Genomic DNA, 57,671 nt, shown 5'->3' with positions numbered 1-57,671 from the left:
GACCCATCACTCATTGGTAAAAAAGAAAATATTAATTTCTTGGGCGATGCCAATGTTGATGTCTGGTTAAAAGGTAATATTGACCGTTCATTGCCAGATGATCAGCAACAACTTGAACCAGAAGTACGTAAACTTGCGGATGAACTAAAAGCAAAAGGTGTTCTTGAAAATACGTTCAATTTGAACTTGTTTAAGAATCCGGACTCTCGTAGTTCACCAGCAATTAGTGGTCTTGCTGGCGCATTTATGGGTTCATTATTCATGATGCTGATTGTGATCATTATTGCGATTCCAATTGGTGTTGCCAGCGCAATTTATCTTGAAGAATTTGCTCCAAAGAATATTGTTACAGACATTATTGAAGTTAACATCAATAACCTTGCAGCTGTTCCTTCAATTGTGTTTGGTTTACTCGGTGCAGCAATTTTTATTGGCTGGATGCATTTACCTTTATCGGCTCCGTTAGTTGGTGGTTTAGTTTTAAGTTTGATGACATTACCAACAGTCATTATTACGACACGTGCTTCATTAAAAGCAGTGCCACCTTCTATTCGACAAGCCGCACTTGGTTTGGGAGCTTCTAAGTTTCAGACCATTTTCCACCACGTTTTACCATTAGCTTTACCAGGCATTATGACCGGCTCAATTATTGGTGTTGCTCATGCGCTTGGTGAAACAGCACCTTTACTTTTAATTGGAATGAGTGCATTCGTTGCAAGTATTCCAGCAACACCATTTGATCAATCAACTGCATTACCTGTCCAAGTTTACTTATGGCAAGGTAATGAGTTGCGTAACTTCTTCGAAGGCCGTACTGCCGCTGCGATTATCGTACTACTTGCATTAATGATTGGTCTAAACAGTCTTGCAATTTGGTTACGTAAAAAGTTCGAAGTGCGTTGGTAATAGAGGATAAATAATGAATACTATTGATATTACGAATTCCTTAGAAAAGGATAAGTTAGTGAACACTGAACAATCTCAATTTACAGATAAATCGCAGAATCATGGCACTTCGTATGTTTCGCATTTTGAACCACAAACTTCAAAAAAGCAGAACTCAACCGAAATCAAAATTAGTGCACAAGATGCCCATGTTTATTATGGTGATTTTGAAGCGATTAAAGGTATTGACCTCGATATTTACAAGAACGAAGTTATTGCTTTTATTGGACCTTCAGGTTGTGGTAAATCTACCTTTCTTCGTACGATAAATCGTATGAATGACACCATTGATGGTTGCCGTGTGACAGGTAAAATTACACTCGATAACCACAATATTTATGACCCAAACCTTGATGTCGTATTATTACGTGCTCAGGTTGGTATGGTATTCCAAAAGCCAAACCCGTTCCCTAAAACTATTTTTGATAACGTGGCTTACGGCCCTAAACTTCATGGTCTAGCACGCGATAAATATGATCTTGAAGAAATTGTTGAAAATAGCTTGCGTAAAGCGGGTCTATGGGACGAAGTGAAAGACCGTTTGAATCAACCGGGTACTGGTTTATCAGGTGGTCAGCAACAACGTTTATGTATTGCTCGTACGATTGCAGTAAGTCCTGAAGTGATTTTGATGGATGAACCATGTTCTGCACTTGACCCAATCGCGACAGCAAAAATCGAAGAATTAATTTCTGAATTATCAACGCAATATACAATTGTTATTGTGACTCACTCAATGCAACAGGCGGCACGCGTGTCTGATCGTACTGCTTATTTCCATTTAGGGGATTTGATTGAAGTTAACTCAACTGAAAAGGTCTTTACTCAACCTGACCATCAGTTGACGGAAGCTTATATTACTGGACGATTCGGTTAATTAGTCATCCATATAAAAAAAAGAGCCACGTGCTCTTTTTTTATTTTATAAATGAAAATGACTCTATTTTGCAAAAACGCTATTGAATTTTAATCAAAACGACCACATCTTAAGGCTATAAAAGATAACTTATGAGCTTAGAATTTTATGTTATTCCATTTGCCTAAACTCCCTGCAGAAATACGTGTGAGTCATTTAAATGCACGTGTAAATGAACAGAGAAAAAAAATTGCACAAACAACTGCAAGCCGTTTAGAACTTTTACAATTGGCTCAACAACTTGCTAAAGAAGCTAAAATTCGCCGTAAAAATAATCAAAAAATCTTTGTTTTAGATTTTAAGGGTGATATCCAAGCCTCAGCAGTTGAAAACTTACGAGAAGAAATTACCCTCATTTTAGCAACTGCTAAAGCCGGCCGTGACCGTGTTGTGGTTCGCCTTGAAAGCCCAGGAGGCATGGTACATGGTTATGGTCTAGCAGCAGCTCAATTGGTACGCTTACGCGATGCAGGTTTTCATCTGACGATTTGCGTAGACAAAGTAGCAGCAAGTGGCGGCTATATGATGGCATGTATTGCAAATGAAATTATTGCAGCACCGTTTGCTATTGTTGGTTCAATTGGTGTGGTTGCTCAAGTTCCAAACTTTAACCGTCTTTTAAAACAACACAATGTGGATTTCGAGCTTTACACAGCAGGGCAATATAAGCGTACTGTCACGATGTTTGGTGAAAATACCCCTGAAGGTAAAGCGAAGTTCGAAGAAGAGCTTCAACAAACTCATGTGTTATTTAAGCACTTTGTAGAAAAGTACCGTCCACAACTTAATGTTGATAAAGTCGCTACAGGTGAGCATTGGTATGGTGAAGATGCGCTAGAGCTAAACCTTGTTGATAAATTACAAACATCTGATGAGTATCTATTAGCGTTATTACCACAGCATGATGTTTATGTGATTAATACACGTAAGAAAGCGACCTTGGGTGAAAAGTTAGGTTTGCAAGCGGCGCAAATGGCGGATAGCTTGATTCCAGCTGTAATGAATAAAGTTGCAGACACGTTGGCCAAAGCCAATTCAACCTTAGTGCAAATGCGTGACACTAATTTTAATTAAACTAAATTTTGAAATAGAGAGTGCCTGTAAGGGTGCTCTTTTTTTATGTGAGTGATGAAAGAAATTTGATTAATATTTGTTTAAGTTTCAATTGTAAAAGTTATAGTTAACTTTTCACTTCTGAGTTTTTGTGATGTCAAAAACATGGCCACACATTGATCTTCTCATACGTATTTTACATATCATTATTATGCTTGGCTTTATTGGTGCTTATTTCACAGGAGATAATGAAGATCTGCACCAAGTCCATATGATGTTTGGTTACGTACTTCTTATTAGTATTACTGTGCGAGTGATCTGGCATTTTTTGAGTCCACGTATTTCAAGTACAACACCGTTCGGTATTAAAAAGCGAAGTAACATAGCGATAAATGCGGTCAAAAAATCCTTAAGTCATTCAAACTTTAAGAGTATTTTTTCTAAAAATTCAATTCATTCAATCAGTATTGCACTTTTTCAAACTTCAATTGTACTTATATTTCTCGTGATTCCAATTGTGGTGGGACTAGGGTATGCGACTGAGCATGTTAATTTTTCTTTGAAAGACCTACACGAATTTTTTGCAAACTTGTTTTTAGCTTTGGTTTTATTGCATGTTTCAACTCTTATTCTAAATAGCATTTTTGCAAAACGTTTTCAGGGCTGGAGTATGCTAAAAATGACCTTGTCAGATGCGAAAATAACTAAATTCGCTGCTTTATTTCTTTTGATTGTAATAGGCACTTTTAGCTTCTTTTACTTACGAATGTAAATGATGGCCTTAATATATGAGAGATTTAGTACATATTCGAACAGGTTGAAATTTAAGGTTGATATGAGTTTTATGAGAAATGGATATTTTAATTAAAAGTCAAAAATAATTATTGATAAACATGCTTTTTGAATTGTGATAAACACATGGTTTTGATATTTTAAACAGCAATAAAATAGCTTTTAGATGAATCATTTAAAAAGTTAGACATTTAAAAATATAACTGAAATTCAGGATAGGAAATAATGACAAGAATAATTGTGGCATCCAAAGAGGGTTTGGACGTTCTACAAGATGGTCAGCTCAATAAAGTGGTTTTAAACCAACCAGCAATCATTCAAATTGGTGTAAGTCAAAAAGATATAGCATCAATGGAAAAGCAAGGTGGAAGTCTTATCATCCATTTAAAAAATGGTGAAACCCTTGTTTTAGAAAATTTCTTTAATGAAGCAACAAATACAACAGACCATTCACTTGTTTTTCCGACTGAACACGGAAAATTTGTTGAAGCCCAATTCGACGCACAAGGTAAGGTGATCGACTATACAGGTTTAAACCATGTCACAGATTTAGCCTATACAAGCACTAGTCAACCAGCTTCAACAATGGCGGTTGATGATTCTCCAACTTTTTCAATGGGCAATGTTTTAAAAGCAGGTTTAGCAGTTTTAGCTGCTGAAGGTTTATATTTGTGGGCTTTTGATAAAGATGACAAAGATGATTCTTCAGGACCTGTAGATATCTTGGCACCTGCTGCACCGACTGCTACTGTTGCCGATGATACCGTTACGGTTACTGGTAAAGCAGAAGCAAATGCAAAAATTTATATTAAAGATGCTGCTGGTAATACGGTTGCAACGGGTGTTGCAGATGCAAGTGGTAATTTTACAATTAAACTCGATAAGCCTTTAGCAAATGGAAATAAATTAAATATTTTAGCTGAGGATGCTGCGGGTAATATCTCTAAACCAGGTCTTGTAACTGGTACTAAAGACACAATTGCGCCAGATGCTCCTCAGGCTCAATTAAATGAAGATGGTTCGATCTTAGATGGTAAAACTGAAGCGAATGCTACTGTAAATGTCTATGATGCTAGCGGAACATTATTAGGAACTGTAAAAGCAAACTCAGAAGGAATCTTTTCTTTAAAGCTAACTCCACCTTTGACGAGTGAAGCTGGTGGTAAAGTCATTGCTCAGGATGCTGCCGGAAATAAATCTGAAGCAACACCCATTTTTGCAGGTAAAGATACTATTCCGCCAGCAGCTCCTTTAATTGAAGTAAATAAAGAAGGAACAGTGGTTGAAGGAAAAACAGAGGCTAATGCAAAAGTTCAGATAAAAGATGCTGATGGTAAAGTCATTGGAACTGGTACGGCAAATGCGCAAGGTGAATTTCAAATTACGCTTTCTTCTGCTTTAAAAGAATCACAAAAGGCGACAGTCATTGTTGAAGATGCAGCAGGAAATAAATCTAAGCCTTTAGAAGTCACTTCTGGCTATGACACCATAGCGCCAGATAAACCTACAGCTCAAGTGAATGCAGACGGAACTTCAGTTACTGGTACAGCTGAACCCAATGCAAAAATAGAAATCAAAAACTCAGCAGATAAGGTTATTGGTACTGGAACAGCAGATGCGAATGGAAAATTTACAATCGCGATTTCTCCTGCTTTAACCGATAGCTTAAAAGGTTCAGTAATAGCAACCGATAGTTCTGGAAATAAATCTACTGCGCTGGAAATTGTTGGGAGTGATAAAGATACGATTCCACCTGCTAAGCCTGTGTTAAGAGGTTTAGATGATGATGTAGGGCCTCTAAAAGGAGCAATTACAGCAGGTTCTGAAACCGATGATGCTAAACCAAAATTTACTGTTCAAGTTGAAGCTAACGCAACCTTAACTATTTATGATAATGGAGTCGCAATTTCCATTCTTAAAGTTGGTCAAGTAGATGCAAATAAATATTGGTCATTTATGCTTGATAAAGATTTAGCCGTTGGTAAACATACGATTACTTTCGTGCAAACAGATGTAGCTGGGCTGACGAGTGAAGTGAGTTCACCATTTACCTTTTATGTCGTCGCACCAAAAGTGGCGAGTACGAGTGAAGTTGTAAGTAGTGATGTAAATGAAGTTGTCCCTTCTGTGGCCGATAGTGTCGGGTTAAATACATTAAAGTTAGCGCAAACTACAACCAATGAAACGACTAGTCAGCAGCAAAAATCTGTGTCATTAGATGATTTATTGAAAAGTTCTTCAACGGATGCTTCTGACCCAATCGCAAAAATTTTATCTGCAACAGATTCTAAACCTGTAGTGAATGAGCAGAGCGAAGTAAATAATACAGCGAGTGATGTCACAACGAATCTAGAACAGCTTCTACCAAATACGACTTCTTCAGCTTTATCAAATCTGTTAGATCAAACTTATTCAGTCGTCTAAAGAACTCTTAAAAAAAGCGCTCATTGAGCGCTTTTTTATTTATGAATTATTTATTTTAGGTGCTTTTATAAGAGCTACAAATCCATAGAGAATTGCACCGATCGTTGCTAATAACATATCTTTATGGGCATCCCACATGTCGCCTTGTTGGCCATTATAATTTTCGGCTTGCTCTGGCGATAAGCCAATCGCAATTACCCATTCAATGAGTTCATAAAAGACACTAGATGCCATGACGAACTGAACCACAAGTAAAAACAGAGTAAAAGGTCGAGCTGTCGGTAACCACACTTGAAAGACTCGATAAATAAGAGGGTAGAGTAAAACACCATAGGTAAGATGAACTAAACGATCATACATGTTACGGGACCATCCCATGTATTGATCAAGATTAAAATTGAATATGTGTTGAATCCAGTCATTGTACGGAACATATGAGTACAGGTAGTGTGCACCGATAATATGGATGAGCAAAAAACCTAAATAGAAAGTAAAACTTAAATAATCGAGACCAATCTTTTTAAAAATAATAAATAAGAGGACTAACATAAAAATTGTACCCACCTGATGAAGTAAATAAGCTTCAAATTCAAGGGGCTGAATGCCAGACAATATGATGGCAATAAAAATAAGGCCAAGAGCAATATAGTGTTTAAGTTTGAATTGTTTTTCGATCATTTTAGAAATAGTACTTTATTGTGCTTTATATTAGTGTAATAAAAAAGCGAAGCCGAAGCTCCGCTTTTTATGAACTTTTTAATTAGATTTTGCTAATTAAATCGTTAATTTGTTTAGCTTGTTCAGCTGCATTACCTGTGTAAGTTGCAGGAGTAAGCTCAGCTAAACGTGCACGCTCTTCACTTGGTACTTGAGAAAGTTCATCACCATTTACGAAGTTAATCATCATGTCGCGAGTCATTGCTTGACCACGAGTTAATGCTTTTAACTTTTCATATGGCTTTTCAACGTTATAACGACGCATAACAGTTTGAATTGGCTCTGCTAAAACCTCTTGAGCTTGATCAAGATCTTCAAGTAAACGGTTTGCATTTAGCTCAAGTTTACCAACACCTTTTAAACACGCATCAAAAGCAATTAAACTTTGCGCAAAACCAACACCCATATTACGAAGTACAGTAGAGTCAGTTAAGTCACGCTGCCAGCGAGAAATTGGTAATTTTTCGCCTAAGTGCGCTAATACAGCATTCGCAATACCTAAGTTACCTTCAGAGTTTTCAAAGTCAATTGGGTTAACTTTGTGTGGCATAGTTGAAGAACCAACTTCACCATCTTTCAATCTTTGTTTGAAGTAACCTAAAGAAATGTAACCCCATACGTCACGGTTAAAGTCGATTAAAATCGTATTAAAGCGACGTAACGCATCAAACAACTCTGCCATGTAGTCATGTGGTTCGATTTGTGTCGTGTACGGGTTGAATGCTAAACCTAAAGATTCAACAAATGCTTGAGCATGTGCAGCCCAGTCAACATCTGGGTAAGCAGAAAGGTGAGCATTGTAGTTACCTACAGCACCATTGATTTTGCCGAGTAGCTCAACATTTTCAAATTGTTTAATTTGGCGAGCTAAACGGTATGCAACGTTCGCCATTTCTTTACCCAAAGTTGTTGGGCTTGCAGTTTGACCGTGTGTACGAGACAACATTGGTTGTTCAGCGTGAGCTGTTGCTAAAGTAGAGATCGCATTTAAAATTTGCTTCATGCTTGATACTAAAACTTCGCGGCCGTTTTTAAGCATAAGTGCATGAGACAAGTTATTGATGTCTTCTGAAGTACATGCAAAGTGAATGAATTCACCTGCATTTTGCAATTCAGCGATACCTGCGATTTTCTCTTTTAAGAAATATTCAACAGCTTTTACATCATGGTTAGTTGTACGCTCAATTTCTTTAATGCGGTTAGCATCTTCTTCAGAAAAGTTGCTAACAATTGCATCTAAAGCTGCATTTGTTTCATTTGAAAAAGGAGCAACTTCAACTATTTCTGGACGGTTAGAAAGCGCTTGTAACCAACGCACTTCTACAGTGACACGAGCATGAATTAAACCAAACTCAGAAAGAAAAGGGCGTAGCGCATCACATTTGCTGGCATAACGTCCATCTAATGGTGATAGTGCGGTTAAAGCGTTCATAACGATTCCTTAATGTTGGAATAAACATAAAACAAAAAATAATCTCTTTACAGCCTTAGATGACTTGGTACTGTAAACGAGCAAGTGCCTGAATATCCTGTAGCAATTTACGTTTGCTAAAAATCATGTTCCACGAACTACCACCGAGTTGTCGCCATAAATGGGCCATTTGCAAGCCAGTAAACAGACAAGCACGGATGCGGTTAGTATGGTTGGTATCTTTAAATGCTTCTGCATTACCACGAACGAGAATGCGAGGGTTAATCTGCCCAGCAGTATCAACATAAGTTTGGGCCAAATTGGCTAAAATGCTTGGGTGTAAGTAGTTATTATCAAAAAAAGAAAGCTGTTTTAAAATCTTTTGCTGAGCTTTTTCAATGATTGTGACGTATTCAGGATTGCTATAGACCTTCTTTTCTAATTGCAAAAGGGACATCGCATATGACATTGGAAGCTTGGCAGTGCCCATTTTTGGAAGACGAGATTTGGGCATATTCGTAAAAGGTTGAGTAATACAATTTTCGAGGGTTTTAAGCCCCAAAGAAATATCTGCCAACTGATTAAAAAAATCTAATGTTTGAACACCATTGTTGACTGTAGGGCGAATATTTAAACTCGCTTTGATTAACAGCTCAAAATAGAAGTTACCACTTTCACCAATACTCTGCTGACCCGTTAAAGCTGTCATGTGCGTGAGCTGGGTAGCCTGAAATACCCCAGCCAAGGCAAGGGCACGGTTTTGGCGAACATTCAAGGCTTGTGATTGTTGAAATGGTAACTCCACCATGTCATTCATTCCCTTAAATAAAATTTGGTGTAGGGGCATTTGTATGGTGAATGACACCCCCGCCTAAGCAAACTTCATCTGAATAAAATACAACGCTTTGACCCGGTGTAACAGCACGCTGAGGTTCATCAAACTCAACTCGTACACCGTGTTCACTATTTTCATCAATAAAAACTGTACATGTCTGATCAGGTTGGCGATAGCGTGTTTTAGCTGTACAGCGTAAACCTTCAACAGGAATATTCTGTTCACCAGCCACCCAGTCAATTGACTCACTCCAAAGCTGCGTGCTTTGCATGAGAGGGTGTTCATGTCCCTGACCAATAACGAGACGATTATTGGCAATATCTTTATGTAGTACGAACCATGCGCCTTCAGCTGCACCTTTCAAACCACCTAGACCAATTCCGCCACGTTGACCGAGCGTATAGTACATCAGACCGTGATGTTCACCAACTTCTTTACCTGTATCAAGTACAATTTTTCCAGGTTGAGCGGGCAAATATTGTTTAAGGAAGTCATTAAATCGACGTTCGCCAATAAAACAGATACCTGTAGAGTCTTTTTTCTTAGCTGTAGCAAGATCAAGTTCTTCAGCAATTCTGCGGACTTCTGGTTTTTCAATCTCACCTACCGGAAATAGGGTCTTGTTAATTTCTTTACCATGAACAGCATGCAAGAAATAAGTTTGGTCTTTGTTATTGTCTAAACCACGTAATAATGGTGCGTATGCTTCGCCTTTCGAGTTGTATGCAGTTTCACCACGGCGAGCATAATGACCAGTCGCGATAAAGTCTGCACCTAAAGTCATTGCATGATCTAAAAATGCACGGAATTTAATTTCTTTATTACATAAAATGTCGGGGTTTGGGGTGCGTCCAGCTGCATATTCAGCTAAGAAAAGTTCAAATACGCGGTCCCAATATTCCATAGCAAAGTTTGCTGTGTGGAGTTTAATACCTATTTTGTCTGCTACTGCTTGAGCATCGGCTAAATCTTCCATTGCCGTACAGTATTCCGTGCCGTCGTCTTCCTCCCAGTTCTTCATGAAAAGACCTTCAACTTGATATCCTTGTTGAAGTAAAAGTGCTGCAGAAACAGAAGAGTCTACACCACCAGACATACCGACGATGACACGTTGTTGCATAGGACTAGGCATCCAAATGAGAAGTTAATGAGGGAGAGAAAGGGTGCTCATAAATAAGCGATAAAGGATAATGGTGACCTTTCATGGCATCTTCAACTGCTTTGAGTACGAGTGGACTACGGGCACGAGCAGATTCTTTGAGCTCATCTGGTGTCATCCACACAGCAGCTACAATACCAGTATCGAGTTGAGGATTATTTTCAACTTGAGTCACATGTGCTAGAAAACAGAAGCGGTAATAGGTACGGTCCGGAAACATGGGCGGGGTATATGTATAAATACCAAGCAAGGCATCAACTTCAACATGATGACCTGTTTCTTCAAGTGTTTCTCGAATGGCTGCTTGAGTTAATGACTCACCGCATTCCACATGACCAGCAGGTTGGTTAAATACTGTGTGTACAAAACCCTCGCTATGTTCTTCAACAAAAAGATAGCGTCCGTCTTTTTCTACGACTGTAGCAACAGTGACATGAGGAGTCCATGCTGTCATAAAAAAGCACCATGATTTAAAAGACGTATGATACGAAATTTAGGGGTTTTTGGCTATGGTGATCTGCTAAACGATATGAGCAATACTACAAAACCATATCGTTTAAAAAATCAGAATTTTATTGCTGATATTTCATAGAGCTAATTAATCTTGCTCTGTTTGAGCCGCTTTATGATTATTTTGTACTTTTACATAATGCCTTGCTGAATAAGGAAGAAACGCTAATTCTTTTTCGGTTAGTGGTCGCACTTGTTGTACAGGGCTTCCTACATATAGATAACCACTTTTTAAGACTTTACGTGGTGGAACTAAACTTCCTGCACCAATCATTACATCATCTTCAATAATCACGTCATCTAAAATAACAGTATTGATTCCGATTAAAACTCGGTTGCCAATGGTACAGCCATGCAAAGTCACATGATGTCCAACTGTTACATCTTCACCAATAATAAGAGGTGAGCCATTAGGTTTTGCATCATTTTTATGGCTAACGTGCAACATACAATGGTCTTGTACATTACTATTTTTACCAATTTGAATACTATTTACGTCACCACGAATGACGGCAAAAGGCCAGACAGAAACATTTTCGGCTAAGCTGACTTCACCGACTACAACGGCCATGTCATCAACATAACATGTTGTATCAACTTGAGGACGGTGTTCAAGATAAGGACGTATGTTCTTTGCCATGAGTAGTATCAAAATAAAATTTAGACGAATTATAAAATAAAAAAGCACTCAGGCTAAATAGCATGAGTGCTTAATTCAACTATTCAAAAATTAGAATAAGTTGCTGAAGAATTGTTTAACATGGTCGATTAAGCGTGCAAAGAATCCTGCTTCTTCAACTGGTTTTAATGCTACTAATGGCTTTTCAGCAATTACTTTGCCGTCAAGGCTAGCAACAAGTTTGCCCACAACTTGGCCTTTTTGAAGCGGTGCATTTAAGTTAGGTTGAACAACTAACTGAGTTTTAATACCGTTAGCTTTGCCTTTAGGCATAGTCACACTAAAGTTTTCAGCCAGACCAATTTGAACTTCATCTTCTTTACCAAACCATACTTTTGCTTTTGCAAGAACTTGATTGGCTGGTTGAATATTTGCAGTTTCAAAGTTTGCAAAGCCCCAAGACAATAACGTACGTGTTTGGTTGGCACGTTCATTAACGCTATCCGTTCCGAAAATAACGGAAATGAGGCGCATCGGACCACGTTTGCTTGAAGTTGTTAAGCAGTAACCCGCTTCATCTGTATGACCTGTTTTTAAACCATCTACGCTTGGGTCTGTGTAAAGCAAGGCATTACGGTTACCTTGTTTAATACCGTTAAACGTAAATTCTTTTTCAGAGTAGATTGGGTAATATCTTGAGCTGTCTTTAATAATATGTTGCGCTAAAACAGCCATATCTTTAGCTGTTGAATAATGACCTTCTGCCGGTAAACCAGTTGAGTTAATGAACTGGGTATTTGTCATACCGATACGTTTTGCTTCCTGATTCATCATGTGAGCAAACGTGCCTTCATTTCCGGCAATATGTTCAGCCATTGCTTTTGATGCATCATTACCTGACTGGATAATAATACCGCGAAGCATTTCTAGAACAGTCGCTGTACCATTTAAAGGAACATACATACATGATTCAGAGCTGCTTCCTTTACACCATGCAGACTCGTTCATACGAACCTGCTCATTTTCAGTCAGTTCACCTTTTAATAATTTTTGTTCAATGATGTAGCTTGTCATCATTTTTGTCATTGAAGCAGGTGCAAGCTTTTCGTTTTCATTTTTAGAAGCGAGAATTTGTCCTGTCTCATAATCCATTAATACATAAGACTTATTATTTAATTCTGGCGGAGCTGATAAGACAGTTGCTGCATAAGAAAAACTTGGTAAGAGGAGGAGTGCAGCAATAGCGCTTTTTCGAGTCATTCTAGGTAATTCCAATATCTTGTATGAAGCAGAAGAACCTAGCATTTTAGGATAAAGCAAAGCCGACTTCTATGGGGGAAGTCGGCTTTTTCAAACAGTATTGTAACTCAAGAGTTTTTTACTAATTTAGTTTTGCGATTGATAAGCTTTCACGTCTTGACAAACTAATGTGTTTTGCTCGTTACCAGCAGCTTTTGCATCATTACGCGCTTCTTTTAGGACTTTCTTGAAACTTTTGTCTTTAGCACGTTTCTCTAAAGCTGCAACTGGATCGGCTTCATTTGGTAAATAGTCTTTTACTAAACGTTCATAACCTTGAGCAAAATCAGCATCTTTTTTCCCAATAAGGCTTGGGCAAATTTCAGAAAGTACTTGAATTGCAGCTAATTCTTCAGGAGTTATAGTTTGCTGTGGAGTTACTTCAACAACATTTTCATTTTCGGTTTTCTTTTCAGCTGTTTTCTTCTTATCAGCAGCAAAACCAACTGTTGCCATGCTCATAAGTAAAACCAAAGAGAGCGATTGAACTAAGCTTTTCTTCATAAACATCGATAACCCAAAATAAAATTTTTAAATATGTCGATAGCTTAACCAATTTACAGGTTAAAAAAATGGAAAAAATGTATTGTTATGTTGGTTTTCTGCTTAATACCAAGCAGAAAACCTCAGTAAATAAACTTCTACCCTAAACGAGTAAAAACCTATTCTTTATAGTTGACAATCTCTTCACAGAGTTCGTGTTGTTCATGATGGTCCATTTGTTTTGAAGCTTGACGTGCTTCATTCAACAAGGTTTTAAACTCTGCATCATTTTGTAGAGCAGAGAGGGTAATTGATTTATTCGAATACCCTTGAAGATACGTTGTGATAATTTTTTGAGTATTTGACTCAAGTTTTTTATTTGTCCCTACGAAAGCTGGACAAATTTCCTGTAAGACTTGCGTTGCCGCAATATCATCTTTAATTAAGCTATCAGCTTCTTGTGTTGAGATATCCTCATCTGCAAAAACCGCTTGCGTACACAATGTGATACTGATCCCCAATACCTGAAAAAAAGGAGCAAAAGTTTTCATTTTTTCACAATTTTATAATGCTATGGAGGCATAAATATATATAATTCAACAAATAATTCAATTGTGAAAACCTTTAGGTTTATTTGTAGAGAAAGATTTTAGTGAATATTTTAATAGCGAATGATGACGGTGTTTTTGCGCCAGGTATACAGGCTTTAGCTGAAGCATTAAAACCGCTTGGACGTGTGGTTGTGGTTGCACCAGAAAGTGAAAGAAGTGGTTTTTCAAGTGCATTAACATTGGATCGACCATTGCGCCCAATTCAAATTGCCGAAGATGTATGGGCAGTGAATGGTACGCCAGCAGATTGCGTTTATTTGTCTATGAATGGTTTGTTTGATTTCGAATTTGACTTGGTCGTAAGTGGAATCAACAGTGGCGCGAATTTAGGTGATGATGTTTTATATTCTGGAACAGTTGGTGCTGCATTTGAAGGGCGTTTAATGAAGCAACCTGCAATTGCTGTTTCTTTAGCTGGTCCTGATGTACGCGCTTATAATGTTAAAGAAGATTATGCTCAGGCTGCACAGTGGGTACATGATTTTATTGCAAGCGGTTTACCAGCTTTGCCTCCACGACACATCTTTAATATCAATATTCCTGATGTGCCAAAGTTAAAAGGAGCACAAATTACGTATCAGGGACGTCGTGCGCAATCTAAACCTATTACCAGCCATGTCGACCCAAGAGGACGCCAAGTTTACTGGATTGGATTAGCAGGTGAGGCGGTTACAGATCCGGAGCGTGTTTCAAGCCAGATTCAATCAGATTTCTTTGCGGTAGCAAACGGTTATGTCAGTGTTACACCTATTCAAATGGATGCTACAAATTACGCCGTTTTAGAAGACCTTCAGGTCAGTTTGAGTCAATAATTAAGCTCGAATGTTATAACTTTGTGAATAAAGAAAAAGAGGAACGTGTTTCCTCTTACTTTTTTGGTACTCTTAGCCGAAATGATTTGTAGCATTTAGTGAGGGAGATCAATGCATTTAATTGGGCAACAAAACAGAGTGCATATCCAAAAAGACAAAATAATGAAAATTATGTTGTTGTCTGCGGTTGTAGGTTTTACCGTAGCTATGGCAGGTTGTGCTTCTAAACCACAAATTAATAATAGTTCTCGCTATGCAATGGCTCCTAACTATTACACAGTTCGTTCAGGTGATACTTTAAGTGGTATCGCAATGCGTTATGGTCTGGACTACATCAGTATTGCCGAAATGAATGATATTCCTGCGCCATATCGTATTTATGTCAATCAATCATTACGTTTGAAGAAAGGTTCTTCACCAAGAACGGTATCTACACAAGTCATGGCACAGCCTGAGCAAATCAAGCGTCAAACGATTGCTTTGCCAACTACACAGCCTGTTGCTCCAGTAACACAGCCGTCTACTGTACCGTCAACGAATACGACAGTGGCATCAGTTGCACCAAATTCGAGCTTACGTTGGATAAAACCGACGAATGGACCAGTGATTCAAGGGTTTAATTTGGCAAATAATGTCAAGGGAATCCGTTATGGTGGAAATCAGGGTGACCCTATTTATGCTGCAGCCGATGGTCAAGTTGTCTATGCAGCTGATGGCTTAAAAGAATACGGAAATCTGGTTTTAATTAAGCATATTGACGGATATATCAGTGCGTATGCCCACAATAGCAAGATGTTTGTGAAAAGCGGTGATAATATAACTGCTGGACAAAAAATTGCCGAAATGGGATCTACTGGTGCATCTCAAGTCATGCTCGAGTTCCAGATTCGTTTGGATGGAAAACCGATTAATCCTATAAATCTTTTACCAAAATAGCTAATGCAAAAAACTTAGGTTTCCTCGTATAATGTAATTGGTTGCTTTCATTACAACAATAAGCATTTTTTATAAATTTAAAATTAGATTCGAGGAAACCTATGTTAGATCAGCTTCGTGCGATGGGTGTTTTCGCTTGTGTGGTTGAAAAAAGTTCATTTAGTGGTGCGGCACGTGAATTAGGAATTACAACAAGTGCGGTGAGTCAACAGATACGCTCGCTTGAGCATGAAATGGATGTAACTCTATTACATCGCTCCACTCGTAAACTTAGTTTGACAGAAGCCGGACAGGCTTTTTTTTCAAGCTGTCAAGAGATGTTGGCGGCTGCTGAAAGGGGAAAAATCCGAATTAATGAATTGAGGGATGACTTAATCGGGGATTTGCGTATTGCGACAACTCCTGATTTGGCGGTTCAACACCTCATTCCTGCATTATCTCACTGGATGTCGGCTCATCGCGGTTTATCTGTGCATTTCGAAGTTGGGCATCGTTATATCGATTTAATTGAAGAGCGAATTGATATTGCGGTTCGCATGAGCTCTACTCCTGTGGAAGAGAGCAGCTCGATCATTCCGTTGGCTTTTGTAGATCAGATTTTGATTGCTTCTCCTAGTTATCTCAATCAGTCTAGTCCAATTGTGCATCCTAATGATTTAAGAGATCATGAATTGTTGTCGATTAATGTCATGAATGACTCACGCCATTTCAATTTTCAACATGTAAAAACAGGTGAAACGCTCAATATTGAAATGCAAAGCCGTTTGCAGAGCAATAATTTACAAGTTGCAAAAGCGTTATGCCAGCAAGGGCATGGTATTGCACGAATTTTATATTTGGATGCTCAGAAAGAACTAAAAAATGGTTCTTTGATTGAACTCATGCCTGATTGGAAATTACCAACGTTTACATTGTATGCAGAAGTTGCCAAGCATGATCAACAACCAATGAAAATTCAACGTTGTGTTGAAGCACTTAAACAATATTTTAGCCAGTTAGCAGGAGGACGAGCGATTCAGATCGTTCGTTAATTTTGCCAGTCTAAACGTAAAAAGGGCCTGTATTTTACAGGCCCTTTTTTATTACTTCTGTTTTAATGTAGCGACTTCTTCTGCATTTTCTTGTGGCAGATCGTCAGCTGTAAGTTCTTCATGCTTCTTAATTTTTTTCTTATTTTTCTTTTTCTTTTTTGGCTCTTCTTCAATTTCAGCACCATCTTCAATGGCTTGCCAATATTCAAGTTGTTCCATTACTGCCGCATAAATTGAATTTTTGCTGTATTTACCCTTCTTATCGAGCGTACCGACCGGACGAGCCATCAAAATTTCAAGTGCTTGATCAATCGTATCAATTGCATGGATATGGAATTGACCGCTGCGAACTGCATCAATAACATCTTGACGTAACATCAAATGCTGCATGTTTTGGCGAGGAATAATGACACCTTGCTTACCTGTCAGACCTTGTAGCTTACATGCATCATAAAACCCTTCAATTTTTGCATTTACGCCGCCAATAGGTTGAACTTGTCCTAATTGGTTCATCGAGCCGGTAATTGCCCATGATTGATCAATTGGTATTTGGCTAATTGCAGAAATCAACGCTGAAAGCTCAGCAACAGTTGCACTATCGCCATCAACTTGACCATAGCTCTGTTCGAATGCAAGCGCAGCGGAGAAGTGTAAAATCTGTTCACGACCAAAGTGAGCTTTCAAGAAGCTAGACATCAGCAGCACACCTTTCGCATGAAGTGAGCCACCAAGTTCTACACTACGTTCAATATCAAGAATATCACCGCCACCTTGATAAACAGATGCCGTTAAACGTGAAGGTAAACCAAATTCAACATCCGCATAATGAATGACGGAGAGGGCATTGATCTGACCTAAACGGTATCCCGATGTTTCGATTAATTGTGTACCACGTGAAAGATCTTGCCAGTAAAGTTCTCTTAAATAGCCTAAGCGATATTGGCGATGTTGCAATGCAAGATTAATGTGCTGGTCAGTTACCAGTTTCTCATTCGCTTTAAATGCATGATGATGTGCTTCGCGAATAAGATCGCCTAAGGTTGAAGCATGTAACGACAGTGAACTTTGGTCTTCAGCTTGACGACTAGAGTCAGTAAGTAACGCTGCTAAAGCACTACGATCAAACGGAAGCAATTTATCCGCTTGTACGTAGTCAGCAATGAGCTGCATGTAGGCTTGTTCATTTTCGTCATTACGTTGTAATGTATCAGTAAAATCTGCACGAATTTTAAATACACTACCAAGCTCTGGTTCTACTTCTAAAATTTCATAATAAATTTCAGGTTCTGCCATAAGAACCACTTTAATATCAAGTGGAACCGCGGCAGGTTCTATCGAGATAGAGCCTGTTAACGTCAGCATATGTTCAAGAGAAGATAACTTGAGTTGGCCTGATTTTAAGGCACGCTTTAAACCTTGCCATGCATAAGGCTGTTCGAGTAATTGCTCGGCCTCAAGCATTAAAAAACCACCATTTGCTTGATGTAGAGCACCTGGACGAATGAGAGTGAAATCCGTAGTAATTGTGCCGTTATGAGTGAGCTGTTCAACGTGGCCGAGTAAATTATAGTGCGTTGGAAAGTCTTCAAAAATAACAGGAGCGCCGCTATTTGGTTTATTTGCAACAATCACATTGGCTTGATAACGTGCTGGAACACGATTGAACATTGATGGAGTAAAATCATCTTCATCTTGTTCTAAGATCAGTTCAACATTATCAATAATATCTTGCGCATATTGTTTTAAATAATCTTCAAGTCCTTTCACTTGACCATATTTATTTAAAATAAGCTCCATTCTTGGCATAACAACTTGCGTTGCAATATCCCGATTTAACACAGACACTTTGTCACGTGCATCATCTTCTAAATCACCTAAATGTAGACCAAGGCGATCCAGCTTTTTATCCATATAGCGAATATTGGCCGCAATTTCAGCGCGTTGCTTACTATTTAATGCATCAATATCTGTTTGGGTAAGTTCTTGAACCTGATCATCTTTGACTTGTACAGGAACAAAACCGTGTTTCTCATTACGAGAAATGAGTTTTAAGTCGAGTTCTTCGCCTTCTTTGGTTAGTTCAACAAGCGCTTGTTGTTGTACATCACCTGTTTCCTGACGGATACGTTCAATACGATTGTGATAAGTCTCTGCACTAAAACGGCGTTCAAGTTGCTTTAAAATAATTTGCCAAGTTTGGTCGTGTGCTTGTTGAAACTTAGTTCCTTGACCTGCTGGAAAGCGTAGGGCAATAGGTTGACGTGCTTGTTTGAAATTATAGACATACACCCAGTCATCAGGCGTTGGCATTGTTTTGGCATGCTGCTGTAACAAACGTTTAATCATGGTACGTTTGCCTAAACCAGCAGTTCCTACTGCAAAAATGTTATAGCCTGAGTAGGGTAAAGAAATTCCTGCCTCTACAGATGCTTTGGCACGATCTTGACCTAAAAAATTATTAAGAGGTTTGATGCGTTTAGTTGAAGCTGGAATTTTTTCAAAATCTGGAATATGTGTAAGTTGTTCAGGTTTTAAAACGGTTTTATCTAAGGTCATTTTTATATCAGGTTGCTCAAAAGCTGAAGGAAATGCATTTACTGTGACGTTTGTGGTGGTTGTTTTAGCGAGTGATAAAGTTGAAATAGTCACTTGATCAAGTTTTTGTGTCACTGTTGATATCCAGCAAAAGAAAACGAAGGTTGAAGCCTAAAGGTATACAGGTTTAGCATAAAATATCAAGCAAACTTGCGGTTTTTATCGCCAAAACAAAAATGTTTGCATAAAGAATCTTGAAAGCAATTGTAAGAAGGGTTTGAATAGGCACATTTATAATTTATGGAAAATAAAAAACGAATGACCACACAAGCTTCGGGTTGGGTCTCGGCTTTTAAAGCGTTTTTAGATCGCCGTGCATTAATTATGCTGTTTCTGGGTTTTTCTGCCGGAATTCCAATTTTATTAATTTTCTCTAGTCTCTCTTTATGGCTTGGAGAGGCGGGCATTGATAAAAGTGCAGTCACTTTTTTTAGTTGGGCGGCTCTAGGTTACTCTTTTAAGTTCGTTTGGGCTCCTCTTATTGATGAATTACCTGTACCGATCTTAACTAAAATGTTAGGACGAAGACGAGCTTGGTTGTTAATTGCACAGTGTTTGATCGTTCTTGCTATTTGTATTATGGCTTTCTCTGACCCGGCTTTAGGTCAGAGTTATCTGGTTCAAATGGCAGTGGGTGCAGTATTACTTGGTTTTTCAGCAGCAACACAAGATATCGTAATTGATGCCTATCGTATTGAACTAGCAGAAACAGAAATGCAAACCGTGTTGGCATCTACCTATAATGCTGGTTATCGAATCGGAATGATTGTGGCTGGAGCGGGGGCATTATTTTTAGCTGCACACTTAGGGACTGCTAAAGGTAATTACATTTACGAAGCTTGGAAAATGACTTACTTAACCATGGCAGCGGTTATGTTAGTCGGTATTGTAACGACTTTGCTCGTTCGTGAACCTCAGGTAAATCGAGTCTATAAAAACTATAAGAGTAGTGATTATTACCGCTTAGTTTTTGTATTTTTTATTGCTGTTATTTCATTTGTAGTCACCTATATTTATTCTGGGCAGATTACAGATGCAATCTCACAAGCTGGAAATATAAAAGACAACGCAGCATTATTTGGTTTAGAAGCTTTAAGATTTTTAACGGCTACAGCTTGCGCCATTTTTGTGGGTTATTTACTGGTTAAATTTGGTGTAGTTAATCAGCAAATGGCGAAAGAAACGTGGATTGCACCTATTTTAGATTTCTTTAAACGTTATGGTGTCAAACTTGCATTAGTCTTATTACTTCTCATTGGTTTTTTCCGTATTTCAGACATTATTGCTGGTGTCATTTCCAATGTGTTTTATCAGGATCTGAACTTTAGCAAAGAAGAAATTGCCGAAGCAGTCAAAATCTATGGTGTGTTATTCAGTTTAGTTGGTGGATTCTTAGGGGGACTTTTAGCACAGCGCATAAACATTATGAAGCTGATGTTTGTGGGTGCGGTGTTAGCAAGTTCTACTAATCTCATTTTTATTGGGCTCGTAAAATCTGGTCAGCCATTAGATATGGTTGATGTAAAAGTTGGTGGTCAAAGCTATCAAGTTAAACCAGATGAAGTGGGTTTATGGAAATTAGAAGTTCCAAGCTCTGCTTTTAGTGGAACAAAACAAATTGAAGTAAAAGCTGCTTATGCTGAACAAAATACTGTGCCGCCTGTAGTGCGTACTCAGCCGTTACTGACAACTGAATTGGCAAAATCACCTCTACAAATTTTACCTGTTATGGGAAATGATCAGGTTTCATTAAAAGATGGAGAGGGAAGTGTTGTTGTTCGAGGCCAATACTTTGGGCAAGCTTTAACTCCTGCACAAAAAATCATAATTAGTCTTGATGGGCAAAATTTTGATGCAAAAATGACTGATCAAAAAGGTGTTTTTAGTACGACCATCGATGCGAAAAAATTAGTGGCATCGACCAGTAAAGAGCTTAAGGTCGCTGTAGTAGAGGGCGAACAGAAAATACTTTCTGCATCTCATCCATATGCAGTGAGTGAGAATCTAAAAGCGACAAGTGAATTAGATGTGAATATTGAGCCGCTCCCTTACATCGATCCTCTTTCTGGCCAAACAGTTGAAGTCAGCGGTAAGGTAATTAAACCATATAGTTCTTTATGGCTCTATTTTGCCATTATTGTCGACAACTTAGCTTCTGGCTTGGCTGGAGCAGCATTTATTGCATTCCTTTCAAGTTTAACGAGTGTGTCATTTACAGCTGTTCAATATGCGATCTTTAGTTCACTCATGACGCTCACACCAAAACTTTTGGGTGGATATTCAGGTACCATAGTGAGTAATATTGGCTATCCAAAGTTCTTTTTGATGACCACTCTTATTGGTATTCCAATCTTGATTTTAGTGGTTTGGGTTGGAAAGCTTTTAAAAGATCATCAAACTCATGAATCAGAAAAGGCAGGTGAATAAACATGCGAATGCTTCATACAATGTTGCGAGTAGGCAATTTAGAACAATCTTTAAAGTTCTATACCGAAGTATTAGGAATGAAGTTACTTCGTAAGCGTGATTATGAAGAAGGGCGCTTTACACTGGCATTTGTTGGTTACGGTGATGAAGAAACCAATACTGTGCTTGAGCTTACACATAACTGGGATACATCAAGTTATGAGTTAGGCAATGCCTATGGACATATTGCGATTGGTGTTGACGATGCCTATAAAGCATGTGAAGAAATTAAAGCACGTGGTGGCAAAGTTGTGCGTGAAGCGGGCCCAATGAAAGGCGGTGTTACCGTTATCGCGTTTGTTGAAGATCCAGATGGTTATAAAATCGAGTTGATTCAACAAGATGCTAATGCGACAAATAACTAAAAATTGACTATGACGCTTTAAGATTTAGGTCTTAAAAGTCTAGCTTTATTTTTTTAGCCCAGTATGATGAACGCTTGACCAGATGGTCAATTTATCAACTGGGTTTTTTATTATCTAAAATAATCATAGGATGTGGCTATGTTGAAGTTATTGGCACTTGATCGATTTACAATTTTGTTAGTTGGAATGGTACTGCTAGCAACATTTTTTCCAGTCAGTGGTCAAGCAGCGCAATATTTCAATACACTGACTACTGTCGCGATTGCAATTTTATTCTTTTTGCATGGTGCAAAGCTGTCTCGCGAGGCTGTAATTGAAGGCGTTTTGCATTGGAAAATGCATTTACTAGTCTTCGCATTTACTTTTTTTATTTTCCCTGTGCTGGGTTTGTTAGCTAAACCGATTCTGTTACCTCTACTCGGCCAGCAGCTGTACTGGGGTTTTCTGTTTATGTGCTTTTTACCCTCTACAGTTCAATCTTCTATTGCATTTACATCAGTTGCAAAAGGGAATGTGGCTGGAGCGGTTTGTAGCGCATCTTTTTCCAATTTGATTGGTATGTTTATTACACCAGTGTTGGTGAGCTTTTTTATTATAGGCCAAAGCCAACATGGGTTCGATCCGACTGCTTCAATTATACAAATTACATTGTTGCTGTTAGTGCCATTTATTTTAGGGCAAATATTACGTCCTTATATTTTTCCTTATATGGCAAAAGTTCCAAGTATTGTTAAAGCATTCGATCAAGGCTCGATTTTGATGGTAGTGTATGGCGCATTCAGTGGGGCAGTCGTTGCAGGTCTTTGGCATCAGGTAAACTGGAAAACCTTGCTTATTTTGGTGGTTGCTTGTTCAGTTCTTTTAACAGTCATTATGTTATTAGCACTGTATCTACCTCGCGCTTTTGGATTTAACCGAGCAGATCAAGTCACGGTTTTCTTTTGTAGTTCAAAAAAGACGTTGGCAAGTGGTGTGCCGATGGCGCAAATCTTATTTATTGGTCAGCCTTTAGGTATGATTGTGTTGCCTATTATGATCTTTCACCAAATCCAATTAATGGTTTGCGGAGTAATTGCAAATTACTGGGCTAAATCTAAAGATTAATTCGCAAATAAAAATTATTTGGCGTATAATCTTGTCCACTTGTTGTGCTTAGCTCTAACCCTAGAGGTTTCGGTGGGCCAAAAGAATGGTCTGTTGTGGTGTTGATCTGCTCATTTTGAGCTTTCCTCGATTTATATTGAGAGTGATCAATTGCGATGACAGCTTAAGCCTTTCTACAATTAGGAGTAATCGACGATGCGCGCCGATATTCACCCAAAATATGAAAAATTAGTTGCAACTTGTTCTTGCGGTAACGTAATCGAAACTCGTTCTGCTTTAGGTAAAGAAACTATCTACCTTGACGTATGTTCAGCTTGCCACCCTTTCTACACTGGTAAGCAAAAGAATGTAGACACTGGTGGTCGTATCGACAAATTCAAACAACGTTTCTCTGGTATGTCTCGCTCTATCAAGCGTTAATACTGAAAAACGAAACAAAAAACGGGCTTTATGCCCGTTTTTTGTTTATGAACGACAAGACCATTATTGGTCTTGTACGTCTGTTAATCGATCAAGTCTTTTTTGGAAATAACGACCTTGTAAGAAACGTGCTTCCACATTCCAAGCATTAGCAAATAAGTTCATATCATTAAGATCGGCAAGTAAAATCCCAACAGGTTTTACAGTCAAATAATTTAGAATCTTTTCTTGTAATTGCGCTAAACCAGCATCTGAGTTTAATAGCTCTGTCTTCTTCGATTGCAATTTTAAATATTGAACATCAAGTTGTTGCAATATCGATTCACTATACATAGAAGATGTGAAATCCCGAATTGAAATTTCTGCGCCATGTTGACGTAGGCGGGCTATAAGTTGCTGTGCAATTGCAAGGTGTGGCTGAATCGCTTGCTCTGAAAATTGTAAAATCAACGGGCTTTCTTGCTTACTACCAATAATGGTGAGTAATTTCGAAATGAGTTCAGGGGCTGATTTATCTTTGAGTAAGATATCAATATTTAAGTTAATAATCAGCTTGGCTTTCGGGTACTGCGTAATGAAATTATGTAGCTGCTTGCAAGCCTCGACCAAAATCCAACGGTCTAATTGAATCGAAAGTTCACTATCATCTCGCAATGCGGCTAAATCATTTAAATCATGCCACTGTTCATCTGCAATAAAACCACTCGTCACTTCGTAGTTATGGGTTTCTTGATCATGCTTATCATAAATCTGCTGATATTTTAAATGAATTTCACCCCGTGCCAGCTGTTGCTTTAACTGCTGCAATAACGGTGAAGGCATTGGAGCATCAACATCTTGAAGGCTTAAATCAAGTGACAGAGACGAGCTGATCGGTTCAGAAGGGATAATATCGATTGTTGGCGTTAGCTCAATTTCTGGCTTGGCTTTAGGTAAGGCTTGCTGATTTGTTTGATCAAGAAGCTTTGCAAAGCTAGCTTCATTTAATGGTTCTGTAATTTGCGCATAACTCAGTTTGAATTGTACTGAGTAATTAAGTTCATTAACCGTTAATAAATGCTCTTTTTGCAAACTTTGCAGACTAGCCAATTGGGAGTTAAGGACTGTACTGTTTTCGGCTTGCAAAACGCCAAGATAGGCTCCAAGTTCAAGATTGAAAATCGGCATTTGAGCCTGTTCTTTCAGGAAACTTTGCAGCTGATTAAAATATTGTCCGGGTGTTTGCCAGTCTAGTTGAAACACTCGTTCTGGGCACTGATTTAGTCTGAATAAAACCAATGCATTCGCTTGAGCAGGGTGTGTTGATAGTTGTCGATTAATTTGTGGCCAAGGCGCAGTGGATCCGTAACTTTTTTCAGCAAAAGCTATATTGGCAGGTGTTTGTAAATCCAGTTGATAGTCAATGGTTAACTGTACCGCGTCTTCTTCCTGACTCGGAATAAATTCAAGTTTTAAAGCATTATTACCTGAAATTGCTGCATGTTGACTCTGGATTTCAAAACGAGCCTGATCAAATTGACCTAATGAAATCTTCTTAAATCTTTGTTTAAAAATATTTAAATCATTGGGTTGTAAAACATCTAAGATGGGTAGGCCGATAATCTCTTCTTCTTGCTTAAAGCCAAAAAGGTTGAGGTATTCTGTATTTGCCTTAACGTGCATGCCTTCTTGAAAGAGGGCAACTGCTTTATGACTGTTATTAACCAATGTTTGTGTATGAGAATGAATAGTCTCTAGTTCACTGGTCAGGCGTTGCTCAGTTTGCAATAAATGGCTATACGACAAGGTTCGAATAAGCGTGATATAAAAATAATCTAATGGTTCTAATGGAACTACATCATAAATACCTTTATGAATATAAGCCTGATATTGCTGAGGTTGATAGTCTTCAGGTTGCAATAACAAAACAGGTAAATGTGGCTGCTCAGATGCTTGAATAAGGGAGAGGGTTTGTTCAATCTTTAGGTCATAAGCACGACCAAAAATAATAGCATCCCAAGGCGTATTTAACTGTTTTTCAAAACTTTTTAGGTCATCAAGCAATAATGCCTGAACTTGATAATCATTCCCCAATAATAAATTTAAAATCTGGTTATAACGTAGCTGGTTGTCATCAATAATGAGTAAACGTGTTTCAGTACGTTTTAACTTTTTAGATAATAAAGAGTTTCTCACTTTAGTGCTTCCCATAAATCTTGACTGCTAGAGTTGCTATTCTTTTTCATCATGAACTGATCAAGCAGATTTTGTTGCTGCTCATTCAGAAGTTCGAAATGAAATTGAATAAAACTTTGAGTAATGAGTTGTGCTTTGAGTAGATACACTTTGATTTCTTCTGTCCCCAATCGTAAATGAATTGTTTGTTGCTCTCTAAAAATTTGTGACCCCGGTAAAATCAACGTATTTTGTATTTCTTCTAGATTTTGTGTTTGTAGTAATAGTGCAGGATGATAATTGCGTGTATGACGCTCAGCTTGAATATGCACTGCACAAGGGAACATCGCCTGTGACAAAATCTCTAGACCTAACTCTAGGGATTTTTCTGTCGACTGTTTAATCCAGCGGATTACGCCACCGCGCCATTGTCCATGCAAAGTTTCTTTAACTAAAATATATTCACCGGTTCTTAGATTTTTCGGTGCTTCCCCAGACCATTTAATACGATATCCATTGACACTAATATCGAGAACAGTGGTTTGATAAATGGTTTTGCTTTCACGACTTAAGCGTTGATAAGATGTCGTTTGTTGTTCTTTTTTCTCTAAATTGGATAAAACTTTAGACTCACTTTGTAAGTTGTAATTATTGTTAAGCTGTAGTGTTTCTTCAAAGTTTTTTGCTTTCGCTAGATAGAAGTGAGCTGTACTTAAACCGAAACAAATTTGTAGTTCGGCATTGTACTCATAACGTTCGTGACGACGTTGAGCTGTTGTACCCAAAATCGTTTGAACATGAAACTTTAAAGCTGGGCTTAAATAAAACTTTTCATTTTTAGAAATATATTGCGCATTTTTATGCATGGTTGCAGTGACATGCTCAAGTAAAGCTTGTGTGCCTATAAAAATGCTTGGACTAAAATTAGAGCTGCGTTTTGTGTTATAGACTGGCGGATGGTCTTTACTTGGGTCAACCACATATTTGGTTAATGCTGTATCTTTCGGCAAAATTTGAATCATTCTTGCCCAGTCAAAACTACATTGAAATAAGGCCTGAATTTCTGATTGGCGAATCTGGTTCGTATTTAAAATATCGAGCAAAATTAGCTGAGCATAAGCTTGGGTAATATTTGCTAGAGGGTGGTGGATACCCTGAATATGATTAATATTGATGAGATGATATTTGTGTTGAACAGCGGTTTCGTAGAGCTGATGTGCAACCAGCCACTGTCCTTTAAGAGGCTCACTATAGAGCATATGCTGCTGATATAAGAGACTCGTTAATTGTTGTAGTGCATGAAAAGTTGATAAGGTACGTGCCGTTTGCAAATTCTTTTTTTGCTTATAGGCAAATAGAGAAAACTTTTGATGCTGTAATTGCCCATGACTATTTTGTGCAATATTTAAATAAATACTGGCGAAATAGCAACGCAGCAACATCGCTAACTCAATAATATGTTCGTTACGGTCTGTACTAATCACACCTTGGTTAAAAAAGTTTTTTTCTAGACTCGCAAGAACGTTATTAATGGTGGGATGAAGCGTTTGTATAAGATCAAAACGTAAGGTTTCACTACATTTTAATTCATTGAGCTCTAAAATGGCGGTGAATAATGCTTTTGACGTATCGCCGAGTTGCATAATAGAAAGGGTAGTGACCCATTCATTAAGATCTTTAATATTGGCTTCACAAAAGCTTAACCGTTCACGAGTGAGTTCGGTTTGATTGTGAAAAATGTCCGATAGTGCATTATTCATCATCACTTATTATATAACTCAAAATGTTGTTGCCCCAAAAAGCGGTGTTTTATTCTTTTCGCCCGCAATTTCCCTGACGAGTTTAGGAACCAAATACCCCGGTAGGTTCGCTAACACATCACGATATATATCATCTATCTCAGATGGTATTAAATCAAAATGTTGTGCACCTTTTACTTTATCTAAAACATGTAAGTAATAAGGCATAACGCGGGCTTCAAATAAACGATAACTTAAATCAATTAATGTCTGTGCAGAATCATTAACACCTTTAAGCAATACTGCCTGATTAAGTACAGTAATGTGCTCGGCAGATAACTGCAACAATTTTGAACAGGTAAAGTCATCGAGTTCAGAAGCGTGGTTTGAGTGTACCACCAGAACTATACGCAGCCTACTGTTTTTTAATAAAGAAATCAGCTCTTCGTCGATCCGATTTGGAATCACAATTGGAACTCGTGAATGAATTCTCAGAATCTTAATTTGTTTGAGAGATGATAAACGTTCTAGCCAAAGTGCGAATTTACGGTTAGAAAGCGTAAGAGGGTCTCCACCACTTAAAATGATTTCATTAATGTGCGGATTCGCTTCAATGTAATTTTTAATATTTAACCAATCATCATTTTTCGGTAAATTTTCTTGATAGGGAAAATGACGACGGAAACAATAACGGCAATGTACGGCACAAGCACCCGTCAAAGTCAGTAAAAAACGTGATTTATATTTATGTAATACACCGGGTAATTGATTTGCTGCTTCTTCACCCAAAGGGTCTGTTACAAATTCAGGATGTTCTTCAAGTTCTAAATGATGAGGTAAAACCTGTAGCAAAAGCGGGTCAAAAGGGTTTTTAGCGTTCATTTTTCCGACGAACGCGCGAGGAACACGCAATTTAAACTGTTCAGAAGCCAGAATCGCACCTGATAATAGCTGATCAGAGGATAACTCGAGTAGGCTTAGCAACTCTGAAGGATCAGTAATAAGGTCACTCAGTTGTGATTGCCAGTTTTGCTCTTGGTATAAATAGTTTATCATTTGACACGATTAAGATAATGCAACAACGCATTATATCGCATAGTTGACTTGTTAAGTTTGGAGTGTGCCTTTCATGGCCTATTATTCTACAAATGATTTTAAAGCAGGCCTTAAGGTTATGCTTGATGGTAACCCATGTTCAATCATGGAAAACGAATATGTAAAACCAGGTAAAGGTCAAGCGTTCAACCGTGTAAAATTACGTAACCTTAAAACTGGTAAAGTATTAGAAAAAACTTTCAAATCAGGTGACTCTTTAGAAGCTGCTGATATTGTTGAAGTTGAAATGGAATACCTATACAACGATGGTGAAATGTGGAATTTCATGGATCCTGTATCTTTTGAGCAAATCGCTGCAGACAAAACTGCAATGGGCGATGCTGCAAAATGGTTAAAAGACGATTCAAATGAAAAATGTACGATTATGTTGTTCAACGGCGTACCTTTAACAGTAAACCCACCGAACTTCGTTGTATTAAAAATTGTTGAAACTGATCCAGGCGTACGCGGTGATACATCTGGCGGTGGCGGTAAACCAGCTAAGCTTGAAACAGGTGCGGTTGTTCGTGTTCCGTTATTTGTTCAGCAAGAAGAAAGCGTTCGTGTAGATACTCGTACTGGCGATTATTTAGAGCGTGCATAATAGTTAAAAAATACACTATTATCGAAGGGATGATGTAAATCATCCCTTTTTTTATGCGAAAGTATAAGAGGAAAAAAATTAAAGGAGGAGTACAGTCACAAGGATTTGATAGAACAGTACATAACAATATAAAAATGCTGTAGTTATTTATTGAGAGGTTAAGAATGGACACAATGCAAGCGAAATCTACGCTTCCCTCCAAGCTGGTCTGGAGCCTAGTGGCAATTATAGGTGCAATTTCTTTTGGGATGCTGGCACTCAGTCGTGGTGAACATGTTAATGCGGTTTGGCTTGTACTTGCTGCAGCATGTGTATATAGCATCGCATATCGATTTTATAGTCTATTTATTGCAACTAAAGTATTTGAATTAAACCCAAGACGTTTAACCCCAGCCCACCGTTTAGCCGATGGTCTGGATTATGTTCCCACCAATAAATATGTACTTTTTGGTCACCACTTCGCTGCAATTGCAGGAGCGGGGCCATTAGTCGGACCAATTTTGGCTGCACAAATGGGTTTTTTACCAGGGACAATCTGGCTACTGGTCGGTGTGGTTGTCGCAGGTGCAGTCCAAGACTTTTTAGTTTTATTTATTTCAACGCGTCGAGACGGTCGTTCGCTTGGTGAAATGGCAAAACAGGAACTGGGTTCTTTTGCTGGTATCGTTGTAATGCTTGGTGCGCTTGGGGTAATGATTATTATCCTTGCAGTATTGGCTTTAGTTGTGGTTAAAGCACTTGCCCATAGTCCATGGGGTGTTTTTACCATTGCAGCGACGATTCCAATTGCATTATTTATGGGCGTTTACATGCGTTTTATTCGCCCGGGACGTATTGCTGAAGTTTCGATTATTGGCTTCGTCTTAATGATGCTTGCAATTGTTTACGGTGGACATGTTGCAGCAGATCCTTACTGGGGTGAATTTTTCACCTTAACAGGAACACAGCTGACATGGTGCTTAATCATTTATGGTTTTGTCGCATCAGTCTTACCTGTCTGGTTATTGTTAGCACCACGTGATTATCTATCAACATTCCTTAAAATTGGTGTCATTCTCGGTTTAGCAGTCGGCATTATCATTGCATTACCTGAACTGAAAATGCCTGCAGTGACTCATTTTATTGACGGTACTGGCCCTGTTTTCTCGGGTAGCTTATTCCCATTCCTATTTATTACCATTGCCTGTGGTGCGATTTCTGGTTTCCATGCGCTTGTATCAAGTGGTACAACACCAAAACTCGTCGATAACGAAGCAGATATTCGTGTGATTGGTTATGGCGGTATGCTCATGGAATCATTCGTCGGTATTATGGCGATGATCTGTGCAACTGTCTTAGATCCGGGCGTGTACTTTGCAATTAATGCACCTGCGGCTGTACTGGGTACAACTGTAGAAACTGCGGCAGAAGCTGTGCGTAATTTAGGTTTTGTCGTTACTCCTGAAATGTTAACGGTGTTGGCTCAGGAAGTCGGAGAGTCTTCGATTTTATCGCGTACGGGTGGTGCGCCTACCTTTGCGATTGGTATGGCACATATCATTTCGGAAATTTTCAATAGCCGTTCAATGATGGCGTTCTGGTATCACTTTGCGATTTTATTTGAAGCATTATTCATTTTAACTGCTGTAGATGCGGGTACTCGTGCTTGTCGTTTCATGGTGCAAGACACGGTTGGTATTGTTATTCCAGCAGTTAAAGCATCAGGTTCATTCTTTGGTAACTTGGTCGGTACTGCGGTTGCAGTCGGTGGATGGGGCTTCTTCGTCTATCAAGGTGTGATTGATCCACTCGGTGGTGTTAACTCCTTATGGCCTTTATTTGGTGTTGGTAACCAAATGTTGGCTTCAATGGCACTCATTTTGGGTACAGTCATTTTGTTTAAAATGAAAAAAGAAAAATATGTATGGGTGACGATCATCCCAACAATTTTCTTATTCATCACCTGTATGACTGCGGGCTGGCAAAAGATTTTCCACGAAAATCCTAAGATTGGTTTCTTGGCACAAGCGCATAAGTTCTCTGACGCGATTGCTCGTGGTGAAATATTAAAACCAGCTAAAAGTATTGCTGAAATGCAAAACATTGTGATGTCTAATCAGATTAATGCTGCGCTTTGTGGCTTCTTTATGATTGTTTCGATTGTCATGATTATTGCTTCGATTGGTATTGTGCGCCGTGCTTTAGCAAGCCCTAAACCAACAGTAAATGAAGCGCCAGCTGTATATGCTGATCCGGAAGTGGCCACCCCACGAGGAGAGTAATGATGAATTTTAAATTTGCAAAAAATGGAACTGTCATTATTGCGAAAATCATCAAAATGACGGTGCTCTCACAAAAAGAGCTGTTGCTTTCTCCAAAGAACTGGTCGCGTATTGCAACCTTATGGCAGCGTTTACAGCAAAGCTTTCGGCTGATGGTCGGGGTTCCAGACTATCAGACTTATGTTGAGCACATGAAAGCTCATCATCCTGATTTAACCCCTATGGATGCAAAGACTTTCTATCGTCATTGTGTCGATGCGCGTTATCCATCGGCAGGCGGTACTTTAAAGAAATGTCCTTGTTAAGTTGAGCTTGATATTCAGCTAAACAAAACGGTATGTGGTTAAACCATGTACCGTTTTTCTTTTTTTGGAAATGAAAAAAGGTTGCTTAAAGTCTGCTCATTTGTATTTCTTTCAATTGAAAATCACTTGTTTTGCTTTTGAAAAATGAATATGATGCTTTCCATTCTAGGTGTATAGCTCAGTTGGTTAGAGCGCTACGTTGACATCGTAGAGGTCTCCAGTTCGAGTCTGGATATACCTACCAAGATATTAAAATCATATGAACTTGCATAGCTTTATATGATTTAAAAAAGCCCTAAATTATAATGATTTAGGGCTTTTTTATTGCTTTATATAAACTAACATAAACTCATATAGCAGACAGATTCTTGTATCATCGTGTGTATCATGATTCAATTACTGAACTCATGATACAAGCTTGTTTGCCATAATTTGTATGAAAAGAACCGCAATTAAGAAAAGACCTTTATCTGATACGACTTTGGCCAGCCTTGAGCCAGAAGATAAAGACTATAGAGAACTGGATAGTAATGGTCTGTATTTCCTCGTACAAAAGAAAGGAAATAAATCTTGGCAATTAAGATATAAAAAGCCTGATGGCAAATGGTCATGGATGGGGTTAGGAGCTTATCCAGCTATTAGTGGAGCATTAGCTAGAAAGAAGGCAAATGAAATATTAAATAAGCTCTCTAATGGCGAGATGATACAAACTAAGGCAGATATAAAAAAACAGGCTACTGAGCAAAAAGCGCTGCTATTAAAAAATCTAATGTATGACTGGTTAAATACTAAAGAGCCAAATTGGGGATTTGATACTTTTGATAAGGCGAAGAAGTCTATCGAAAGGCACATTATTCCTAAATTTGGAAATAGAGACTTTACTAGTATTTCACCTAAAGAATGGTTTGATTTCTTCCAAAGTCTACAGCGTGATTTAGGTATTTATACTCAAACGGAAAAGCTGACGTCTTATTGTCGTAATGCATATGATTGGGCAAAGTTCCAAGAGAAAATAAAATTTAATCCGTTAGAAGGCATAACAAAGCATCTTGATAAAAATCAGGGTGGGAATATGAAGTTTGTCGATATTGATGAGTTTCCTGCTTTGATTAGAGCTATCAGAAGTTATCCTAAACGGGATAAATCAATTGGTTTGGAATTATTTGCTTTATTGTTTCCACGTCCTATCGAATTAAGATATGCCACTTGGGATCAATTTGATCTTGATAAAGCTGTGTGGATTAAGCCGGCTGTAATCATGAAAAAAGATATTCCTCAAGCTGTACCTTTACCACGTCAGGCCATAGTCCTTTTAAAAGAATTATTAACTTATAAAACTGAATCTAATTTTCTTTTCCCTGGTAGAGGAAGCTTAAGCGAACCTGTTTCAGACAATACCTTTAATACAGCATTGAATCGATTGGGATATAAAGATAGACAAAATCCCCATGGCTTTAGACACATTGCTAGTACTCAGCTAAACAATAGATTTAGTGATAAAGAGCAGGTAGTAGAAGCCACACTGGCGCATTTAAAGAAAGGTGTTAAAGGTGTGTATGACAAAGGAGCTCATTTTGAGGAACGAATAGGGATGATGCAGTGGTGGGCAGATGAAATTGACAGACTTATTTGTGCGCCTTAATTTGTCGCTTAACTTCAACTCATATGTATTTATATAGTTGAATATACTCTATATTTAGTTTGCTAGGTCTAGGTTTGCTCCCGAAAGTTGAATACCTAATTCGATTGGCTTAGCTATTTTTATTGGGATGCTATGGGAAGGTATACGTGACCATAAAACATGATGATTTAGAACATGAAATGATTCGCTACTTAAAAGAAATATACAATTCTGATAGTGGATTATTGAATGATCTTTTTAATCTTTTTGATTCGATAGGTATTCAAGATATGCAATTATTACATGAATGTATGATTAATATCTGTAAAAATAAAATGACCCCTCAAGTGGTAAGCGTTTTTGAAAAAAATGAGAATGAAATTATAAAAAAAATTAAAGATGCATCTAAAATAAAAATGGAAGATTCTGCTTATATTTCTTTAGCCGATGCTTATATGACTTATCAAGCATGTTTCTATATTTTTGATAAAGAAATATTACCAACGGATGAAGATATAAACTTTGCAATAGAGTCGTTTGATAGAATTTATAGCATGATAGGAAGAATTTATTCCCACATAGTAAATGACTCTAATGTTTTTGGAAAAATACAATCATTAGGCGGAAAAAGCAGAGCAAAAAAATATGATTCTTATAAAAGTGAAATTTTTAGAGAATGGGAGCAAGGTACCTTCCACAGCTATTCTAAATGTGCGAGAGATTTTTCTAACAAATTTAATCTAAATCCAAAAACAATAGAACTATGGCTATCAAAAAAATATAGCAAATCTTAAAAGTCACCCAAAATGGAAGCACAATACCCATTGTTCTAGCATAATGGGTATTATGCTAGAACAAATATTTTTCAATATAAAAATCATAAACATACTAGCTCCACAATATAGACCTATGTGGAGCTAAATAAATGCAACCAATTCGAGTTACGTATAACCAAGCATGTGAGTTATTGAGTATTAAACGTAATGCTTTGCGCGAACTCACTATAAATGATCCAACTTTCCCTAAAGCTTATAAAGCCGGTACGACTCGCCAGGCACCAGTCTATTTTGATTATGCACAACTAATTGAATGGCATAACAAGCAAATCAAAAGCCAAACCAATGCAGAATTGGAGGCTTAACTCATGAATCAATTAGTTAATCCATCAATTCTTAAAATGACTAGTTTGGAAATTTCTGAGCTGGTTCAATCTGAGCATAGAAATGTAAAAGTCTCAATTGAGAGACTTATGCAAAAAGGTGTTATTCGAAATACTCCAATGACGAATTTCGAAAGAATCAATAACTTAGGGTTTAATTCAAAAGTTGGTGTATATGTTTTTGAAGGTGAGCAAGGCAAACGAGATAGCATTATTGTTGTTGCTCAGCTTTGCCCTGAGTTCACGGCGAGTTTAGTCGATCGCTGGCAAGAACTTGAATATAAAGTTAAGGATGAGGTGGTGGTAGATATTTCTAACCCTCATGCTTTACGCCGAGCTCTTTTGGACTATACAGAGCAAGTAATTCATCTTGAAACTCAGAATCAGTCTTTAGAAAAAACCATCGACACCATTACTCAAACACCTGCAGGCGTGAAGTTTCAGCAAGCATGCAAAATCTTAAATATTAAAAGAGAAGTATTGGCCAACTGGTTACGCAAACATGGATGGGATCGCAAGCTTAACGGAGTACGTGCTTCAACTTACTATAGTCAGGAGCGTGGTTATTGCGAAACCAAGTATGAAGAAGTGGCTCGGATTCGACCTAATGGTGATCCATATACCTTTACTAAAATAGAGTTCTTCATCCTTCCTAAAGGTATGAATGTTCTAGCTAAATATTTTGGTAAGGGGGCTTAAGATGAAGAGTTTTGTTTTAGCTTCTTATGCACCGCTTACTGAAGAAGATGATAGGGCAGATTTGGTTGTGAATGACCAAGCCATGAAGTTTATTGAAACCCTCGCCATAAATGGCGAGCTTCAAGAAGTTAAAGAGACTCGAGAATTATTATTGCAGCACGCTTCTGTGCAGGACGTCTTAGTCCTACACGCTGGCAGCCTTCAGGTATTACTCATCAGCATTATGGGAGAGCCGCCTTATGAAAAAGCATAAGAATCTGTTACCCATATTTTTAACAATACTTCTTGCAAGCTGTCATGTGCCTAGTTATGCTAAGGACGTTCATCAGAAAGCAGATGAGCTAACCTTGGCCGGTTATAAAAGTAACACAAGCGCACAGTCCGCTTATTGGACTTTTTTTGTGCGTAAAATCTCTATGCACCTGCATTTTATGGCGGGGCTGGAGAGGGACACCTTCGGGTGTGCAGGTTTCTTGTGTTGCCTGTCGGCCAACCCTTTTCAGCTTCGCCACCCTCACTTGGCCGTGAATGGTGAAGCTCCTGTACAACACAAGGAGTGCATTCATAATGCCTAATAACAACTCGTCTTTAAAAAATTCTCATATAGAAATTGCTATAAAAACTTATGACGCCAGTGATGTGTCTGATGGTTATGCGTTGGCCTATGAACAGGTTGCTGACCTCGCCGTAATGCTTGATTCCATTCGTAGTAAATATGAAAAAACAGCAGAGTACTTACAACAAGTCTATAGCGTGCCAGAAAGTGTATTTAAGGATTTAAAACGTCTTTTGAGTATTACAGATAGCATGATTGATGAAAATCTGGAGTTTTCTAAAACACAAGAAGATCAGTTTCAAAAAGAATATGAGGAGTCACAAGCATGACTAAACGTGACACCTCAAACATGAAGCCAAGTGAAGTTTTGACTCATTGTCAGATATATACACCTGATCAAACTGAATATCTTCAGCATAAAATTATCCAGCGTTTTGGTGGACCTAATCAGGCCATTTATATTGATCAAAATAGAGTTGAGATAGATAACGTTGAATACTCTAATCCCTTAATTCTACCGATCTATAATGGTGAATTAAGTGTGGTTCAATGCGCCGTTATGGAAAGTGGAAAAACTATTTTTATCTTTCCTGATGGATTAGCAAGTGGGTTTGCTTGTTATGGTGAACTACAGCATGACAAGCCTGTGATTATTACTTATAGCCTCGAGTCTTTCTTTAAGGTCGCTTCTAGTGGGCTATCTGTAGTTCTGGTTGTACTCAATAATTTATGTGCTTCACGCTTAGCAAAAACGCTTAAAGCTTTCGATTTTGAGCAGATTCAGTTTGTCATTAATCAATTAGCACAAGCTGGATTTAAAAAGCTTTACCTTCCTGTACGACCTGAATATTTCAAAAATGATGCCTTCCAGAAGCTCGAGCAGAATACTTGTGTTCGCTTAATTAACCAGTACCAGAAAATTGACGAGAATGAGTTTCTAATCGAACTGACTAAAGATGAAGATCCGGAGGAAGTTTCTGCATTCTTTAAAGAAGCCATTGCCAGAATTCCTCATAGTGAACCTTTACCTAAAGGCCATATGGCCAAGCCATTCAAATGGGGTGATGGGCGCTTTCATCTTTTAGAGTCTGGATTGTACTTTTTAGAAACCAATAATAAGGGAGATGACTATAAGCGTTATATCTCTAGTCCTATTAAAGTTGTTGCTCTGACCCGAGATAATTCTAGTACCTCATGGGGACGGTTGCTTGAATGGTACGATCCAGATGGTATTAAACACTTACAAGCCGTGTCTATGGAGTTTTTCCAGTCTGATGGAGTAGAACTACGTAAAGCGCTTTCTTATCAGGGAATGACCATTGCACCGGATGCTAAAGCGAGAAGCTTATTACAAAGTTATTTGATGAGTTATCCAGTTGAGCAGAGGGCCTTATGTGTCGATCGCGTAGGCTGGCATGATGAGGTGTATGTATTGCCTCATTGTGAAGTTGGTCAAAGTAAAGATAACGATTTAATTGTCTATCAGGCTATTCACGGTTTAGATAATCGCTACCAACGTAACGGCACATTAATTCAATGGAGAGAAGAGGTATCCAAGCTTGCACAGAACCATAGCAAGTTAGTGTGTGCCATTAGTACGGCATTTGCTGGCCAGCTTTTAGATCCACTTGAACAACAGAATGGAGCAGGCGTTCACTTCGTTGGGAAGTCATCTAAAGGTAAATCAACTGCATTATTTTTAGGCTGTAGTGTATGGGGTAAACCAAGCCGTTTTTATCGTACTTGGCGAGCTACCGGTAATGCTTTGGAGCATACAGCCTATATGCACAATGATAGTTTTTTGGCTTTAGATGAGATTGGTGAAATTGCCAATCCTAAAGAGTTAGGCAACATTGTGTATATGCTGGCCAATGGATTGGGTAAAGCTCGTTTAAACAAGCAAATCACAGCTAAACCTGCTTTTAATTGGAAGCTTATCTTTCTGTCCAGTGGGGAAGAAGGGCTCAAAGATATTATGGCCAAGCATGGTCAAAAGGTTAAACTAGGACAAGAGATCCGCTTAATCGATATTGATGTAGATCAGTCAGAATATGGTGTGTTTGACAGTATTGATTTTGCTTCTGATGGAGCAATGCAATCTAGAATGTTAGTAGAGCATTCGAATATGTATTACGGCGAAGCTGGCATAGCGTGGCTTGAATATCTTTGCAACGATAAAAATGAAGTTATTAAACAAGCACGACAGTTATGGGAACAATATCGAGAACCAGTGATTGCTGGTCATTCAGAAGGACATATTATCCGTGTAGCTAATACATTTGCTTTGATTGCGACAGCTGGTGAACTTGCAACACAAGCTGGAATAACCGGTTGGAAAAATGGTACCGCATTCAGCGCCATACAAGCTGTTTTTGAACAATGGTTAGGGAGCTTTGATCGGGTTGGGAATTATGAAGATTTGGAAATTCTGGCTCAAATTAAAGCTTTCTTTGAAGCACATGGCAATAGCCGTTTTGAATGTATGACACCAGATGCGGAGCATCTAGATAAAGTTATCAATCGAGTGGGTTACTGGAAGATTGAGAACGGCGAAAAGAAATATCTGGTTTATCCGGAACAGTTCAAAAAAGAGCTTTGCAAAGGGCTGAATCCTAAACGTGTCGGCAAGTTACTTATACAACGTGGATGGCTGGATCATCTTAATAATGGCAAGTCTACAAAGCTCACTCGAGGCATTGATGGTATGCCTAAAGCAATTCCTATGTATGTATTTAATGAAAAGGTACTCACCGATGATCTGGATGGACTCTAGGAATGGTGAAAAAACTGAGGTTACAAAGGTTACTGAGGTTACAACCTTATGGGGCAAGGCTTTCAGGGTGTAACCTTTTAAAAAAGAGAAAAGGTTACAGATTTCTGAGGTTACATAGCTTTATCTAATTCATTAATAAGTGGGCAATAAAATGGCAATGAGTAAGAAAGAATTTTTGAGGATGCTTGAGCAGCAAGAAGGGTACGCCGTGAATGAGTGGAAGTCTCTTAAGAAAGAGACTCCACCATATGGCCAATCAATAATTACATTAGGCAAAGATGAAGAAGGGTACTTCCATCACACCAATAAGGAGTTCCTGAACGGTGATGAGGAAATCCTTGTTGAAATGGGAGTGACTGATTGGCAAATAAAAAATATAAAAATTCAGAATTAAAGAATAAATGAGTTAATTATCAAGTGGAATTGAAAGCATACTCAAAAAATAATGGAAAGGAACAGGAAGTCTATAGTGCCTACATGCCGTGAGAATTAAAGGAGAAAACTCATACTTTATAGCTGATAAGTCATTTATTTTCTGATTTTCTTTACATTCACTTTTGATTTGTTTGAATGCGGTATCTAATTCTTCAAAGGAAATACCAGTTAAAGCAGTACCATGAATATCAGTATTTTTATAGAAATGTTCTTCTGAGTATTCGTCTGGATTCCATATCTGCATTGTACATTCAGAAATATACTCTTTTACTATACTTTTTAAGATGTTTAATGATTCTGTGTTTTGAAAGTAATAAGAAAAAAAAGCTAATAATGGATAAAGAATTGAACCTTTCGTTACAGACTTTCTATATGTCTCAGAGCTACTACTTGGATGTTGAATAAGGCTAAGATATTCATTAAGAGTAGAAGGATATCTTCTATTTGATCTAAATGATTCATAGATAATATGAGTCATATCTGTTAACCAGCTATTTATATCTTTATCATTCTGTTCATTTTCTAAAAGGAATAAAATAGCTAGGGAAATTTCTATAGCTTGCTCATCTTTGTATGGTTGAAATAAAATAGGATTATTTAAAATTAATTGCTTGATCGATTTTGATAATTCTTGATATTGCTCTAAAGCTTTTTCTTGAAAAACCTCTTCGTGTTTGTAAGTGTATAAACGACTATAAAACCAGTTTGACCATAAACCAAATAATGCTGTTTTACCTAAAATATCAAATAGTTTTAAATTTACGTCTACGTCAGAGTTAGGATGTACCGCAGCAGATAATGCATGTAATTTATCGCAATGCTTCAATATTTTATCAAGATAGTTTTGATTAATAGAGAAATAAAGCATTAATATTGAATTAAAAATATTTTTAATTTTTTTTGAATTTTGGTTTTTTGATGTCGCATGTAATTTAAATATAGTCCAACTTAATAGAATTAACCTTTCTGATGATAAGAAAGCTGATTCAAGATTGTTTTCGCCTTTGCACCATGAATTAAGGATACCTAAAGCTAGATAACATTGTCTAAGAGAAGTGAGATGTTCTTGTACATCTTTCAATTCTAGTCCAGTAAATATAAAAGATAATAAACTTTTAAAATTTGCGAAAGAAACCTCCGGTTGATCGACTAATGCTAGAGATTTTCTAAGTAAAGATTTTACCTCTTCATTTAAAAATAATTGTTCATTAAAAAGATATTTTTCTAAATAACCTGCAATACGATCACCGCCCCATCTAGTGAAGCTAATTGTATCTGTTGAGTTTAATTGTTCATATTGCGCAATGTTTAGTTCCAATTCTTGTTTTAGATCGCCACCAAATGTGAAGCATATCTCGATTGGAAAATTTTTAAACTCAACTGGGATATGGGTTGGAATATACACATCTCTAATTTCATTTAATGACGGGCGTAAATCTTGAGAATTACCGCTATCCCAATCTTGTCTTCCGAGATGACCAGATTTGATAGAAAATAAGTATATTTTTTGTGGACCATCTTCTATTGAACCAAATGCGGAAATATCAACTCCATATTGTCGATTTCCTATACTTGGTGCAGATAAAATTTGTAATCCCATCTGTGAAAGTAAGTCTGGTAAAAGTGCATCTAGTTCATTTCTTTCTTTTAAAGAGGCTAAGTATTCTTTAATAATTAATTTCATTTTAATGCCTCACCTCTGCAATGTATTAAAAAGTTATAAAGAGTAAGAGGATCCAATATTTCCATTGAAGGAAATTCTATACTATGACTAAATTTTTGCATTTGGACTGTTTGACGAAAACTTCCTTGCGACGTATGCACAAGAAAAGCTGAACTATTGCCATATAATAGTGTGCTTGTTGAGAAACTTGATATTAGAGAGTTTTCATTTGGTTCTTCAAATCTTTTTTGCATTAAGTCTTGTTGATATTTTCTATAAGTATAGCTCTCTAATTGAGATGGCCTCAATTCCTTAATTTTATAAGCTTCATTAAGGTTTTTATGATATTCATCTAAATTTTTTAAACATTCATCAATATGTTTTTTAATTTTTTTAGCTACTTTTTTTCTTTGTTCTATTATGTAATCATGAACTTTTCCTGGGTAGCTTATAAGAAGAGGGTTGAAAATTAAATTAAAAATCTTTTTTATTATTTCTTGATCTGTACAAGTTTTCAATGTAGAGAAAATTAAACTAATAGCTGTTATAGGATTTGTAAAATACCAGCCACATGCTTTTCTCGCTAAATAGTAAAGATCATTATCATGATTTTCTTGTAATTGGTTTAAGTCAAAATAAATAACTATTTCTTTTTCTAAAATAAGATTTCCTGCTGATCTGCATAGAAAACCATCTTTACTTAGAAACCATCTGGTAATTAAAAATGATAAATCTTCTTTATTTTCTTCACTTAACAAGTAGTAAGATAAGAAAAAATTAAAATTTTTAATGGAAATTTTATGCTCAGATTGTATGAAAATTCTTTCTAGAAATTTTATTACCATTGCAAAATGTTGGGAAGAAATGTTGTATAAAATGTGATCTACTTTTCGTAATGTATTGATTGAATCTAATTCGACGTTTTCTAATTTATCTAATAAAAATTGAATCATTTCAATATCAAATTCTTTTCCATTGCTTTGCAACTCTACGGCTATTGAATGTAAAACAATTTGATTTGATGGATCTAGAGTTACTATTTCATTAAGTTTTTTTAAAATTTGGGGTTTGAGATCTTTTTCTCTAATGTAAAATTTAAGTAATGTATATGTAAGACCAGAAAGAACATTTTCATTAGAATTATTAATACTTTTTTCGAGAATTAATTTTGAGACTTCCTCATTGATAGGAATATTTTTAATATTTCCTAAGGCTAATAATGTATTTGCCACTATGTGATTTTTTTCAGATGTCAATAAACTCATGATTCTATCTAAGCAAATTTCTCCACTGTTTCTAGAAAGTGCATATAGAGTAGGAGTGATTAGATTGATAGAAATATCTATATTAATTTTTAGAATATAATCTAAAGCTAAAATTGCCTGTTCTAAATTTTGTCCAATTGTTGTTTCATATATACCTATAAGTTGAGAATATTCAATATTATTTTTTAATACTAATTTTTCAATGGTTGAGACTAAATCAGCAATATAGTAATTTTTAATGTATTTGGAAGATTTATTAATAAAATCGAATAATATATATGTATCTATTTTATTTTCATAAGACTCAAAATTTACTAATTCTTTGTAGATATTTACTTTCTCACTATTATGCATTTCAGCAAAAAAGTATGCTAAATCATCATTATTAATATATTTTAAGTGTATGTTATATATAGATATTATTGCATAATCTTTTTTGATGTTCTGTTCCCATAGTTTAGAAAAATCATTTTTTGTCATATCAAACCTCGGGATTTAAATCGTCAAATACTAAAACTATTTGCATTGAGTTGTTCTTGTTCGATTTTGTATGTCCACATATATTTTATAATAACACCTCATCTCAACATATCCATCAAGCTTCTGAATTATTTAAAAATTAACATTATTTATCGTTTGGTTATTGATTAGTAAAAACATGCTTGTTGACTAGTTTAATCATAAAAGAATCACTATCATAAAATCTTAGCTTATTATCCAACGTAGAGTGTTCATATAGGCACACAGGCAATTTTTGATTAGTTCTAAATGTAATCCATATTCCCATACATCTTACAAAAACAACTTCATTTTCAAGAATAATTAATTTATTATCCTTATTATTATCTTCTTCAAACTCCTTGAAATTAAAAAAATTGGGGGTTGGGAAAATTTCAGTAATAGATTTGAACCATGTAAAAAAGTTTTCGTATTTGTACTGAATTGATGATTCTATCTTTTGTTCTTGTAGCGATCTTCGCCATGAATCAAAATACTGATCATTTGTGATTGCTTCACCAAAATGAATACACAGAACTTCATAAGCTATTTTTAATGATAACAGTTCAATATCATGAAAATTTACTTCTATTTTTCCATTAATAGTAGGGTTATGTTCTATATTTATTTTTGAGTTATCTATTATTTGATTGATTTGACTGTAAATATGTTCTTCATCCACTTTTCTATCTTGTTTCTTAAAGGCTCTAATTACACTGGCCATAACTTGCTTTTTAGAGCTTTCTAAATCACTGGCATCTATACAGCCAGAAAATACTATCCCTTTCTCATCACTCTGAATACATTCCAAAGAATAATGGGTTTTAATTTTATAATCAGGTGTAAAGAATATTTTTTTATTGCCATATTTATAAGTACCTACTAATGGAGAGTTAGGAACTTTTCCACTTTTACCTTTGATTTGATACTTATTGGCATGTGCTTTACCAAGAAATGATTGGGCAAGTCTATCTTCAAAACCGCTTCCCATTGCATTATTGCAAACCTTGCATAGTATCCCGACCTTAAATTTTCCTCCCAAAAACTCTGGAATTAAATGTTCGTCACTTTGAGGATTTTCATCATTTTCTCTAAAAATATATTTACAGATTACACATTTAGAAAAAGTGTGTTTTGAAGCAATTAGTGCTTTTGTAATTTCCATTATTATCACTTAAGTAATAAATATTACTTAATATATCTAACTGTCTAAATAACTTAAAGTTTATTTTTCACAACTATTTTTTGTACTTCTTGTCCTCTTTCTTGCCTTGATGACCAACTTATAAAATGATTAATCAATTGCTTTCAAAAGCCCATGAATAATAAATCTCATCTCTTTTTGATAATTGAAATTTCATCAAGGGACATCATGGAAACTTTTCCTTTTTACTTATACGAAGCGTTCGTAATTTACCTTGACAGACTAGCCTCTAAAAATAGATGAAATTTTTCTTAAATCACTTATATATCAATAATTAAATGTCATTTTAGTGGAAGTTGGAAAGTTGAGTTTCGTCAAGGTACGTCAAGGTAAAATCGTATAATTAAGATAATCAATTTTAAGATTTAATTATTTCAGCCGTAATAGACCATTTAGCTGTACAGCAATTTTTTAAGAAATAGTCTCTATGCTAGGCAGTGCAATGGTTTCGGCTCTTTTATAGTTTTGATTTCGTACAGCTACGTACAACAAAACATGATTTATATTCAATTCCGTCTAAGTAAATTTTGCTTTACGGCGATTTATATAAAAAATGCTGTATCCCATATGTCATAAGGGTTTTAGTATTTTTCAATTATTCATCTCGTAAAGCTACGTAAAGCAAAAACATGATTTTTTATTCAATTCTATCTAAGTACATCTAAGTAATTACTTGGACGGCTTAGTCATGAGTAATAACTGGAAATTCTCTGAAAGCTATATATATCAATAGATACGGGATCTTTCTAAGAAGTATGCTTATCTAAATCTGTCCAAGTACGTCCAAGTAAATTTTGCTTTACGGCATTTTATTAAAAATACACCGTAAGTTATGTGCCATAAGGGTTTTAGCTTTTATTAATTATCCATCTCATAAAGCTATGGAAAGCAAAACTAATTTTTGTTGGACGGAGTTTCTCTTTAATTTATCGAAAGACTATACATACAAAGGCTTTGAGTGAGTTTTGCAACTATGAGTTTGTCAAACTACGTCCAACAAAAAATTTATCTTCCTTATTGATTAAAATTTTAATTCTTCAGGAGTAACTTGTAATAGGTTTCACTTCATTAATAAAATTCAAATGAGAAAAACTCATGGATTGAATACTTTTACTCACTTTTTATTAAAATATATTTATGAGATTTTATGGGCTTTACAGGGAGGAACGTCAACACTATATAGGTAGGTCCTATACATTAGGAAAAGTCATGGTTTATTTAATATTGCCATGTTCAAAAACTGATTTTCGTAGTAAATAGCTTGGTAAAAGAACTCAAATTGGAAAAGAGTTTCTACGGAAATGGGACAAATTAGGAGTGTCCATGAAGATTAAGCCCTTACCCCCAATGAATAGCTTGATTGTGTTTGAGGCAGCCGCACGCCACCTTAGTTTTACACAAGCAGCAAATGAATTAAATGTTACTCAAGGAGCGATAAGTCGCCAAATTCGACAATTGGAAGAGTATCTAGGTAAAGAATTATTTATTCGAGCAAATCGCAATATTTCTTTAACGCCCATGGGCTTGCAATATTACCAAACGATTTATAGTGCTTTATTAAATGTTGCACAAGCAACGGCTGAAATTAAGAAATGGCAAGGTGAACATCAAATAACTGTTGCTACGACTAATGCAATGGCTGCTCTTTGGTTATTACCTAAAGTGGCTACTTTTCAGCAAAATAATGAAGGTGTCGATCTAAGAATATTAACGACAGAAAATATCTTGGATTTACAGAAAATGGACTTTGATTTGGCACTTTTTTATTGCCGAACTCCTCCATTGGGAATGAAAGTCACCACATTATTCCCAGAAGAAGTATTTCCTGTTTGTAGTCCAAATTATCTTTCTCAATTTAAGGAGGGTACTCTTCCAGAGGAAATATTTGGTAAAGCATTGCTTTATTTAGATGATTCTCAAAAGGATTGGATTACTTGGGCCGAATGGTTTGAAGCGGTCGATTATCCTATAGTGAAACCTAAAAACAGAGTCAATATTAATAACTATCCAATGTTGCTCCAAGCTGCAATTAATGGTCAGGGAGTGGCATTAGCATGGGGGTCTTTAATTGATGATTATTTGGAAAATGGTTCTCTTGTTCGCCCAGTCGAAACTGTATTACGTACCGAAGCAAATTTTAGTATGTTGGAACCTTCAGATCGGGGAGTTATTCCATCGAGTGTAAAGCATTTCCGTAGCTGGTTATTAGAGCAATTGCCAGGGCAAGTAGGTCAAAAGGGATTAAATTAGTACTGTTAAAATAATAAAAAAGGGCTCAATTTAGAGCCCTTTTTTTGAATTAAGTTTAGTTATCTGTAATGAGTTGAGCCTTTGTCTCATCAACAGGCTTTTCAGATTTAGTTTTACAGAAATCAGGACGAACATGTTCAGGCATCATGACCCATGCTTGTGGATCTTGACGAAGGCTTTTCATTAAAGAAATACACATAATCGCAAGCAATATGGAGATTGGAAAACCTGCAATCACACAGGCTGTCTTAATAGCAGATAGGCCGCCAGCTAAAAGTAAGCCCCCGCTAATAAGCGGAATAATTATTGCCCAAACCAGACGAATTCCTACTGATGGATTAGTGGAACCATTAGTATCTAGAAAACATAGGACCAAAGCACCTGAGTTCGCAATGGTGATGATATGGATAGATAACAATAAACATAAAAGTGCGCTTAAGAAAATCGTAACGGTATGATTTTCTGAAATATGATCAAAGAAAACAAACACAGCACGGGCAGGGTCTTCTTTAGTCGCTTCAGCGATTGTAACTTCATGAGGTTTGACTTTATCTACTTGAACAATCGCAGTATTACTTACAACAACTTGATGAGTTGGCGGTTGATGGTTCGCTTTTTCAATTTTAAGGGCAGCGCCACCAAAAGCTGCAATCCAAATAAAGGTGAGTAAAGTCGGTGCGGCAAGTGAGCCTAAAATAACTTCACGAATCGTGCGTCCGCGTGAAATGCGAGCAATAAATAAACCTACAAAAGGTGCCCAAGTCATCCACCACGGCCAATAGTAAGCAGTCCACCAACTTTGCCAACCTGAATCTTTTTGAGCATCACTCCATAAACTCATGCCTACAATGTTTTGTAAGTAATCTCCAAGACCTTCAAAAAAAGTATTAAAAATATAACGAGTTGAACCAATCACGATGACTGCAATCACAAGAACATAGGATAAAACCATGTTTCCTTCAGCAATGATTTTAAAGCCTTTACCAATCGCGGATAATAAAGATAGGGTTGCTAAAACGCCTAGAACAAGAACAAGAACTAACTGAATTTTAACGTCAATATTGACACCAAATGTATGATTTAAACCAACATTAAGCTCAAGAATTCCCATACTAATGGCTTGAGAAACACCAAATGCTGTTAAAACGATCGTGACAATATCAACGAAATTACCGATAGAACCATAAATTTTGTCACCAATTAAAGGATGTAATACGGATCGGCATGCCAAAGGTAAACCTTTACGATAAGAAAAATATCCTAGAGCAACAGCTGATAAGCAAAATAGGCCCCATGGGTGAAGTCCCCAATGAAAAAAGGTGAGTTGCATTGCCATTCGTGCTGATTCATCTGAAAGACCTTGCGTAAACGGATTACTTGCATAGTGAGTGATTGGTTCTGCAACAGACCAGAACATCAATCCAATTCCCATACCACATGAAAAAAGCATGCAAATCCATGCAATATTACTATATTCGGGCTTTTCATCGTCTTTTCCGAGTCTAATATGCCCATATCGACTCATGCATAAATAAATCAAAAAACCTAATAAAAAAGTAGCTAAAAATAGGAGATACCATTTTGCATTTTGTAATAAAACATCTGAGATAATTTGAAAGTATTCACCAGCCTGTTTTTCTTTAAAAATACAAAACGCAATAAAAATAAAAAGTAATAACTTCGAGACAATCATCACTGTTGGGTTGAGTCCAGTATGGGCTCCTGATGTATTGCGCATAAATCCTCCTTGGATGCGTAGCAGTTAACTACCTGTTAACCGTTGTATGCGAATAGCAAAAGAGTAGTGATGAGCATAAAGATTGCTCAACCGATTTATTCTCATCTATGGGTGAGTTTTAGTCATAGGTCATTCCTTGTACCTAATACATTTAAAAATTATCGAAGGGAAAGCAAGTTTTAGGATGCATGATAAAAACTCATCAATACCCCTCTAAAAAGTCGTTTGTCTGTCGCCATTAGGTTTTACACAATCTGTAAAGAAATCGCAGAGAGTGCAAATCATCTCAACGCAGGGAGTTCTGCGTTAGTTTTAAATATATGGAGATCCTCAGATGAATAGTCGAGTTAGCCAGCAATTAATTACGGTTCAGCAAGTCGATAATGTTTTAAACCCAATTACTGAATCAAATGGTATGCCAAATTTAGCATATACCAGTAGCGAATATTTTAATTTTGAACGCGACAATATTTTAAGTAAAACCTGGGTGTGTGTTGGCTTTGCTTCTGATTTACCTAAAAAGAGCTATGTAAAGCCTGTTAACTTCATGGGCATGCCTTTGGTCATGATGCGCAACCGTGAAGGGGAAATCCAAGTTTTCCATAACGTTTGTAGCCATCGCGGTATGATTTTGGTGCAACAAGAAGGCACTATTGAAGGTGTGATTCGTTGCCAATATCACTCTTGGAGTTATGACTTAAACGGTAACTTAAAGGGTACTCCACATATTGGTGGAATTAACCAACATAAAGATGAACGTTTTAAATGTGAAAAACATGGCTTAAAAGCACTTCGTTCAGAGATCTGGATGGATATGGTTTTCGTCAATATCTCTGGTGATGCGCCAACATTTGAAGAGCATATTGCACCATTAGTTGAACGTTGGAAGCCTTTCTTGGGTGAAAACGGTCTAGAGCTTATTCGTAATAGCAAAGTAGGTTCAACTTTTGAGTTACCTGTAAATAGTAACTGGAAACTTACAGTTGAAAACTATTGCGAAGCTTATCACTTACCTTGGGTACATCCAGCGCTAAATACATATTCAAAACTTGAAGATCACTACAACATTATGTTCGAAGATCGCTTTGCTGGTCAGGGCAGTTATAAATATAACTTGTCAGCTACGGCGGGTACGCATTTACCAAAATTCCCAAGCTGGCCAGAAGATCAACTTCGCCATGCTGAATATGTAGCAGTGTTCCCGAACGTATTGTTAGGTATTCAAGCGGATCATGCATTTGCAATGATGATTGATCCAATCGCTCCAGAACAAACAATTGAAAAACTACGCTTGTATTACGTTGGTGATGAATCACTAGACGCTAAATATGATGCATGTCGTGAAGCGACTTTAGAATCATGGAAAGTTGTATTTGCTGAAGATGTATTTGCCGTTGAAACCATGCAAAAGGGTCGTCACTCACCTGGTTTTGGTGGAGGGGTTTTCTCACCAGAGATGGATTTACCAACTCACTTCTTCCAAAAATGGTTAGCAACCCAAGCTAAAACGGCATTGGAGACATAATATGCAACATTACCTCAACTATGTTGATGGCCAATGGCGAGATGCTTCTCGCCAATTGGAAGTTATCAACCCAGCAACCGATAAAGCTTTTGCAACAGTTGCGCGTGCAAGCGTTGAAGATGCAGATGCCGCGATGGCAGCAGCACGTCGTTGTGTGAATAGCGGTGCTTTGACTGATGTGCGTCCTGCAAAACGTACAGCGTGGATGTTAAAAGCCGCAGAAGCAATTCGTGAAATTGCTGAAGAGGGTGCATTAATCCTATGCCGTGAAAATGGCAAAAATGTTGATACAGCACGCGAAGAGTTCGATGAAGCAGCTCGCTATTTTGAATACTACGCGGGTATGGCAGATAAAGTTGAAGGTATCTCGGTACCTTTAGGTAAAGATTATGTGGATTTCACCTCATATATTCCAATGGGTGTATCGGTTCAAATCGTACCTTGGAACTTTCCCGTCTCGATCTGTGCACGCTCATTAGCGCCTGCTTTAGCTGCTGGTAATGCGGTTGTAATTAAGTCACCTGAGGTTTCACCTTTAGGAATGGTTTTACTCATCAAAGCTATTGAGAAAGCTGGTTTCCCACAAGGTGCAGTGAACTTACTTTGTGGTAAAGGTTCAGAAGTTGGTACTCATCTGGTTAAACATCAAGATACGAACCAGATTGTTTTCACTGGTTCAGTGCCGACAGGTCAACGCATTTTGAAAGATGCGGCTGAACGTGCAACACCTTCAGTCATGGAATTAGGCGGTAAGTCAGCGGCAATTGCTTTTGCTGATGTTGATCTTGAACAATTACTACGTAGCGTTAAAGTCGGAATTTTCTATAACTCTGGTCAAGTTTGCTCAGCGATGTCTCGCTTATTGGTGCACCGCAGTCGCTATGAAGAAGTTAAAGCAGCTGTTGTTAATCTTGCAGAGAGCTTAACAGTAGGTATTGGCGAAAGTAATGCTGAACTTACTCCAGTTGTATCTAAAGATCAGCAGCAACAGATTCTTACCATGATTGAGAAGGCACGTGAAGAAGGTGCCAATGTTTTAACGGGTGGGAAAGCTGCAGATCTAGAAGGTTACTTTGTCCTGCCAACTATTATTGAAGCAAAAGATGACATGTCGATTGCTCAAGAAGAAGTTTTTGGTCCTGTAATGGTGATCATGCCATTCGATGACGAAGACCAAGCAGTTGCAATCGCAAATGGTACGGACTTTGGACTTGTTGCAGGTGTATTTGGTGAAAATCTGAATCAAACACTTCGAGTCGCAAACCGTCTTATTGCTGGTCAAGTATTTATTAACGAATGGTTTGCTGGTGGTATCGAAACACCATTTGGTGGTGTGGGCTTATCTGGTTTTGGTCGCGAAAAAGGGCAGGAAGCCATCTACAGTTATGTTCAAACTCGCAATATCGGTATCCGTTTGAAACATAGCGTGTAATTTGTAAGAAATAAGGGAAATAGACAAGATGAGAAAGTGGTTATGTATTGTCTGTGGCTGGATCTATGATGAAGCTAAAGGCTGGCCGGATGACGGGATAGCTCCAGGAACAAAATGGGAAGATATTCCAGATGACTGGATGTGTCCAGAGTGTCAGGTGGGTAAAGCTGACTTCGAAATGCTTGATATTACAGACATTGAAGAGGAAGAAATCCCTCAAGTAGCGGCTGCTGCAGTTATTGAACCAGTTGTGATTATTGGTAGCGGCCATGCTGGTTATCAAGTTGCTTCGACTTTACGTGCACAATCTCCAGACTTGTCTATTACCGTATTTACTGCTGATGATGGCGCTTTATATAGCAAACCAGCTTTATCTAATGCTTTAGCATTAGGTAAAGACGGAGATAGTTTAGTTCGTGAGTCTGCTCTAAGTTGGGAACAACGTTTAAATATCCGCGTTTATCCACATACAAAAGTAACTCATATTGACCGTGCCAATAAGAAGCTTCAAACCACTATTGGTGATTATCCTTACGGTAGACTCGTACTCGCTACTGGGGCAACACCAGTTGTCATTCCAATTGATGGTGATTCGACGGCCACACTAAGCGTAAATGATCTAGCGGATTATCGCCGTTTCCGTCAGCAATTATCTAATAAAGAGCATGTCACAATTCTTGGTGATGGTCTGATCGGCTGTGAATTTGCCAATGATTTAGCTGCACATGGTATCAATGTTACAGTTGTTGGTCTTGGCAAATGGGCAATGTCACGTCTTATTCCAGAACCTTTAGGTCATGCTCTACAAAATGCTCTAGGCCAGTTAGGCGTAGAGTGGAAATTACAAAATAGTATCCGTTCTATTCAATCTGCAAATGGTCGTTACCAGTTAACACTCCAAGATGGTCAATCATTTGAAACTGACTTGGTATTAAGTGCCGTGGGTCTGAGACCAAATATTGCACTTGCTCAAGCAGCCGGTCTAGAAACAGCACGTGGTATTTGTACTGGACTTGATCACTGTAGTAGTGATCCTGCGATTTTTGCTTTAGGTGATTGTGCAGAAGTGAATGGCCAGTGGGCACCTTATATCAATCCAATCACGCAAGCATTACCAGCTTTGGTTAATAACCTTTTAGGTCAGTCAACTGCTGCGGATTTGAAATCAACACCCGTTTTAGTAAAAACACCAATTTTACCGCTTTCTGTCTTGCCAGCAACTGGAACAGGTGAGTGGAAAGTGGAACAACATGACGGCGAGTTAGCTGCTGGTTTTTACAATGAACAAGGCAAATTAACAGGCTTTGCCTTACTTGGTCGCCAATTACAGCACCATCGTAGCGAGTGGCTTGAAAAACTAAATTCGTGTCCATCCACAGTTTAAGTTAAGGGAATAACAAAATGATTGCTTTACCAAATGATGATAGTACCTGTGGTTGGTATGCGGCATTACCTCCAGCAGGTCCTGCTAAAAAGTTAATCGGTCCACAAAAAGCTGACTATGCCATTATCGGAGCAGGCTTTGCAGGTTTAGCAGCAGCTCGAAGATTAGCTGAACTCAAACCGAACGCCCGTATTATTTTAGTGGATGCACAGCGTGTAGCCGAAGGTGCTTCAGGGCGTAACTCAGGGTTTGTAATTGATTTACCGCATAAATTTGCTTTATCACATCCAGACCCTTCGCATAAACAAAAGTTATTGAGTCTGAACCGATCGGCAATTGCCCAATTACAAGGCTTGGTAGAACGCCATAACATTGATTGCCAATGGTCTGCTGCTGGTAAATATCAAGGAGCTGTGGGCGAACGTGGTGAGGCACATCTCAATCATTTTGAGCACTTGATGAAAGATTTGGGTGAACCATACCGTTGGGTCGAAAAAGCTGAGCTGAAAAAAGTACTGGGTACAGATTTCTATAGCCGTGCAATTTTTACTCCTGGTTCATATTTGATGCAACCAGCAGCTTTAGTACGTGGTATGGGTGACCATTTACCAAACAGCGTTGAGTTATTAGAGCAATCTCCAATTCGTAGTTTGCAAAAAAGTAATAACCAATGGCTTTTACAAGGCGATGAAGGGTCAATCACAACACCTAAAGTCCTACTTGCGACGAGTATTTTTACGCGTGAATTTGGTTACTTGAAGAACCGTTTATTACCAGTCATGACTTTTGCGAGCTGGACACGTCCATTAACTGATCAAGAAATGAAAGTTTATCGTGGTGAGTTAGATTGGGGACTTACTCCAGCCGATCATGCGGGAACAACGTTAAGAATGACCGCTGATCGCCGTATCCTAATCCGTAATACTTATAAGCATGTACCTAAATACGGTGCAAACATAAACGATGATAATCGTCGCTGGATACAAGAAGATCATCGCAAAGCATTTTTAGATCGTTATCCAGATTTGGCGAATGTTCCGTTTACCCATACATGGGGGGGTGTTTATGCTATTTCTCGTAACTTCACTAACTTCTTTGGTGAGTTAGAAGACGGCGTTTATGCGAGTGCTTGTGACAATGGTGTAGGAGCAGCATGGGGCACAATTTCAGGAACGTTATTGGCTGATCTCGTTGTTGGTTCAGATTCTCAAGCTTTAAAAGATATTCAGTATGTCACTGGTATGCCTAGCTTAAATCCACCAGAACCGTTCTTAGGTTTAGGTGTCAGAACGCGTATTAGATTTGAAAAATGGCGCAGTCGTAGTGAATTGTAAGCGGGAGAAATAAATGAAAGAAGTAAAGTTAGTTGATAGCGCTCAACTTGATTTTAATTTACGTGGCGAAACACCAGACGGTACAGCTTATGTGGCAAGAGCATTAGGAGCTGATGTTTCCCCAAACATGGGTATCGGTTTTGCACGCTGGGAAGGCGCGGAAGTAAGTTGGAAATTACTTTATGACGAAGTCATTTTTGTAATTGAAGGCTGTTTTGAACTTACTGCTAACGGTCACAAATATGAAGTTCGTCCAGGACAAATGTTGTGGATTCCTGAAGGAACCGAACTCATTTATGGCGGGCATGCGGTATTTGGTTATGTAGTACATCCGGGTAACTGGAAAGAATTGCACGGAATTGCATAACAAAAGCGATCCATATTGTTCAGGAAAAGAATGATGTGGGTCGCTTTATTCTTATGAGTACTTAGCCCTGAATGAGGGCTAAGGCGAATTAACGAAAATTTTAAATTTCAGGAGCTTCTCCTGAGCAGGGAAGTGTTGTCTGAAAAAAATAAGCAGAGGATAGGAAAGGTTTTCTGCAAATATTCATTTAAACAAGGATTTGTAAATGAGCAAGGTCTATTTAAAACTTGGATTTGGGTTAATTTCAGTTGGAATGGCATTACCTGCTTTTGCCGGAGTAACTTTTGGAGATCCTAAAAGTGATACGGGTGCTTTAACAATTTCAGGTGCTTTACGTGGAAATTATCAAGATAAGGATTACGGTGAGTCTGTATCAGACCAGAAAGTAAAATTTGATGCAGCTATTTTAAGACTCGGTTATGAGTCACCCGACTGGTTTGGAAAAGTCGAATATCGTTGTTATCAATACGATAAATTCTGTGATTTCTCTGCTCTAGTTTATGGCTATGTCGGCTACCATTTAAACTCAACAGATCATATTACTGTAGGTGTGCAACCCATTCCTTTTGGACCAGGTCGTTTTTGGGATAGCAGCTTTTATGCTGGTATTAACAACACTATGGGTTTGCAGGATGCTTCTAATTTGGGTGCAAACTATCACTTTGAATTACCGTCTGCGACTAAAGTGGATTTGGCTTATTTCGCAACTGATGGTGGTAACTATCACGGGACCAGCAAGGATTCAGCCCGTTATACGGCTAATGTTGTCACCTCATCTGATCCACTCAAAACTAACCTAAATGAAAAAAACATGTGGATGGCACGTGTAGATCAGGATCTTAAGTTTTTAAGTACAGATGATCTAAAGGTATCAGTAGGTGGAAGTTATTGGTATTCAGACATTGAGAATAAAAAAACTTCTGCTGATGGTACGAGAAATACATGGGCTCTATTTAACCGAATTAACTATAAAAATCTGAATGTCGTGCTAACTGGGGGGCGACAATCGATCAGTAATAAAGATGCATTGAGTCCAGCTAGCTCAACTTTTGGTTCTTTTGACGGCGAATATGACATTGCAAATAAGGGTTATTTCTATACGGTTGATACGAGCTATGTCTTTAAGAATGTTAAAGATTCGCTCAATGTTACGCCGTATGTTGTTTTTAGTGGTTTTAACAAGAAACAAAATGGATTTGATGACTCACAGCGCAATATTGTAGGCGTGGCTTGGGAGTATAAAAATGTTTCTTTATATACCGAATATGTGATGAGTAAAAATGATCCATTTGTTGGTGGAACGGGCAGCTCGCTTGCATCAGGCGATGATGGTAAATGGAACAAACTCCTCAATCTCATGTTGATTTATAGCTTCTAAGAGTTTGCACCGGTTTTTCATTTATCAATTTTCAGGAAGTTTAAAAGCTTCCTGAAGTCATTTAGGGATCATAAAAATGTCATCACCCTTTATTAGTACATTTATTTTGTTTTTCTCACTACTTAATCCATTCCTCATGAGTATCTATATGATCGGACTAATTCGTCTTACAGATACTAAAGTATTTAATAAGGCTTTGATTCAAGGAGGTCTCATTGCATATGCAGTTTTTCTCTTATTTGCGTGGGGTGGAGAAGCAATTTTTAATCGGTATTTAAATGTAAGGTTTGAATCATTTCTAATTTTTGGTGGCCTGATTTTTCTAGTGATTGGATATCGATATGTATTTCAGGGTGCCGATACCATTGGTGAAATGCGAGGAGCGCCAGAGCATTTAGCGGGTACTGTAGCTATGCCATTTATGATTGGCCCAGGAACAATTAGTGCAGCTGTAGTTACAGGAATGAGTATGTCTATTGTAGAGGCGGCTATAGTTATTGCTCTGGTGCTATTTCTGACTTGTAGTGTTTTGATAGCAATGAAGTTTTCTCATGATCACTTACGCTATAAACATGCCAAATATATTGATCGTTATTTCGATATTGTGGGGCGGTTAGCTGCACTATTAATTGGAACAATTGCAGTCGATATGATCGTAAATGGCGTTACACGGTTGATTGATAAAGTTTAAAAAAAATAAAAAGTCACAGCCAAAGTATTTTTGGCTGTGACTAATAAATCTAAGAAGCTAATTTTGCCTGATTTTGTGGGATATGATTTTTTCGAATTGAGAACCAGCAGATCAATGAGCCGAAGGTAACAGTTAATGCACCATACCAAAAATTGATTGTTAAATCGGAATTCAATACAAAAGCGGAAAATGCCGATGAGAAAATGGGTGAAAAATAAGAAAGCATAATCAATATAGGCATATTACCTTTGATAATACCAATATTCCACGCTAGATAACCCATAGAGAAAAAAACGGCATTGATAAAGACAAATAGATAACCGTTAATTCCTTGAACTTGTGGTAGGTGAAAGCCTTGAGTAGAGATAGTAAGTATCCATAAGGCTATAGCTGTTAAGATAAAATAAAGCGAAACAGCATTAGTTCCATTACTTTGCTTTTTAGTGTAGATACAATAAATAGCCCAAAGAATAGATGCTAGGAAAATCAAAAAATAACTAATCGGATTTTTTGTAAAATTATCAATAACGTTTAGATTAGGATGATAGTTAATTATAACTATGCCCGAAAAGCTTATAACTACTCCTAATATTGTCATTAAATTTACTTTTTCTTCTTTTAATACTGCCAACATAATAATAATTAGAGTTGGCCACATATTAAAAATAATATTCATCTCAATCGATTTTTCTGATGAATTTGCTAGAGTAATTGAAAAGGCAAAACATAATTCAAAAACAACGAAAAGCAAGCTAGATAGAATAAGAAACTTCTTTGAAACCTTTTTTAAATCGGGTAGGCCATATGTTAAGAACAAAATAATAGCACTGATGGTGTATACGTAAGTCACTGTATAGATAGGACCAAAACTTTCTGTAGAAAGCCTGAGTAAGCCAACTAAAGTGGACCAAAGTAACAAAGCAGAAACACCGATTAAGGTTGAGATTTGGCGGCTCATACGATAGACCCGATTAAAAAATTAATCATAATTTTTAAATGGGCACTTTAATAGTTAGTCGAGCACGATAAATAATCATGAGTTAATGACTTTTTATCATCATTAAAAATAGATAATGAAAATAATTAAAATATATTTTTTATAATTTAATTATTAGTTTTATTTTCTTTTAAGTGTAATAAGCATCACACCAAAGATATTAAGAAAACAACCTAGCCATTGGATTGTATTTAAATGCTCGCCTAAAAGGAAGACTGAAAACAGAATAGTAACAATGGGGCTAATGGATGAAATAATAGCAGACTGTGTTGCTCCTACGTATTCTATACTCAATATCAATAGGAGCGTAGGTAGAACAGTAACGAATAAACCTAAACAGATTCCGTACCAAATAACTTGTATAGGTAAAGCTGTAAGTAGTTGTATAGGATGACTAGTTACAACCAGAAAATGTATAAGAGTACCTATACAAGCTGCTGATAAAGATAGTCCCGTTAAGTTCCACGAACCAAATTTTTTAATTAATGGTGGTGTAAGCAAGAGGTAGCAAGCAAAAGCAACAGCACTGGCAAATACTAAGCTTGCTCCAAACCAGAAGTTATGTTGGTCGGGAAGCATTTTTTGCTCTTGGAGCATAACTAGAACTGTTCCGCCATAACTTAAGATCAGTGCAAATATTGTTTTTGAACTTAGTTTTTGCTTGAGGATAAAACTCGATGCTAAAACGGTCATAGTCGGATATAAGAATAAAATTATTCGCTCTAGTGACGCCGTAATAAACATGAGGCCATAGAAATCGAGCCAACTAGAAATGTAATAGCCTAATAAGCCAACAGAAAGTAAATATAGAATATCTGTTAGCTTGATATTTCGATTTTGATGGCGACAAAACCAACAGATTACTAAAAAGAAGGGTAAAGCAATTCCCATACGGATAGCCATTAGAGTAATGGCATCTAATGACGAAGTAAGGCTATATGCCTGTTTAATAAAAATGGCTTTACTGCTAAATAGAAATGCAGAGATAAATGCAAACAAGGAACCAAGTTGAATTAAAGAAATATTGAGCTTCATGGAACC

The 57,671-nt window shown here is 37.3% G+C and carries 51 protein-coding genes, 1 tRNA gene and 1 pseudogene (1 of these 53 running past the window's edge); 34 read left to right on the top strand and 19 right to left on the bottom strand.

Annotation, left to right across the window (positions count from 1 at the left end; genetic code table 11):
- The 5 genes from pstA to blp2 all read left to right on the top strand — a co-directional run.
- Positions 1-906, top strand: partial view of a phosphate ABC transporter permease PstA gene (gene pstA / locus AC1PJP_RS05675; RefSeq protein WP_004790867.1) — the 3' portion only. Its footprint begins 492 nt before the window's first position; only the last 906 of its 1,398 coding nucleotides appear in the window; its start codon lies beyond the left edge, outside the window; it ends in the stop codon at positions 904-906.
- Between the two features lie 13 nt (positions 907-919).
- The gene (pstB, locus tag AC1PJP_RS05670; RefSeq protein WP_005307307.1) at positions 920-1,822 is read left to right on the top strand and encodes a phosphate ABC transporter ATP-binding protein PstB; all 903 of its coding nucleotides are present in this window, start codon (positions 920-922) and stop codon (positions 1,820-1,822) included.
- 147 nt (positions 1,823-1,969) lie between these two features.
- Entirely contained in the window at positions 1,970-2,935 is a 966-nt protein-coding gene (gene sohB / locus AC1PJP_RS05665; protein WP_479766640.1) for a protease SohB, read from the top strand.
- Positions 2,936-3,068: 133 nt separating this feature from the next.
- Positions 3,069-3,686, top strand: a complete 618-nt coding sequence (locus tag AC1PJP_RS05660) for a cytochrome b/b6 domain-containing protein (RefSeq protein ID WP_479766639.1) — start codon at positions 3,069-3,071, stop codon at positions 3,684-3,686.
- A 245-nt stretch (positions 3,687-3,931) separates the two neighbouring features.
- Positions 3,932-6,130, top strand: coding sequence for an Ig-like repeat protein Blp2 (blp2, locus tag AC1PJP_RS05655; protein ID WP_479766638.1), 2,199 nt, complete (start codon positions 3,932-3,934; stop codon positions 6,128-6,130).
- A gap of 39 nt (positions 6,131-6,169) precedes the next feature.
- On the opposite strand, the gene AC1PJP_RS05650 is transcribed toward blp2, so the two are convergent.
- The 9 genes from AC1PJP_RS05650 to AC1PJP_RS05610 all read right to left on the bottom strand — a co-directional run bounded on the left by AC1PJP_RS05650 (position 6,170) and on the right by AC1PJP_RS05610 (position 13,714).
- Positions 6,170-6,808 carry a DUF2238 domain-containing protein gene (locus tag AC1PJP_RS05650; protein WP_479766637.1) on the bottom strand — a complete coding sequence of 213 codons (639 nt, stop codon included), beginning with the start codon at positions 6,806-6,808 and terminating at the stop codon, positions 6,170-6,172.
- A gap of 82 nt (positions 6,809-6,890) precedes the next feature.
- Complete coding sequence (gene purB, locus AC1PJP_RS05645; protein WP_479766636.1) at positions 6,891-8,279, bottom strand: adenylosuccinate lyase; 1,389 nt, start codon at positions 8,277-8,279, stop codon at positions 6,891-6,893.
- Positions 8,280-8,334: 55 nt separating this feature from the next.
- Positions 8,335-9,066, bottom strand: a complete 732-nt coding sequence (gene hflD, locus AC1PJP_RS05640) for a high frequency lysogenization protein HflD (RefSeq protein WP_479766635.1) — start codon at positions 9,064-9,066, stop codon at positions 8,335-8,337.
- Positions 9,067-9,079: 13 nt separating this feature from the next.
- Entirely contained in the window at positions 9,080-10,213 is a 1,134-nt protein-coding gene (mnmA, locus tag AC1PJP_RS05635) for a tRNA 2-thiouridine(34) synthase MnmA (RefSeq protein WP_262771144.1), read from the bottom strand.
- A gap of 4 nt (positions 10,214-10,217) precedes the next feature.
- Positions 10,218-10,706 (bottom strand): NUDIX hydrolase, encoded by a 489-nt coding sequence (locus AC1PJP_RS05630; RefSeq protein WP_479766634.1) that lies wholly within the window; start codon positions 10,704-10,706, stop codon positions 10,218-10,220.
- 144 nt (positions 10,707-10,850) lie between these two features.
- Positions 10,851-11,402 carry a gamma carbonic anhydrase family protein gene (locus AC1PJP_RS05625; protein ID WP_192454986.1) on the bottom strand — a complete coding sequence of 184 codons (552 nt, stop codon included), beginning with the start codon at positions 11,400-11,402 and terminating at the stop codon, positions 10,851-10,853.
- A 90-nt stretch (positions 11,403-11,492) separates the two neighbouring features.
- On the bottom strand, positions 11,493-12,641 hold the full coding sequence (gene dacC / locus AC1PJP_RS05620) for a D-alanyl-D-alanine carboxypeptidase PBP5/6 (RefSeq protein ID WP_005307294.1): 1,149 nt from the start codon (positions 12,639-12,641) through the stop codon (positions 11,493-11,495).
- Positions 12,642-12,767: 126 nt separating this feature from the next.
- The gene (locus AC1PJP_RS05615) at positions 12,768-13,190 is read right to left on the bottom strand and encodes an MCR_0457 family protein (protein WP_004790891.1); all 423 of its coding nucleotides are present in this window, start codon (positions 13,188-13,190) and stop codon (positions 12,768-12,770) included.
- A gap of 152 nt (positions 13,191-13,342) precedes the next feature.
- Positions 13,343-13,714 (bottom strand): MCR_0457 family protein, encoded by a 372-nt coding sequence (locus AC1PJP_RS05610; RefSeq protein ID WP_005307290.1) that lies wholly within the window; start codon positions 13,712-13,714, stop codon positions 13,343-13,345.
- A gap of 101 nt (positions 13,715-13,815) precedes the next feature.
- Here AC1PJP_RS05610 and surE point away from each other — a divergent pair, with 101 nt between their 5' ends.
- The 3 genes from surE to AC1PJP_RS05595 all read left to right on the top strand — a co-directional run bounded on the left by surE (position 13,816) and on the right by AC1PJP_RS05595 (position 16,553).
- A complete protein-coding gene (gene surE / locus AC1PJP_RS05605; RefSeq protein ID WP_005307288.1) occupies positions 13,816-14,586 on the top strand; it encodes a 5'/3'-nucleotidase SurE in 771 nt (256 codons plus the stop codon).
- Positions 14,587-14,697: 111 nt separating this feature from the next.
- The gene (locus AC1PJP_RS05600; protein WP_151766906.1) at positions 14,698-15,522 is read left to right on the top strand and encodes a peptidoglycan DD-metalloendopeptidase family protein; all 825 of its coding nucleotides are present in this window, start codon (positions 14,698-14,700) and stop codon (positions 15,520-15,522) included.
- Between the two features lie 101 nt (positions 15,523-15,623).
- Positions 15,624-16,553 carry a LysR family transcriptional regulator gene (locus AC1PJP_RS05595; RefSeq protein WP_004790899.1) on the top strand — a complete coding sequence of 310 codons (930 nt, stop codon included), beginning with the start codon at positions 15,624-15,626 and terminating at the stop codon, positions 16,551-16,553.
- 51 nt (positions 16,554-16,604) lie between these two features.
- On the opposite strand, the gene AC1PJP_RS05590 is transcribed toward AC1PJP_RS05595, so the two are convergent.
- Positions 16,605-19,223, bottom strand: coding sequence for a Lon protease family protein (locus AC1PJP_RS05590; protein WP_107882809.1), 2,619 nt, complete (start codon positions 19,221-19,223; stop codon positions 16,605-16,607).
- A 165-nt stretch (positions 19,224-19,388) separates the two neighbouring features.
- On the opposite strand from AC1PJP_RS05590, the gene AC1PJP_RS05585 reads away from it, so the two are divergent.
- The 4 genes from AC1PJP_RS05585 to rpmE all read left to right on the top strand — a co-directional run bounded on the left by AC1PJP_RS05585 (position 19,389) and on the right by rpmE (position 23,503).
- Positions 19,389-21,575: an AmpG family muropeptide MFS transporter gene (locus AC1PJP_RS05585; RefSeq protein WP_479766633.1), complete on the top strand. Its 2,187-nt coding sequence runs from the start codon at positions 19,389-19,391 to the stop codon at positions 21,573-21,575.
- A 2-nt stretch (positions 21,576-21,577) separates the two neighbouring features.
- Positions 21,578-21,979, top strand: coding sequence for a lactoylglutathione lyase (gloA, locus tag AC1PJP_RS05580; RefSeq protein WP_005307276.1), 402 nt, complete (start codon positions 21,578-21,580; stop codon positions 21,977-21,979).
- A 132-nt stretch (positions 21,980-22,111) separates the two neighbouring features.
- On the top strand, positions 22,112-23,083 hold the full coding sequence (locus tag AC1PJP_RS05575; RefSeq protein ID WP_479766632.1) for a bile acid:sodium symporter family protein: 972 nt from the start codon (positions 22,112-22,114) through the stop codon (positions 23,081-23,083).
- A gap of 195 nt (positions 23,084-23,278) precedes the next feature.
- The gene (gene rpmE / locus AC1PJP_RS05570) at positions 23,279-23,503 is read left to right on the top strand and encodes a 50S ribosomal protein L31 (RefSeq protein WP_004652835.1); all 225 of its coding nucleotides are present in this window, start codon (positions 23,279-23,281) and stop codon (positions 23,501-23,503) included.
- Positions 23,504-23,566: 63 nt separating this feature from the next.
- Here the strand turns inward: rpmE and AC1PJP_RS05565 are convergent, their stop codons facing one another.
- From AC1PJP_RS05565 to epmB, 3 genes are read right to left on the bottom strand one after another with little or no spacing between them, the layout of a single operon-like run.
- Positions 23,567-25,678, bottom strand: a complete 2,112-nt coding sequence (locus AC1PJP_RS05565; protein WP_479766631.1) for an EAL domain-containing protein — start codon at positions 25,676-25,678, stop codon at positions 23,567-23,569.
- Entirely contained in the window at positions 25,675-27,420 is a 1,746-nt protein-coding gene (locus tag AC1PJP_RS05560; RefSeq protein WP_023274156.1) for a hypothetical protein, read from the bottom strand. The genes AC1PJP_RS05565 and AC1PJP_RS05560 overlap by 4 nt, the downstream gene beginning before the upstream one ends.
- Positions 27,421-27,435: 15 nt before the next feature.
- Positions 27,436-28,452: an EF-P beta-lysylation protein EpmB gene (epmB, locus tag AC1PJP_RS05555; protein WP_005307267.1), complete on the bottom strand. Its 1,017-nt coding sequence runs from the start codon at positions 28,450-28,452 to the stop codon at positions 27,436-27,438.
- A 73-nt stretch (positions 28,453-28,525) separates the two neighbouring features.
- Between epmB and efp the strand changes: the two genes are divergently transcribed.
- The 13 genes from efp to AC1PJP_RS05490 all read left to right on the top strand — a co-directional run bounded on the left by efp (position 28,526) and on the right by AC1PJP_RS05490 (position 38,863).
- Positions 28,526-29,095, top strand: a complete 570-nt coding sequence (efp, locus tag AC1PJP_RS05550) for an elongation factor P (protein WP_004790907.1) — start codon at positions 28,526-28,528, stop codon at positions 29,093-29,095.
- Positions 29,096-29,259: 164 nt separating this feature from the next.
- Positions 29,260-31,356, top strand: a complete 2,097-nt coding sequence (locus tag AC1PJP_RS05545; RefSeq protein ID WP_479766630.1) for a carbon starvation CstA family protein — start codon at positions 29,260-29,262, stop codon at positions 31,354-31,356.
- Positions 31,356-31,661 (top strand): YbdD/YjiX family protein, encoded by a 306-nt coding sequence (locus AC1PJP_RS05540; RefSeq protein WP_004790909.1) that lies wholly within the window; start codon positions 31,356-31,358, stop codon positions 31,659-31,661. Before AC1PJP_RS05545 ends, AC1PJP_RS05540 begins: the two co-directional genes overlap by 1 nt.
- A gap of 167 nt (positions 31,662-31,828) precedes the next feature.
- Positions 31,829-31,905, top strand: a tRNA-Val gene (locus tag AC1PJP_RS05535).
- A 192-nt stretch (positions 31,906-32,097) separates the two neighbouring features.
- Complete coding sequence (locus tag AC1PJP_RS05530; RefSeq protein WP_479766629.1) at positions 32,098-33,303, top strand: tyrosine-type recombinase/integrase; 1,206 nt, start codon at positions 32,098-32,100, stop codon at positions 33,301-33,303.
- Between the two features lie 146 nt (positions 33,304-33,449).
- Positions 33,450-34,076, top strand: a complete 627-nt coding sequence (locus AC1PJP_RS05525) for a hypothetical protein (protein WP_045125803.1) — start codon at positions 33,450-33,452, stop codon at positions 34,074-34,076.
- A 131-nt stretch (positions 34,077-34,207) separates the two neighbouring features.
- Positions 34,208-34,423 carry a transcriptional regulator gene (locus AC1PJP_RS05520; RefSeq protein WP_416701748.1) on the top strand — a complete coding sequence of 72 codons (216 nt, stop codon included), beginning with the start codon at positions 34,208-34,210 and terminating at the stop codon, positions 34,421-34,423.
- 3 nt (positions 34,424-34,426) lie between these two features.
- The gene (locus AC1PJP_RS05515) at positions 34,427-35,140 is read left to right on the top strand and encodes a phage antirepressor KilAC domain-containing protein (protein WP_416701751.1); all 714 of its coding nucleotides are present in this window, start codon (positions 34,427-34,429) and stop codon (positions 35,138-35,140) included.
- A 1-nt stretch (position 35,141) separates the two neighbouring features.
- Positions 35,142-35,393: a hypothetical protein gene (locus AC1PJP_RS05510; protein ID WP_416701754.1), complete on the top strand. Its 252-nt coding sequence runs from the start codon at positions 35,142-35,144 to the stop codon at positions 35,391-35,393.
- The gene (locus tag AC1PJP_RS05505) at positions 35,380-35,715 is read left to right on the top strand and encodes a hypothetical protein (protein ID WP_304396552.1); all 336 of its coding nucleotides are present in this window, start codon (positions 35,380-35,382) and stop codon (positions 35,713-35,715) included. Before AC1PJP_RS05510 ends, AC1PJP_RS05505 begins: the two co-directional genes overlap by 14 nt.
- Positions 35,708-36,025 carry a hypothetical protein gene (locus AC1PJP_RS05500; protein ID WP_479766628.1) on the top strand — a complete coding sequence of 106 codons (318 nt, stop codon included), beginning with the start codon at positions 35,708-35,710 and terminating at the stop codon, positions 36,023-36,025. Before AC1PJP_RS05505 ends, AC1PJP_RS05500 begins: the two co-directional genes overlap by 8 nt.
- A complete protein-coding gene (locus tag AC1PJP_RS05495; RefSeq protein WP_416701758.1) occupies positions 36,022-38,469 on the top strand; it encodes a DUF927 domain-containing protein in 2,448 nt (815 codons plus the stop codon). Before AC1PJP_RS05500 ends, AC1PJP_RS05495 begins: the two co-directional genes overlap by 4 nt.
- A 151-nt stretch (positions 38,470-38,620) precedes the next feature.
- Positions 38,621-38,863 carry a hypothetical protein gene (locus AC1PJP_RS05490; protein ID WP_065086890.1) on the top strand — a complete coding sequence of 81 codons (243 nt, stop codon included), beginning with the start codon at positions 38,621-38,623 and terminating at the stop codon, positions 38,861-38,863.
- 12 nt (positions 38,864-38,875) lie between these two features.
- On the opposite strand, the gene AC1PJP_RS05485 is transcribed toward AC1PJP_RS05490, so the two are convergent.
- The 3 genes from AC1PJP_RS05485 to AC1PJP_RS05475 all read right to left on the bottom strand — a co-directional run bounded on the left by AC1PJP_RS05485 (position 38,876) and on the right by AC1PJP_RS05475 (position 43,495).
- On the bottom strand, positions 38,876-40,588 hold the full coding sequence (locus AC1PJP_RS05485; RefSeq protein ID WP_479766627.1) for a hypothetical protein: 1,713 nt from the start codon (positions 40,586-40,588) through the stop codon (positions 38,876-38,878).
- Positions 40,585-42,312 (bottom strand): hypothetical protein, encoded by a 1,728-nt coding sequence (locus AC1PJP_RS05480; RefSeq protein WP_479766626.1) that lies wholly within the window; start codon positions 42,310-42,312, stop codon positions 40,585-40,587. The genes AC1PJP_RS05485 and AC1PJP_RS05480 overlap by 4 nt, the downstream gene beginning before the upstream one ends.
- A gap of 160 nt (positions 42,313-42,472) precedes the next feature.
- Entirely contained in the window at positions 42,473-43,495 is a 1,023-nt protein-coding gene (locus AC1PJP_RS05475; protein ID WP_479766625.1) for an HNH endonuclease, read from the bottom strand.
- Positions 43,496-44,857: 1,362 nt separating this feature from the next.
- Between AC1PJP_RS05475 and AC1PJP_RS05470 the strand changes: the two genes are divergently transcribed.
- On the top strand, positions 44,858-45,784 hold the full coding sequence (locus AC1PJP_RS05470; RefSeq protein ID WP_304396555.1) for a LysR substrate-binding domain-containing protein: 927 nt from the start codon (positions 44,858-44,860) through the stop codon (positions 45,782-45,784).
- 55 nt (positions 45,785-45,839) lie between these two features.
- Here the strand turns inward: AC1PJP_RS05470 and AC1PJP_RS05465 are convergent, their stop codons facing one another.
- On the bottom strand, positions 45,840-47,522 hold the full coding sequence (locus tag AC1PJP_RS05465) for a BCCT family transporter (protein WP_086399821.1): 1,683 nt from the start codon (positions 47,520-47,522) through the stop codon (positions 45,840-45,842).
- A gap of 334 nt (positions 47,523-47,856) precedes the next feature.
- Between AC1PJP_RS05465 and AC1PJP_RS05460 the strand changes: the two genes are divergently transcribed.
- The 8 genes and pseudogenes from AC1PJP_RS05460 (at position 47,857) to AC1PJP_RS05425 (ending at position 55,633) form a co-directional block, all read left to right on the top strand.
- Positions 47,857-49,047 carry an aromatic ring-hydroxylating oxygenase subunit alpha gene (locus AC1PJP_RS05460; RefSeq protein WP_304396557.1) on the top strand — a complete coding sequence of 397 codons (1,191 nt, stop codon included), beginning with the start codon at positions 47,857-47,859 and terminating at the stop codon, positions 49,045-49,047.
- Between the two features lies 1 nt (position 49,048).
- Positions 49,049-50,479, top strand: a complete 1,431-nt coding sequence (locus AC1PJP_RS05455) for an aldehyde dehydrogenase family protein (protein ID WP_304396558.1) — start codon at positions 49,049-49,051, stop codon at positions 50,477-50,479.
- A 28-nt stretch (positions 50,480-50,507) separates the two neighbouring features.
- Positions 50,508-50,669: pseudogene (locus AC1PJP_RS05450) on the top strand (rubredoxin); the annotation flags it as partial.
- Positions 50,658-51,863 (top strand): FAD-dependent oxidoreductase, encoded by a 1,206-nt coding sequence (locus AC1PJP_RS05445; RefSeq protein ID WP_228287601.1) that lies wholly within the window; start codon positions 50,658-50,660, stop codon positions 51,861-51,863. The pseudogene AC1PJP_RS05450 and the gene AC1PJP_RS05445, both read left to right, overlap by 12 nt.
- A gap of 17 nt (positions 51,864-51,880) precedes the next feature.
- Positions 51,881-53,197, top strand: coding sequence for an NAD(P)/FAD-dependent oxidoreductase (locus AC1PJP_RS05440; RefSeq protein ID WP_202724617.1), 1,317 nt, complete (start codon positions 51,881-51,883; stop codon positions 53,195-53,197).
- Positions 53,198-53,210: 13 nt separating this feature from the next.
- Positions 53,211-53,564, top strand: a complete 354-nt coding sequence (locus AC1PJP_RS05435; protein WP_003650499.1) for an ethanolamine utilization protein EutQ — start codon at positions 53,211-53,213, stop codon at positions 53,562-53,564.
- Positions 53,565-53,769: 205 nt separating this feature from the next.
- Positions 53,770-54,942: a hypothetical protein gene (locus tag AC1PJP_RS05430; RefSeq protein ID WP_416701768.1), complete on the top strand. Its 1,173-nt coding sequence runs from the start codon at positions 53,770-53,772 to the stop codon at positions 54,940-54,942.
- 76 nt (positions 54,943-55,018) lie between these two features.
- Entirely contained in the window at positions 55,019-55,633 is a 615-nt protein-coding gene (locus AC1PJP_RS05425) for a MarC family protein (protein ID WP_416701771.1), read from the top strand.
- Between the two features lie 49 nt (positions 55,634-55,682).
- Here AC1PJP_RS05425 and yddG read toward each other — a convergent pair whose 3' ends face one another.
- Positions 55,683-56,591 carry an aromatic amino acid DMT transporter YddG gene (gene yddG / locus AC1PJP_RS05420; protein ID WP_151768486.1) on the bottom strand — a complete coding sequence of 303 codons (909 nt, stop codon included), beginning with the start codon at positions 56,589-56,591 and terminating at the stop codon, positions 55,683-55,685.
- A gap of 159 nt (positions 56,592-56,750) precedes the next feature.
- Positions 56,751-57,665, bottom strand: coding sequence for a DMT family transporter (locus tag AC1PJP_RS05415; RefSeq protein ID WP_213073585.1), 915 nt, complete (start codon positions 57,663-57,665; stop codon positions 56,751-56,753).
- Positions 57,666-57,671: the final 6 nt, after the last annotated feature.

The organism is Acinetobacter sp. V116_7 (assembly GCF_056735735.1).
Note: the sequence above shows the minus strand (reverse complement) of the source record. Positions and strands in the feature narration are given on the sequence as shown.

Bases quoted from the DNA above. Each gene is read 5' to 3' on its own strand.
- gloA (WP_005307276.1), top strand. From the start codon at position 21,578: ATGCGAATGCTTCATACAATGTTGCGAGTAGGCAATTTAGAACAATCT.
- AC1PJP_RS05425 (WP_416701771.1), top strand. From the start codon at position 55,019: ATGTCATCACCCTTTATTAGTACATTTATTTTGTTTTTCTCACTACTT.
- AC1PJP_RS05505 (WP_304396552.1), top strand. From the start codon at position 35,380: ATGAAAAAGCATAAGAATCTGTTACCCATATTTTTAACAATACTTCTT.
- sohB (WP_479766640.1), top strand. From the start codon at position 1,970: ATGTTATTCCATTTGCCTAAACTCCCTGCAGAAATACGTGTGAGTCAT.
- AC1PJP_RS05445 (WP_228287601.1), top strand. From the start codon at position 50,658: ATGCTTGATATTACAGACATTGAAGAGGAAGAAATCCCTCAAGTAGCG.
- AC1PJP_RS05540 (WP_004790909.1), top strand. From the start codon at position 31,356: ATGATGAATTTTAAATTTGCAAAAAATGGAACTGTCATTATTGCGAAA.
- AC1PJP_RS05430 (WP_416701768.1), top strand. From the start codon at position 53,770: ATGAGCAAGGTCTATTTAAAACTTGGATTTGGGTTAATTTCAGTTGGA.
- AC1PJP_RS05625 (WP_192454986.1), bottom strand. From the start codon at position 11,402: ATGGCAAAGAACATACGTCCTTATCTTGAACACCGTCCTCAAGTTGAT.
- AC1PJP_RS05515 (WP_416701751.1), top strand. From the start codon at position 34,427: ATGAATCAATTAGTTAATCCATCAATTCTTAAAATGACTAGTTTGGAA.
- AC1PJP_RS05520 (WP_416701748.1), top strand. From the start codon at position 34,208: ATGCAACCAATTCGAGTTACGTATAACCAAGCATGTGAGTTATTGAGT.
- blp2 (WP_479766638.1), top strand. From the start codon at position 3,932: ATGACAAGAATAATTGTGGCATCCAAAGAGGGTTTGGACGTTCTACAA.
- rpmE (WP_004652835.1), top strand. From the start codon at position 23,279: ATGCGCGCCGATATTCACCCAAAATATGAAAAATTAGTTGCAACTTGT.
- AC1PJP_RS05490 (WP_065086890.1), top strand. From the start codon at position 38,621: ATGGCAATGAGTAAGAAAGAATTTTTGAGGATGCTTGAGCAGCAAGAA.
- AC1PJP_RS05560 (WP_023274156.1), bottom strand. From the start codon at position 27,420: ATGATGAATAATGCACTATCGGACATTTTTCACAATCAAACCGAACTC.
- purB (WP_479766636.1), bottom strand. From the start codon at position 8,279: ATGAACGCTTTAACCGCACTATCACCATTAGATGGACGTTATGCCAGC.
- AC1PJP_RS05660 (WP_479766639.1), top strand. From the start codon at position 3,069: ATGTCAAAAACATGGCCACACATTGATCTTCTCATACGTATTTTACAT.
- AC1PJP_RS05595 (WP_004790899.1), top strand. From the start codon at position 15,624: ATGTTAGATCAGCTTCGTGCGATGGGTGTTTTCGCTTGTGTGGTTGAA.
- AC1PJP_RS05650 (WP_479766637.1), bottom strand. From the start codon at position 6,808: ATGATCGAAAAACAATTCAAACTTAAACACTATATTGCTCTTGGCCTT.
- AC1PJP_RS05485 (WP_479766627.1), bottom strand. From the start codon at position 40,588: ATGAAATTAATTATTAAAGAATACTTAGCCTCTTTAAAAGAAAGAAAT.
- AC1PJP_RS05495 (WP_416701758.1), top strand. From the start codon at position 36,022: ATGACTAAACGTGACACCTCAAACATGAAGCCAAGTGAAGTTTTGACT.
- yddG (WP_151768486.1), bottom strand. From the start codon at position 56,591: ATGAGCCGCCAAATCTCAACCTTAATCGGTGTTTCTGCTTTGTTACTT.
- AC1PJP_RS05530 (WP_479766629.1), top strand. From the start codon at position 32,098: ATGAAAAGAACCGCAATTAAGAAAAGACCTTTATCTGATACGACTTTG.
- AC1PJP_RS05440 (WP_202724617.1), top strand. From the start codon at position 51,881: ATGATTGCTTTACCAAATGATGATAGTACCTGTGGTTGGTATGCGGCA.
- dacC (WP_005307294.1), bottom strand. From the start codon at position 12,641: ATGACTCGAAAAAGCGCTATTGCTGCACTCCTCCTCTTACCAAGTTTT.
- AC1PJP_RS05500 (WP_479766628.1), top strand. From the start codon at position 35,708: ATGCCTAATAACAACTCGTCTTTAAAAAATTCTCATATAGAAATTGCT.
- AC1PJP_RS05610 (WP_005307290.1), bottom strand. From the start codon at position 13,714: ATGAAAACTTTTGCTCCTTTTTTTCAGGTATTGGGGATCAGTATCACA.
- epmB (WP_005307267.1), bottom strand. From the start codon at position 28,452: ATGATAAACTATTTATACCAAGAGCAAAACTGGCAATCACAACTGAGT.
- AC1PJP_RS05465 (WP_086399821.1), bottom strand. From the start codon at position 47,522: ATGCGCAATACATCAGGAGCCCATACTGGACTCAACCCAACAGTGATG.
- pstB (WP_005307307.1), top strand. From the start codon at position 920: ATGAATACTATTGATATTACGAATTCCTTAGAAAAGGATAAGTTAGTG.
- AC1PJP_RS05510 (WP_416701754.1), top strand. From the start codon at position 35,142: ATGAAGAGTTTTGTTTTAGCTTCTTATGCACCGCTTACTGAAGAAGAT.
- AC1PJP_RS05615 (WP_004790891.1), bottom strand. From the start codon at position 13,190: ATGTTTATGAAGAAAAGCTTAGTTCAATCGCTCTCTTTGGTTTTACTT.
- AC1PJP_RS05480 (WP_479766626.1), bottom strand. From the start codon at position 42,312: ATGACAAAAAATGATTTTTCTAAACTATGGGAACAGAACATCAAAAAA.
- efp (WP_004790907.1), top strand. From the start codon at position 28,526: ATGGCCTATTATTCTACAAATGATTTTAAAGCAGGCCTTAAGGTTATG.
- AC1PJP_RS05630 (WP_479766634.1), bottom strand. From the start codon at position 10,706: ATGACAGCATGGACTCCTCATGTCACTGTTGCTACAGTCGTAGAAAAA.
- AC1PJP_RS05475 (WP_479766625.1), bottom strand. From the start codon at position 43,495: ATGGAAATTACAAAAGCACTAATTGCTTCAAAACACACTTTTTCTAAA.
- AC1PJP_RS05585 (WP_479766633.1), top strand. From the start codon at position 19,389: ATGGAAAATAAAAAACGAATGACCACACAAGCTTCGGGTTGGGTCTCG.
- AC1PJP_RS05600 (WP_151766906.1), top strand. From the start codon at position 14,698: ATGCATTTAATTGGGCAACAAAACAGAGTGCATATCCAAAAAGACAAA.
- AC1PJP_RS05415 (WP_213073585.1), bottom strand. From the start codon at position 57,665: ATGAAGCTCAATATTTCTTTAATTCAACTTGGTTCCTTGTTTGCATTT.
- hflD (WP_479766635.1), bottom strand. From the start codon at position 9,066: ATGGTGGAGTTACCATTTCAACAATCACAAGCCTTGAATGTTCGCCAA.
- AC1PJP_RS05460 (WP_304396557.1), top strand. From the start codon at position 47,857: ATGAATAGTCGAGTTAGCCAGCAATTAATTACGGTTCAGCAAGTCGAT.
- AC1PJP_RS05435 (WP_003650499.1), top strand. From the start codon at position 53,211: ATGAAAGAAGTAAAGTTAGTTGATAGCGCTCAACTTGATTTTAATTTA.
- AC1PJP_RS05455 (WP_304396558.1), top strand. From the start codon at position 49,049: ATGCAACATTACCTCAACTATGTTGATGGCCAATGGCGAGATGCTTCT.
- AC1PJP_RS05470 (WP_304396555.1), top strand. From the start codon at position 44,858: ATGAAGATTAAGCCCTTACCCCCAATGAATAGCTTGATTGTGTTTGAG.
- mnmA (WP_262771144.1), bottom strand. From the start codon at position 10,213: ATGCAACAACGTGTCATCGTCGGTATGTCTGGTGGTGTAGACTCTTCT.
- AC1PJP_RS05545 (WP_479766630.1), top strand. From the start codon at position 29,260: ATGGACACAATGCAAGCGAAATCTACGCTTCCCTCCAAGCTGGTCTGG.